This window comes from Allobosea sp. NPDC055332 (genome assembly GCF_053645455.1).
In genome coordinates this window covers 785830-840856 of record NZ_JBSHMO010000003.1, presented here as the reverse complement: position 1 = coordinate 840856, position 55027 = coordinate 785830, and the positions used below count along the sequence as shown (strand labels likewise).

The window sequence follows — 55027 nt, the reverse complement described above, 5'->3', positions numbered from 1 at the left end:
ACGCCGCGCACACGGGCGTTGCGCGCGAGCTGGTCGAGCTGCGGGCGGACATCCGCGGCCAGCATGTCGGCATAGGCGACGATGGCGATCGGGAAGCCTGATTCCTCCGAGGCCTGCGAGACGTAAGCGACCTCGTCGAGGTAACGGTCGGTTGCCCAGTTGGCCTGGACATAGACGGCTTCAGTCACCCCCACAGGTCGGCAATCGCCGAGATATTCGGCGACCGGATAGTCGCGCCGGATCGGCTCATAGGGCCCGAAGATGCGCGGCTGCATCGGCCCGAGCAGCCAGGGCAGATCGGCCTGCCGCCAGATGTGGAAATGGGAATCGACGAGACCGGTCATGCGGCTAGCGAGCCTCCGAGTGACAGGATGTGCCGGCAGATCTGCGCGGTGCTGCCGCCGTCCGAGAGGCTGGCGAGGCGTCGCGCGATCAGCCGGAGCGCTTCGGTTTCGGGCCGGTAGCCGGGATCGGCGGCGAGCGGGGTCAGCCAATCGATGCGATGGGCGCGCTGCGCCAGCCTGGCGACTGCCGTGACCAGCGCCGATGGATCGCCGCGTTCGAGACCGTCCGACAGCACCACGACGACGGCGCCGCGAGCATAGGACGCGAAACGGGGCACGGCGAGGAAGGCCTGCAGCGCGTCGCCGATGCGGGTGCCGCCGTCCCAGTCGGCGACGAGCCCGGAGGCTTCGGCCAGTGCCTGCTCGCGCCGCTTGCGACGGAGAGCCCGCGTCACGCGGGTCAGCCGCGTGCCGAAGGTGAAGACCTCGACCTGTCGGGTGGCGTGGACGATCGTATGCGCCAGCGCGAGATTGGCGTCGCTGCGCTGCTTCATCGAGCCGGAGACGTCGATCAGCAGCAGAATCGGCCGTGGCCGCGTCACGCGCTTGAGCCGCTTCAGGCTCATCACCTCGCCGTCATGGCGGATCGCATCCTTGAGGCTGCGGGCTAGGTCGACCATCGGCCCACGGCGCGCAGAGCGATGGCGATAGCCGCGGCGGCGGGGCAGGGCGGCCGGCAGCGCCCGGCCGAAACGGCGCAAGGTCTCGCTGTCGTCGAGCGTCTTGAGCTGGCGGATCGACAGGGCTTCCGCGCCGGTCGCCGCCTGGCCGGTCTCATTGACCTCCTCGCCGATCAGCACCTCGCGCGAACCGGTGTCCTCCTGAACCGAGATGTCCTCGTCCGGCGCGAAGTCATCGTCGCCGGGCTCGGCGAGCGCGCCGCCAAGGAAGTGCATGTCGAACAGCGCATCGAAGAGCGCTCGCTGTTCCGGATGGGGCGCGAGCGTCGCGGTCGCGGCCTTGTGGATATCCGCGATACCGCGCGGGCCGAGCAGTTCGATCGCCATCAGAAAGCTGGTGGTCTGCTCAGGCGCGGCCGCGATGCCGTGCTCGCGCAGCAGCGTAGGAAAGGCGACGAAGAGCCGGGTGGCCGGGGGAAGCGGCGCGATCATGCCGCCAGCCCCGGAATGAAGAGCGGCAGGCGCGGCCGCAGATGGGCGAGGTCTTCCTCGTCCTTGATCGCGGCGCCGAGCGAGCGGCGGAAGGCCTCCGGCCAGGGAGCGCCGCTCTGCGCCAGCGCCGTCGCTGCCTCGGCCCAGTCGACGGCTTCGGCGACACCCGGCGGCTTGGCGAGCGGCTCCTGCCGCAACAGCCCGACTGCGTGGACGACGGCGCGGGCCGTGCTCTCGGCGACGGCGGAGGAGCGCAGCATGATGATCTGCGCCTCCCTTTCGGGCTCTGGGTACGCGATGTAGTGGTAGACGCAGCGGCGGCGCAGCGCCTCGTGCAGCTCGCGGGTCCGGTTCGAGGTCAGGATCACCACCGGCCGCTCGGGCGCACGCAGCGTGCCGCGCTCGGGGATCGAGATCGAGAAATCCGAGAGGAATTCGAGCAGGAAGGCCTCGAACTCATGGTCCGAGCGGTCGATCTCGTCGATCAACAGCACGACCTGGTCCGGCCGCCGCAGCGCCGTCAGCATAGGCCGTTCGATCAGGAAATCGTCGCGGTAGATGTCGAGCTGCTCGCCTTCCTTGGCCTGACGGATGGCGAGCATCTGGCGCGGATAGTTCCATTCGTAGAGCGCGGCCGCCGCGTCGATGCCCTCGAAACATTGCAGGCGAATGAGCTGGCGCCCGAGGATGCCGGCGAGGGCCTTGGCGGCTTCCGTCTTGCCGACGCCGGGCGCGCCTTCGAGCAGCAGCGGCTTGCCGAGCGCGAGCGAGAGGTAGCCGGCCGTCGCGATGCCGTCATCGGCGAGATACATCGCCGCCTGCAGGGCCTCGGCGAGGTCCTCTGGGCTGGAGATGCCGGCGACGGTCGTCCTCAGCGCCATCGGGTCACCGCCAGTTCACCGGGCCACCGCGCCGGGGACCGGGCTTGACGCCGCCATTGGCCTTGAGGCCGCGCAGGATCTTCTCGGGCGTGATCGGGAGTTCGTCGACCCTGACTCCAACGGCGTTGTAGACGGCGTTTGCGATCGCCGGCAGCACCGGATTGGCACACATCTCGCCCGGGCCCTTGCCGCCGAACGGGCCGTCCGGCGCCGGCCGCTCCAAGACGGTGACGTGGTAGGGCGCGATGTCACCCGGTCCCGGCATCAGGTATTCATTGAAGTCGCGCGGGCCGTGCTCGGGGCTGGGATAATAGGGCTCCGGCGTCTCGTAGAGCGCGTGGCTGATGCCCATCCAGGCGCCGCCGACCAGCTGCTGCTCGACCATGCGCGGATTGATGACGCGGCCGAGCTCATAGGCGCTGGTCATGCGGAGCACCTCGACCTCGCCGGTCTCGTCGTCGACCGAGACGTCCGCGACCAGGCAGGCATGGGCGAAGGCGGTGTTCGGGTTCATTTCGCCGGTTTCGGCATCGACGGCCGAGAGCGGAATCAGGAAGATGCCGCGGCCGGCGATGGTCTTGCCCTGCTTGAACTGCGCCGCCTGCGCCGTCGCCTTGACCGTGATGCTGTGCGAGGGCGCGCCGCGGACATGGATATTGCCGCGCCCGTCGGTGACGAGATCGGCGGCATTGACCTCGAGCTCCTCAGCCGCTGCTTCGAGCAGCACGCCGCGCGCCTCGCGGGCGGCGACGATGATGGCGTTGCCCATGCGATGCGTGCCACGCGAGGCGAAGGAGCCCATGTCGTGCGGGCCGGTGTCGCTGTCGGCGGTGTCGACATAGACGTCCTCGACGGGAACGCCGAGCGTCTCGGCCGCGATCTGGCGCGAGACCTGCTTCATGCCCTGGCCGAGATCGATCGCCGAGAGCGCGACGGTGAACTTGCCGTCCGGGTTGGAATGGATCAGCGCCTGGCTCGGATCGCCGCCCAGGTTCATGCCGATCGGATAATTGACCGAGGCCATGCCGCGACCTTCGTGACGAGCCATCTCAGCGCCTCCTCGTGCCGAAGACCGACGAGAACCGCACCGCGCCATGTTGCGGCTGCGCCGGCGCGACCGGCGGCGGTGGGGCAGGGGGAGCGGGAGGTGGCGAATACGAACTGGCCGGCTGATAGGGCGGCGGCGTGGGCTGGTAGATCGGAGGTGGCGGTGGAGCCACGGGCCGCTGCGGCTCGTAGCGCGGCACCTGCGTCGGCGCGGCGCGGCCGTCGCGGGCGCCTTCCATCACCGGCTGTTTGCTCGGCGCGATCCGGCTCGTGCCCGCCGGCAACACCTGTGTCACCGGCCCATTGCGCGTATCGGGCCGGCCGATCTGGCCGCGGGCGTCGAGCTGGGTCGCCGGGATCTGCGCGCGCTCACCGGCGCCACCGCCGATCAGCGAGGACGCCCGCTTCCCCTGCTCCGATAGCGGCCAGTTCGCCTTCTCGGCCGCGACCTGCACGCATTCGACGAGCGCCGTGTTCTTGGCGGCGCGCCGATGCGGCTTCATGTCGCCATCGCGATAGGCGTTGAGGATGCGCAGCTCCATCGGGTCCATGCTCGCGGCTTCGGCGAGGCGATCCATCTGGACCTCGAGCGCGAAATCGACCGCGGTGACGCCGAAGCCGCGCATCGCGGTCGAGGGGCAGCGATTGGTGTAGGAGACGTAGATGTCGGAGGTGACGTTCGGGATCCAGTACGGTCCCGGTACATGCGCCGTGCACTTGATCGCGGCATAGCTCGACAGGCGCGTATAGGCGCCGGCGTCGAAATAGCTGCGGATATGACGGGCGACGATGCGCCCGTCGCGCATCAGCCCGTCCTTGATGTAGATGCGCTCGGCGCCGCGCGGCGAGCCGTAGAGCATCTCTTCCTCGCGATCGAGCACGAAGCGCACCGGCCGGCCGGTCAGCATCGCCCCGAGCACGGCGAGCGGCTCGGTCAGCGAGTCGACCTTGCCGCCGAAGCCGCCGCCGACAGTGCCGCCGATGAAATGCAGCTGGTTCGACTCGACATCGACGATCTTGGCGGTGGTGCCCAGCGCGAAGAACAGGCCCTGGGCGCAGGAATGCACGACATAGCGACCGTTCTGCTCGGGCGCCGCGATCGAGCCGTTGGTCTCGGTCGGCGCATGCTCGATCGGCGACATCTGGTAGCGATGTTCCATCACGATGTCGGCGCTGGCGAAGCCGCGCTCGACATCGCCGAAACGCAGCTTCTGATGGTCGAAGCGCTCGTGATATTCGAAGTAGTTGCCGGGATAGGTCTCGTTGACCACCGGTGCGCCGGGTTTCAGCGTCTCCTCGACGTCGAACACCGCCGGCAGCGGATCGTAGTCGATCCGGACCAGCTTGCGGGCCGCGAGCGCCTGCGCCTCGCTGTCGGCGAGGATCGCGACGACCGGCTCACCCTTGTAGGATACCTTGCTCACCGCCAGCGAGGGCTCGTCGTCCTTGCCGAAATTGATCAGGCTGAGCAGCGTGTTCTTGTTCACGGGCACGTCGGCGCCGCGCAGCACGCGCTTGACGCCCGGAGCGCGCTCGGCCGCCGAGATGTCGATCGCGCGGATGCGGGCATGGTGATGCGGGCTGCGCACGACCTTGAGATGCAGCATGCCGTCGAAAGCATGGTCGTCGAAGAAGCGGGTGCGCGCCGTGACATGGCCAGGCATGTCCTGGCGCTGCACGCCCTTGCCGATGACGTTGAGATTGTCGTCGCGTTCGTCGGCGAAGAGGTCCTTGCGCATCTCCATCGTTGGCATGGCGACCTCCCTCAAGCCCGGCGCGCGCCGGGCGCGCCCGCTGCGGCGAGAATGGCGGCGATGATCGGCTCGTAGCCGGTGCAGCGGCAGATATTGCCGCTGATCGCCTCGACGACCTCGTCGCGGCTCGGCTGCGGGTTCTTCGCCAGCAGCGCCCGCGCCGCGGTCAACATGCCGGGCGTGCAGAAGCCGCACTGGGCGGCGAAATGGTCCATGAAGGCGTCCTGCAGCGGGTGCAGGTTCGGCCCATCGGCCATGCCGGACGTCGTCTCGATCTGGCGGCCTTCGCAGGACACCGCGAGCGTCAGGCAGGCGAGCTGCGGCTCGCCGTCGACCAGCACGGTGCAGACGCCGCAGGTGCCCTGGCCGCAACCATATTTCGGGCCGAAATCGCCGAGCCCGCGCCGCAGCGTGTCGAGCAGATTGCTCGCCGGGTCGACGAAGGTGGCGCGGTCGCTGCCATTGAGGCGGAACTGGACCGGAAGCTTGGCCATCGACGCCTCCTCAGCGGGGTTCGCCGGCGAGCAGCCGGCCGAGATGGACGGGGAGGATCTCGCGCCGATACCACTCGCTGGCGATCGCGTCGGTCGCCGGCCGGCAGCCTTCAAGCGCCGCCTGCTTGGCCGCCTGGATCGCCGCCTGGTCGAGCGGCTTGCCGTCGAGCGCGCGCTCGACGCCGCGGGCGCGGATCGGGGTCGGCGCCATCGCGCCATAGGCCACCCGCGCCTGTGTGACACGGCCGCCCGAAAGCGGCAGATGCGCTGCGATCGAGAGCACCGAGATGCCCTTCGGCTTGACCCGGCTGATCTTGCGGAAGTGGAATTCGGCCGGGTTCTGTGGGCGCGCGAACTGGATCGCCGTCACCAGGCCCTGGCCACCGCGCTCGCGTGCGCTCAGGAAATCCTCCAGCGATACCGCCCGGCCCGAGCCATAGCCCGATTGCAGCACGACCTGCGCATCGAGCGCCAGCAGCGCCACGGTGAAATCGCCATAGGGCGTCCCGGCAAAAAGATTGCCGCCGATCGTCGCCATCGTCCGGACCGCCGGCCCGCCGATACCGCGCGCCGGTGCATGGAGATAAGCGAGGTCGCGATTGGCCAGCACCATCGCCATGGTCACGCCGGCGCCGAGCTCGACACGGGCGCCGCCAGTGCTCATCTGGCGCAGGGCCGGATCGGTGACGCGCACCAGGGTGCCCTCGGTCAGGCGGCCTTCATTGACCTCGCGCATCACCAATGTACCGCCGCCGATCAGCAGTGCCTGGCGGTCGCCGGAGAGGATGCCGGCGGCTTCCGACAGGCTCGCGCAGGTTCTCAGATCGAGCATGTCAGGCCTCCTCGCCGACGATCGCGGGCAGGCGCCGCACCGCCTCGATGCCGTTGGTGTAGACCTCGTCGCCGACGAGCCGGGCGAGCTCGGCTTCCCGTCCGGGCGGCGTGGTGAAGCGGCTCTCCCAGTGCCAGAAGCTGCGATTGCCGTCGGTCACCGGCAGCAGCCGGACATGGGCGACGTAGTTGAACAGCGGGATCGGCGTATCGAGCAGGCAGTAGCTGAAGGTCATCTCCAGGTCGGAGAGCGTCAGCAGCTGCTCGCGGAGTTCGCTGCCGTCGCGCAGCAGGAAGCGCCTGATGCAGCCGACTCGGTCTGGTGGGTAGGCACGCTCGATCTCGCTCCTCGCCACGATAGGGTGCCACTTGTCGTGCCCGTTGAAGTCGCGCAGGACCGACCAGAGCCGGTCCACCGGCGCATCGATGATCGTGCTGCGGACCACATGGGGCATGGCTATCCCCCGAAGGCGCGCTTGAGGGCGTCGAAGCCGCCCTGGAAGACATTGGTGCCGATGCCGGCGACGAGCTCGGCCTCCTTGTCCGGCGCGCAGTCGAAATCCGCCGACCACTCGATGAAGGTGCGCTCCTGATCGGTGATCGGCGTCAGCCTGAGCGTCGCGACGTAGTTCGTCAGCGGCATCGGCGAATCGAGGATCGAATAGGTGCAGAACATGTCGTAGTCGGAGAGGCCGAGCAGCTGCTCGCGCAGACGGTCGCCGCTGCGCAGCGAGAAGGCGCGGATGCAGCCGACCTTGTCCGCCGGCTCGCCATTCTCGATCCGGCTCTCGGCGATGCGGGGATGCCAGTTCGGCAGGCCGTTGAAGTCGCGCACCCTGGCCCAGACCTTGGCGGCCGGGGCGGCGATGACGCTGGAGACGTAGACACGGGCCATGCTCTCGTCCTCACGCCTTCTCGGCCGGGCCGGATTCGCCACCGGTTCCGCCGGTTCCGCCCTTCGGCTTGGCCGGTTGGGCTTCCTTGGCGACGCGCTGCATGTCGGAGGCTTCGCGCATCAGCCCGCCCATCTTGGCGAGGTTGCCGCCCTCGATGCCGATCTCCTTCAGCACCTGGTCGATCATCGGCGCCTGGACGCGGTAGCGTAGCGCCGACTCGATGACCTCGTCGGTGGGTGAGCGCGCCGCGCCGCCGGCGCCGCTCGCTCCCGCCCCGCCTGCGAGTCCGTCGACATGCAGGATGCGGATGCCCTCGATCTTCTCCATCGGCTTGACGCTCTCGCGCACGATGCCCTCGATCTTGTCGAGCAGGCGGCGACGGAACAGACCGTAGCGGGCACCGTCAGAGAGCACGTTCTCGGCCTCGTAGAGCAGCTTCTGCGCCTCGGCCTCGACGGCGCGGCGCACCTTCTCGGCCTCGGCTGCGATGCGGGACTCTTCGGCCGCCTTCTCGGCGAGCAGGATCTCGACGGTCTTGCGCCGCTGCGCGCTCTCGCTCTCGCGGACGGTCTTGACCTTCTCTTCGGCCTCGACCGCCTTGGCACGGGCGATCTCGGCACTGGCCTGCGCTGCCGATTCCTCCAGTGACTTGGCGTAGAGCGCGATCGCCTTGTCCATGGCTGCCGTCTCGACCTCGCGCTCGCGCCCGATCTCGAGCTTGCGCAATTCGCGCTGGCGGCCGATGCGAGCCTCGTCGAGGCCACGATCGGAGGAGATGCGGGCCCGCTCGATCTCCTCGTTCGAGACGATCTGCGCCTCCTGCAGGGCCTGGTTGCGGGCGATTTCCAGTTGCTCCAGCGCGCGGCGACGCTCGATTCGCACCGCTTCCAGCGCCTGCTCGCGGGCGATGTCGACGGTCTCGACCTGCTGGCGCGCGGTGATCTCGGCCTGGCGCAGTGCCTTGTCGGCGTCGGTGCGCTCGACCTTCTTGGCGGCGAGCACGATGGCGCGCTCTTCTTCCGCCACTTCGACCGCCTTTTTCTGAGCGATCTGAAGCATTTCTCGGGTCTTGCTGGAGTCGATCCGCTCCTTCTCCAGCCCGAGTTCGGTGGCGATGCGCTGGCGCTCGACCGCGTCGCGGCGCTTCAATTCGGCGGCGTCGAGATCGGCATTGCGCCTGATCTCGAGCTCCTTCGTCGCGAGATCCGCGGCGATGCGTTCGGCCGCGACGACCTTCTCCTGACCGATGCGGGCGGCCTCCGTCGCCTCCCGGGCAGAGATATCTGCTGCTTCGACGGCCTTGGTGCGGCCGATCTCAAGCAGGCTCTTGCGCTGGTCGAGTGCGATCCGGTCTGCCGTGATCGCATCCTCCTGGGCAATGCGCGCCTTCTCGACCGCCTCGCGTGCGCCGATCTCGGCCTCGTCCAGGGCTCTGTTGCGGGTTATCTGGAGGGCGCGCACGCGCTCTTCCTGGCCGATGCGGGCCGTTTCGACCGCCTCGCGCGCCGCGATGTCTTCCTGGTCGAGCGTGCGGGTGCGCTCGATCTCGCGGTTGCGGACCTCCTGCTCGCGGGTGATGCGCTCGGCATTCACCGCGGTCTCCTGCAGGATGCGGGCCTTCTCGGTCGCTTCACGCGCCTCGATCTCGGCTGCTTCCAGCACCCTGGTACGCTCGATCTCCTTCTGCCGGATCTCACGCTCGGAGGCGATGCGGGCGGCGTTGATCGCCTGATCGTTGGCGATGCGGGCCTTCTCGACATGCTCGCGCGCGGCGATCTCGGCCTCCTCGACAGCTTGCGTCCGGGCGATCTCCTGCTGGCGGATGTCGCGCTCCGAGGCGATGCGCGCCTCGCTGATCGCGCGCTCGTTGGCGATGCGCGACTTCTCGATCTCCTCGCGCGAGGTGATCTGCGCCTGCTCGGCCTCGGTGTCGCGGACGGCGCGCTCGCGGGCGACCTCGGCGCGCTGCATGGCGCGCTTGATCTCGATCTCGCGCTGCTGCTCCAGCCGCGCCGCTTCGCTCTCGCGCTCGATGTCGAGCGCCTGACGCTCGGCTTCGAGATTGCGGGTGCGGATGCGGATCATCGAGTCCTGCTCGATGTCGTTGCGCAGCTTCCGCTTGTCCTCGATCTCCTCGATGATCCGCGTCAAGCCGGTGGCGTCGAAGCGGTTGGACGGGTTGAAATATTGCAGGTCGGTCTGGTCGAGATCGGTGAGCGCGACCGATTCCAGCACCAAGCCGTTCTGGTCGAGCGCCTCGGCGGCGGCGTCCTTGACGCGCTGGACGTAGGTGCCGCGCTGCTCGTGCATCTCCTCCATCGTCATCTCGGAGGCGACGGTCCTGAGTGCCGAGATGAACTTGCCCGAGAGAAGGGCATGGAGCTGGTCGGGCTGCAGGGTGCGCCGGCCGAGCGTGGCGGCAGCGATGGAGACCGACTGCCGCTCCGGTTTCACCCGGACATAGAACTCGGCGTCGATGTCGACGCGCATCCGGTCGCGGGTGATCAGCGCGTCGTTGTTCGCCCGCGTCACCGCGAGCTGCAGCACGTTCATGTTGACCGGCGTGACGTCGTGGATGATCGGCAGCACGAAGGCGCCGCCATTGATCACCACTTTTTCGCCGAACAGGCCGGTGCGGACGAAGGAGACCTCCTTCGAGGAGCGGCGATAGAGCCAGTTCACCAGATAGACGACGATGGCGATGACGATCACCGCCACGATCAGCCAGAGGATCAGCGATCCGATCAGCTGTCCCGTCATGTCAGCATCCTCCCGCCCGTGCCCGGGTCATTTCGTCTTGCCGGCTTTGCGCGCCGGCTTTCCCGTCGCCGCCGAGCGGCTGATCTGCTTGAAGGCGCGCGTCTGGTCGCGGATCGCGACCTCGACCGGCAGGCGCTCCATCGAGGACGCGCCGTAGAACCCGTGGCAGTTGACCGTGTTCTGCATGATGAAGTCGGCATCGGCGGGCTCGGCGACCGGCCCGCCATGGACGAGGATGATCGCGTCCTTCTTCACGGCGAGCGCAGCCTTGGCCCAGCTCTCGACCAGCGCCGGGCAGTCCTCCAGCTTCAGCGCCGTCTCGGCGCCGATCGAGCCGCCGGTGGTCAGGCCGAGGTGGCAGACGATGATGTCTGCGCCGGCCTTGGCCATGGCCCGGGCGTCGTCCTCGCAGAAGACATAAGGCGTGGTCAGCAGGCCCTTGGCGTTAGCGAGGGCGATCATCTCGACCTCGAGGCCAAAGCCCATGCCGGTCTCTTCGAGATTGGCGCGGAAGGTGCCGTCGATCAGCCCGACCGTCGGGAAGTTCTGCACGCCTGAGAAGCCGATGCGCTGGATCTCGTCGAGGAAGACGTCCATGCGCCGGAACGGGTCGGTCCCGCAGACGCCGGCGATCACCGGCGTCGTCTTCACAACCGGCAGCACCTCGGCCGCCATCTCCATGACGATCGCATTGGCGTCGCCATAGGGCATCAGCCCGGAGAGCGAGCCGCGGCCGGCCATGCGGTAGCGGCCGGAATTGTAGATCACGATCAGGTCGATCCCGCCGGCCTCTTCGCATTTGGCCGAGAGGCCGGTGCCGGCGCCGCCGCCGATGATCGGCTCGCCCTTGGCGATCATAGCCCGGAAGCGCTTCAGCAGGGTCTTCTTGTCGAAAGCTGTCATGACCTGCCTCCGCCGGCCCGTTCGCGACGACGGCCGGCATGCAGCGTGCGGAACTGCTGCACCAAAGCGGCGGCGAAAGCGGGGTCGTTGATGTGGAGCGGCAGGCGGATCAGCTGCCGGTTCGGGCCAGTGCGCACCGTCTGCTCCAGCGCCCGGAACAGGGCTGCATCGGCGGCCGGATCGTGGAAGGCCTGGCCAGGCGCATCGAGCGCCGAGACGCCGAGCTCGGGGATCAGGAAGCGGACCGGGCCTTCCATCTGGTTCAACCGCTCGCCGATCCAGTGGCCCATCCGGGCATTCTCTTCCGCCGTGGTCCGCATCAGCGTAATCTGCGGGTTGTGCGGATAGAGCAGGCGGCCGCGATAGCGCTCCGGCACGGTCTCGGGCGCGAAGAAGTTGACCATGTCGAGCGCGCCGACCGAGCCGACATAGGGGATGCGGGTGCGGATGATCGCGCCGAAGCGATCCTCGGTCGCCGGCAGGAGGCCGCCCATCAGCAGGTCGCAGATCTCGGTGGTCGTGACGTCGATCACCGCGCCGACGAGGCCGGACTCGACCAGCTTCTCCATGGCTCGTCCGCCGGTGCCGGTGGCGTGGAAGACGAGCGGCTCCCACTCGTCGGCAAGGAGCCTTGAGACCTGCTGCACGCAGGGCGTGGTGACACCGAACATGGTGAGCCCGACCAGCGGCTTTTCGGGCTCGCGGCGGCGGGAGGGTTCAGGCTTCAGCTCGGCGAGGCGGGCCTTGGCCATGGCGGCGATGGCATGCGCGCCATTGCCGAGCACCAGCCGCGAGACGCGGTTGAGGCCCTGCACATCGGTGACGGCGTGCAGCATCGCGATATCGGTCGCCCCGACATAGGCGCGGACATCGCCGGAGGCCATGGTCGAGATCATCAGCTTGGGCAGGCCGACCGGCAGCGCCTGCATCGCCGGTGTCACCATCGCGGTCGCGCCCGAGCCGCCGGCCGAGATGATGCCGAGCAGGCCCTGCTGGCGCGGCAGCCAGGCCTTGAAGGCCTCGGTCATCGCCGCGACCGCCGTGCCGCGATCGCCCGAGGCGATGCCGGCCGAACCTTTCGGCGAGGCAAGGGCGATCTCCTGCGGAGTGACGTCGCCACCGGCGCTGCGGCCCGAGGTCGAGAGGTCGACGAGCCGGGTGCGCAGGCCTTCGGCTCGGATCAGGTCGCGGATGAAGCGCAGCTCTTGGCCCTTGGTGTCGAGCGTGCCGGCGATGACGACATAGGGTTCGCTGCTTGCCGCTGCAGCCAGCGGCCGGATCGCGCCAACCGGCTGGCCATCGCGCGTCGCCAAAGTCGGGCGCGAGATGGTGCGGGCTTGCGCCTCGATCCGAGCCGCTGGAACTGGTTGCGACCAACGATTGGGGATGACGGGGTTGGAGACGTAGATGCGTGTCGGCCCGGCCAGTGCTGGTGCGGCAGGCCGGGAGGTACCGGCTGCCGGGGGCGTCTCCGACGCCGCATCGGTTTCGTCATGGCCGTGCCGGCCGACGCCGAGCAGGCGCTGCTGCAGGTCGCGGTCGCCGGCCAGCGTCGCCGAGGCGATGATCCGGTTGATCCGGCCATTGACCATGATCGCGACCGGATCGGACATCTGGGTGGCGACGCCGATGTTCTGCTCGATCACCAGGATCGCGACATCGCCCTGCTCGGCGAGGCGAACCAGCATGTCCTCGACATGGGCGACGATGACCGGCGCCAGCCCCTCGGTCGGCTCGTCCATGATCAGCAGGCGCGGATTGAGCAGCAGCGCCCGGCTGATCGCCAGCATCTGCTGCTCGCCGCCGGAAAGCTGGCCGCCGCCATTGTTGCGACGCTCGGCCAGGCGCGGAAACACCTCGTAGATGCGCTCGGGCGTCCAGGCGCCGCGCTTGCCGCGCTGCATCAGCCGCAAATGCTCATCGACCGTCAGCGAGCGCCAGAGCCGGCGTCCCTGCGGCACATAGCCGATACCGAGCCGCGCCACTTCGGCCGGCGAGCGGCCGGCGATCTCCTCGCCGAAGAAGCGGATCGAGCCTGAGGCGATCGGGACCAGCCCCATGATCGCCTTGCACATGGTGGTCTTGCCCATGCCGTTGCGACCGACGACGGAGAGGACGCCGTGCTGCAGGGTGAGATCGACGCCCTGGACGGCGTGCGAGCGGCCATAGAAGACGTTGAGGCCGGCGATCTGCAGGATCGGTACGCCGGCGGCGGGCGGGGCTTTCAGGCGCTCAGCCATGGCCACCCCCGAGATAGAGCTCCTGCACCTCGGGGTCGGATTCGATCTCGTCCGGCCGCCCCTCTTTGAAGATGCGGCCGTTGTGCATCATGGTCACGCTCTCGACGACGCGCAGCGCCACGTCCATGTCGTGCTCGATGATGATGTAGCCGATATGGGCCGGCAGCGAGGTCAGGATCTGGACGAGGTCGGCCCGCTCGGTCGGCGAGAGCCCCGCCGCCGGCTCGTCGAACAGGATGAAGCGCGGCGCGCCCGAGAGCGCCAGCGCGATCTCGAGCTGGCGCTGCTGGCCATAGGCGAGCTCCCCGACCAGCCGGTCCTTCACCGCCGTGAGATGGACAGCGTCGACCAAACTCTCCGCCGCATGCTGGAGCGTGTCGTCGCGGCGCGGCCGTCGCAGCGAGAAGCGGTTCCGCGAGACGCCGCGGCAGGCGAGGTAGACATTGTCGATCACCGTCAGGCCGGCGAAGAGCGAGGAGATCTGATAGGTGCGCCTGAGGCCGCGGCGGATGCGCTCATGCGGCGGGAAGGCGGTCACATCCTCGCCGAAGAAGCGGATGACGCCGGAGCTCGGCGCAAAATCGCCGGTGACGCAGTTGAACAGCGTGGTCTTGCCGGCCCCGTTCGAGCCGAGCACGGCCCGGCGCTCGCCGGGACGGACCGAGAGCGTGACGTCGGACAAGGCAGCCAGCGCCCCGAACAGGCGCGACACGCCGCGCAATTCGAGCGCATTGGCCGAGCCGGCGCTGCTCAATCGTTCCAGGCTCGGCACGGCGCTCATGGCGCGCCTCCACCGGTCCGCATCTGCGCGTCCTGCGCCTCGCGATTCCTGCGATAGCGCTCGCGCAGGCGCTGCCAGATGCCGATCAGCCCGTCCGGCGAGAACAGCACGATGACGAGGAAGCCGAAGCCGATCAGCAACTGATAGCGCTTGCCTTCGAACCCGACCCAGTCGAGCAGGTCGAGTGCGAAGGTGCGCAGCAGGACATAGACCAGCGCGCCGATGAAGGGTCCGATCGGGCGGCTGAGACCACCGACCACCGCGATGATCAGCATGTCGACCACCGGGCCGACGCCGCCCGTCCCAGGTGAGACCTGGCGCTGGTACCAGACCAGCAACACCCCGGCGAAGGCGGCGATCACCGCAGCGAAGGCGTAAGCGGCGATGCGATGGGCGGCGACATCGAAGCCGAGCGCCGCCATGCGCCTGGGATTGTCGCGCGTGCCCTGCAGAGCGAGGCCGAAGGGCGCCCGCGAGACATAGACGACGACGGCGTAGGCGAGGGCGGCACAGCCGAGCGTCAGGTAATAGAACGGTACGGTGCCGCCCCAGTCGATACCGAGGAAGACCGGCGGCATGACGCCGTTGAAGCCGCTGAAACCGTTGAAGATCGTGTAGTTCTGCAGCGTCAGGTAATAGAAGGCCGAGCCGATCGCGAGGGTGATCATGATCGTGTAGATGCCCTCGGTCCTGACCGAGAGGGCGCCGCCCAGCGTGCCGAACAGGGTGGCGAGCAGGATCGCGACCGGCACTGCCGTCCACCACGGCCATTTCAGGCTGATCTGGGTGATGGCGCTCTCGCCGAAGATGGCGACGAGATAGGCGGCGAAGGCCGCGACGGTCATCTGGATCAGGCTGACGATGCCGCCATAGCCGGCGAGGAACATCAGGCTGAGCGCGATCATGCCGAGGATCATCGCGTAGGCGAGGATCTGAACGAGCCAGAACGGGCTGGCGATCAGCGGCATCACCAGGAGCAGAGCGGCGACGATCCAGAACGCCGTGCCCTGCCGGCCGATCACCTCGGCGAGCCCCTCGCGGGGGCGCGGTGTGGCGATCGCGAGGCGGGGTTCGGCGAGCGCCATCGTCAGCGCCTCACTGCCGCCAGGCCCTGCGGCCGGATCGCCAGCACGACGACCATGATGACGAAGGTCAGCATCACCGCATAAGTCGGCATGTAGACCGAGCCGAACTGCTCGGCGAGGCCGACGATGAGCGCCCCCATCGCCGCGCCGGGGATCGAGCCCATGCCGCCGACGATGACGACGACGAGCGAGGACAGCAGGATCTTGGTGTCCTCGCCTGGCTGCAGCGACTGGAAGGTGCCGCCGACGACGCCAGCTAGGCCCGCAAGTCCGGCGCCGAAGGCAAAGACCATGATGAAGACGAGCTGCACGCGCACGCCGGTGGCCGAGAGCATGTCGCGATCGTCGACGCCGGCGCGGACCAGCATGCCGATCCGGGTGCGGTTGAGCACGAGCCACATCGCGACGCCCAGGATGATCGCGCCGATCAGGATGGCGATGCGGACCAGCGGGTACATCATCATCACCGCCTCGCCATTGCTGCGCAGTGCGACGATGAAGGGCAGTTGGATCGGCCCGGAGAGCCAGTCCGGCGTTGTCACCTGGAAGGTGTCGCCGCCATAGCTCCAGAGCAGCAGGTCGGCGACGATGATCGAGAGCCCGATCGTGACCAGCGTCTGGCGCAGGTCCTGGCCCTCCATCCAGCGGAAGAGCAGCACCTGCATCAGGATGCCGGCCAAAGCGACGATCACGAAGGCGCCGATCAGCGCGGCGAACCAGGAGCCGGTCAGGTTGCCGATGCTGTAGCCGACATAGCCGCCGAACAGATAGAGCGAGCCATGCGCCAGATTGACGTTGCGCATCAGGCCGAAGATCAGCGTGAAGCCGCTGGCGACGAGGAAATAGAGCCCGCCGAGCGTGATGCCGTTGAAGAGCGCGCTCAGGAAGACGCGCTTGCGGCCGAAGGTCAGCTCCATCCACGGTGTCCAGACCGCGAAGATCAGGAAGGCGAGGAGGGCGACCGCGATCAGGATCACCAGCGACCAGATCGGGCGGCGGCCGATGAAGTCAGACATGGCTCGCCTGCGCTTGCGGGAGGCTAACGGTGCGCAGCACCCGGCGATAGTCGCGGGGGGCCATGCCGACATGGGCGGTGAAGAAGCGCGTGAATACGCTCTGGCCGGAAAAGCCTAGGCGGTGGCTGATGCTGGTCACCGGGTCGCTCGACAGCACGATCCTCTCGAGCGCTGCGTCGATTCGGGCGGTATTGGCGAAGATGGTCGGCGTGACGCCGACCTGTTGCCGGAAGAGCTTGAAGAAATGGGCGCGCGACAGCCCAGCCTCGCGCGCCACACGGGCGAGAGCGCCTTCACAAGAAGTGTGCTGTTCCAGCAGGCGGCAGGCGCGCAGCACGCGCCGGTCGAGTGCGCCTTCAGACGTGTCATGCAGCAGCGAGGAGACAAGCTCCGGTCCGATCGGTTCGCTGGAGGCCTGCGCCAGCGCCATCAGCACCGGGGCGAGGTTGAGATCGCGATGCTGCGACAGCAGCATCTCGACCGCCTGATCGCGCCAGGCGGCGAGCTCGCGGGTCACGACCAGCTCGGATGACGGGAAGACCAGCGAACCGGCCGACGGCATGGCCTGCGCCGCCAGCCATTCCGGCTTGAGATAGATGACAAGGAACAGCCCGAAGGAACCCGGCTGCTCCGGCTGGAAATTGTGCGGTTCCCAGGGATTGACCGCAACGCCCATGAAGGGATCGACCCGGACCGTGTGGTCATTGACGGTCACGAGGCCGCGCGACCCGTCGAGGAAGAAGATCAGGTGAGCTTCGCGATGGGCATGCACCACCATTGGGCGATCGAGGTCGTAGATCGACACCCGTCCGAACGGACCGTGGCAGACCGCGACTGCGCGACTCATGGCTCCTCGCGTAGCAAAGCCCGGTGGGCCTAAGGCTGCCTCATCAGGTGAGCCTTCGCCCAACGCCGCACGCAAGAAGCGCGCGACGTCGTTGACCGGAGCGGGACGGCAGGCTGGAAAGGGAGCGATACCTGTCGCGCCCTTTCCAGGGAGTCAGTCGGTTGGGGCGACTAGGGCTTGCATTCCGGATTGGTCCGGGATGGCAGCCCCACCGCCTTGAAGGCGTCCGCTGACAGTCCCATCGTCTTCGAGACATTCGGGACGGTGCGGACGAACTTGTTGGTGAGCTCGCCGTTCGGCGCCTCGACCACCTCGGTGATGAAGGTCGTCGCGATCGCCTGCCGGTCGTCATCGAGCTTGATCGGCCCATTGGGGGCATCGAGCTCGACCTTGGCGAGTTCGGCGCGGAGCTTGGCCCCGCCGTCGGAGAGGTCGGCATTGACCTTCTCCAGACCCATCGCCATGCCGGTGAACGCGTTGTAGTAATTGGTCGCGAACAGCGACGGGCTGGCGAAGCGCTTGTCCGCCGGGAAGGCGTCCTGATAGGCCTTGACCCAGGCCTTCCATTTCGGATCGTCCCAGGCATCCGCAACGCCGCCCGAGGAGGGGGTGCCGACGAGCAGGCGCTTGGCAGCGCCGCGCGAGGACAGCACGGTCTGGTCGACCATGATCGAGCCGCCGACGAACTTCGCCTTGCCGCCGGTCTGGCCGTACTGGTTGAGGAAGTTCACGGAATCGCCGCCGCCGAGCGCGAGGAAGACTGCGTCGACGTCATCGGGAATATTGGCGATGACCGAGCCGAAATCCTTGGTGCCGAGCGGCACCCATTGGCGCTGCACGATCTGGCCCCCGGCCTTGCAGTAGCCGAGGGCGAAGCCGAAGACCTGCGTGTAGGGGAAGGAGTAGTCCTCGCCGATCACGGCGAGCTTCTTGTAGCCCTTGTCCTTGAAGACGTAGTCGCCGAGGCCGGCCATCCACATCGCGCCGTTGCTGTTGAAACGGAAATAGTTCGGCGACGGGTTTACATAGGTCGTCTCGAGCGCGCCCGAAGATGCGTCGACGACGGTGACGTTGGGGACCGTCTTCGAATAGTCGCGCATCGCGATGCCTTCGGAGCCCGAGAGCGGGCCGAGGATGAGCTGGACCTTGTCCTGCTCGACGAGCTTGCGCGCGGCACGGAGCGCCGAATCCGGGCTGGCGTCGGTCGCCGCGATGATGAACTCGACCTCGCGGCCGGCGATCTTGCCGCCCCGCTGCTTCAGAGCGATCTGGGCGCCGCGGACGCCGTCCTCGCCGCCTGAGGTCAGCGCGCCCGAAAGCGTCGCCAATACGCCGATCTTGAGTTTTTCCTGAGCCTGGCCGGTTCCACCGGCCGCAATCAAAGCGCACGCCGCAACGGCGGCCATTAATGCCTTCCGCATCGCATTCACCTCCCTGCGTGGACGGCCGCGCCGAAGGTTTCAACGGCGAAGCCGATGGCGGATTTTTCATTCCGCTCTAAATCTAGGCTAGCACAGGCCGGTCTACTGCCAAGGTCGTAGATATTGCCGAGGGTCTGCTTTTTGTCGCCGGGAGTCTTGTTCCGTTGGCACGGCCGATCACTCCGTATTCCGCCGGGCGGCCGCACCAGAGAACATGCAGGCCTGGCGCATGCTTGGCTCGCATGATCGATCAAAGCGGTTCGCCGGGCGGCGCCCTTGCCTCGGCAATTCCGGATCGGCCAACATCGGGCCGACGATGGCTGCGGCAGAGCAAGCCATCCAGAGAAGGAGAGGCGAGGGCAGATGAGTGGACTCTTGATCACGGGCGGCCGCGTCGTCGATCCGGAAAGCGGCCATGATGGCATCGCCGATGTCGCCATCGCCGACGGAAAGATCGTCGCGATCGGCTCCGGCCTCGGCGATGCCGAGCGCGTGATCGACGCGCGGGGACTGATCGTCGCGCCCGGCTTCATCGACCTTCACGCCCATGGCCAATCGATTCCGGCCGACCGGATGCAGGCTTTCGACGGCGTTACCACGACGCTGGACCTCGAGGCCGGGGTGCTGCCGGTCGCGTCCTGGTATCGCCGTCAGGCGGAACAGGGCCGCATCCTGAACTACGGCGCTGCCACGAACTGGGCTTTCGCCCGGATCGGCGCGATGATCGGGATCAATGAGGAATCGTCCCTCGAAGCGTTCGGGCGCGCCATGCGCGATCCGCGCTGGATGGACAACATTTCCTCACCCGCCGAGCAGCAGAACATCCTCGATCGCATCGCGGCCGGGCTAGACGAGGGCGGCATCGGCATCGGCATCCTGAACGCTTACGCTCCCGGCGCGGGCGTGCAGGAGCTGACGGCGCTGTGCCAGCTCGCCGCCGAGCGCGGCGTGCCGACCTTCACCCATATCGCCTATATGGCGAATACCGATCCGAAGAGCGCTGCGGAGGCCTATATCCGCCTCATCGGCTATGCCGGCGCGACTGGCGCACACATGCACATCTGCCACTTCAACAGCTCCAGCAAGACCGATGTCGAGCGTTGCGCGCGGCTGATCAAGAAGGCGCAGGAGCAGGGCCTGCCGATCACGGTCGAGGCCTATCCCTATGGCACGGGCTCGACCGTGATCGCGGCCGCATTCTTCAGCGACCCGGAATTCGAGCGCCGCAACGACACGCGCTACCAGCAGATCCAGCTCGTCACGAGCGGTCGCCGAATCCAGGACCGCGAGGACCTGCTGTCGACGCAATCGGAGGATCCGTCGCAGCTCGTCCTCTGGCATGTACTCGATACCGAGAACAATACCCGCCACCGCGATATGCTCGATCTCTCGGTCCTGTATCCCGGCGGCGCGATCGCCTCGGACGCCATGCCCTGGTCGATGCCGGACGGGTCGACCTATACCGGCGATGCCTGGCCGCTGCCGGATGAAGCGACCTCGCATCCGCGGTCATCGGGCACCTTCACGCGCTTCCTGCGCCATTGGGTGCGCGAACGGCAGGCGGTCAGTCTGCAGGAGGGGATCGCAAAGTGCACATTGATCCCTGCCGAGATCCTGGCCGAGAGCACGCCCGCCATGCGCGACAAGGGCCGGCTGAAGGCCGGAGCTGACGCCGATGTCGTGGTCTTCGATCTCGACCAGCTCACGGACCGGGCGGAGTTCTCGGCGATGAACCAGCCGGCCGAAGGCGTCCGGCATCTCATCGTCAGCGGCGAGCCGGTCATCGCCGACGGGCTCATGAATGTCGCAGCCAGGCCGGGCCGGCCGGTACGCCGCCCGTTCGGCACGGCGGCTTAGGGCCATGCCGGTTCCGATCCTGCTGGTCACGGGCTTTCTCGGAGCCGGCAAGACGACGCTGGTCAATCGTATCCTGCAGCAGGCAGACGGCCGCCGCATTGCGGCCGTCGTCAACGATTTCGGCGCCATCAACATCGACGCGGAGCTGATCGCCGGCGCCGAGGACGGGGTCGTCAGCCTCGCCAATGGCTGCATCTGCTGCTCGCTGGAAGGCGATCTGCTACGGACGCTCGCCAATCTGCTGCGGCGAACCCCGCGGCCCGAGGCCATCGTGATCGAGACCAGCGGCGTCGCCGATCCCGAGGATATCATCCGCAACCTGATGGATCCGGTGATCTGGCGCGAAGCCCCCCTGGAGACCGTGCTATGCGTCGTCGACGCCGCATCGCCGGAGACGGGCCTCGGCGACCCCTTGCTCTTGAGCCAGCTGCGAGCCGCCGATCTCGTCGCCATCAGCAAGGGCGATCTTGTCGACAAGCCAGCCCTCGATGCGCGCCGCGGCGCCCTGTCGCAGATCAATCGCAGGGCCACCCTCGTCGAGGAGACCGGAGGGGATATCCCGCTCGATCTCGTCTTTCCCGAGGTCGGGACGGCCCGCGAGCGGACGACGCGCCCGAAGAGACCGAGCGTCGACCGTTTCGAGAGCTTCAACTGGACGTCCGGGGAGCCGATTTCGCTCGCTGGCTTCCAGCAGGCGATCGGCCGACTTGCGCCGCGGCTCGTCCGCGCGAAAGGCATTCTCGAAACGGTCGAGAAGCCGGATGTCTGCTATCTCTTCCAGCTCGCGGGTGGAAAGGCCACGCTGGCGCCGCTCGGCCGGGACGATCCGGCGCAGGGCGGCACGCGCATCGTCTTCATCGCGGAGGTCGACAAGATCGCCCAATCGGAGATCGATGAGGCGATGAGCCGGGCGGGACGAAAGTGCGGACAAGCATCCCCCGGGAGCCCGGCCGAGCTCCAAGGCTGAGGTCCGCCGCCGGCCACGGAGCCAATCAGCTATCGGCGGGAAAGGTCTGCTGCCACTGCGCTTACGGCGCGCCGGGTCGCGTCGACGATCTGATCGGCCTCCTGTCTCGTCAGGCAAAGCGGCGGCGCGAAGCCGAGGATATCGCCCTGTGGCATGGCGCGAGCAATGACGCCTTGCTCCAGCAGGGCGGCGGCGATGCGTGGGCCGACCTTTTCGGAGGGATCGAAGAAAACGCGGTCATCCCTGTCGCGGACGAATTCGACCGCTGCCAGCAGGCCTTCGCCGCGGACCTCGCCGACGTGGCGATGATCGCCGACAGCGTCCTGCAGCGACGCATTGAAATAGGCGCCGACCTCGCCAGCATTACGCACGAGATCGAGCTCGTCGACCAGTTCGAGATTGGCGACGCCGGCGGCTGCGCAGAGCGGATGCGAGGAATAGGTCCAGCCATGGCCGATCGGGCCGAACTCGTCCGAGCCCTGCTCCAGCACGCGCCAGAATTTCTCTGAGACGATGACGCCGGAGAGCGGCGCATAGGCTGAGGTCAGGCCCTTGGCGATGGTAATGAGGTCGGGCTCGATACCGTAATGGTCGGAGCCGAACATGCTGCCGAGACGGCCGAAGCCGGTGACGACCTCGTCGGCGATCAGCAGGATGTCGTACTTCCTGAGCACCGCTTGGATCTTCGCCCAATAGCCCGCGGGCGGCGGCACGATGCCACCGGTGCCGAGCACCGGCTCGCCGATGAAGGCGGCGATCGTCTCCGGTCCCTCGGCCTGGATCAGCTCTTCGAGCTTGTCGGCGCAGTGCTGCGCGAATTGCTCCTCGCTCATGCTGCGATCCGCGCGGCGGTAGTAATAGGGCGCCTCGGTGTGGAGGACCGGCGCCTTCGGCAGGTCGAACAGGTTGTGGAAGGCGGCGAGACCGGTGAGGCTGCCGGTCATCACGCCCGAGCCGTGATAGCCACGCCAGCGCGAGATGATCTTCTTCTTCTCCGGCCGCTTCAGGACATTGTTGTAGTACCAGACCAGCTTGAGATTGGTCTCGTTGGCGTCCGAGCCCGACAGGCCGAAGAAGACCCGGCTCATGCCCTTGGGCGCTCGCTCAACCACCATCTTGGCGAGCTTGATCGACGGCTCCGAACCATGGCCGACATAGGCGTGGTAATAGGGCAGCTTCGCCGCCTGCTCGGCGATCGCGTCGGTGATGGACTTCCGGCCATAGCCGACATTGACGCAATAGAGCCCGGCAAAGGCGTCGAGGCTGCGCTTGCCGTCGCGATCGACGATGTAGACGCCCTCGCCACCGGCGATGATGCGGTTCGGCGTCTCGCCGCGGGCATGCTGGCCCATATGCGTCGAGGGATGGAAGAAGTGGTCGCGGTCCCAGGCATCCAGTTCATTGTCGGTGCGGGCGGGTTGGTCGAGCATAGCAATCATCCTGATGAAAAGGGGAGGAGCCTCAGTTCAGGTCGAGGCAGAGATATTTGAGGTCGGTGAAGGCCTCGAGGCCGTGGCGCGAGCCCTCGCGGCCGAGACCGGATTGCTTCATCCCGCCGAACGGGATCGGGGCGCCGGTGATCTTGACGCGGTTGACTGCGACCATGCCGTAGTCGAGCGCCTTGGCGAGGCGCGCGGCTCGGGGGCCATCGCGGGTCACGACATAAGCGACGAGGCCGTATTCGGTGTCGTTGGCGCGGGCGATGACCTCGTCCTCGCTGTCGAACGGGGCGACGGCCGCAACCGGCGCAAAGGTCTCCTCGCGCATGATCAGCGCCTCGTCAGGAACATCGGCGAGCACGGTCGGCGCCAGGAAGAGCGGGCCAGGCATGGCGCGCTCCGGCGTCAGCCGTTTCGCGCCGCGTGCCAAAGCGTCGACGATCTGGGCTTCGGCCTTGCGTTTGGCGGAGGCATGCATCAGCGGGCCGACCTCGACGCCATCCTCCAGCCCGGCCCCGACCCGCAGCGCCGCGGTCTTCTCGGCGAAGGCAGTGCAGAAGCGCTCATAGAGGCCGCGCTGCACATAGATCCGGTTCGCGGCGAGGCAGTCCTGGCCGGAAGTCGCGAATTTGGCATCGATGGCGATCGCCACGGCACGGTCGAGATCGGCGTCGTCGAAGACGATCAGCGGGGCATGGCCGCCGAGCTCCATGACCACGCGCTTGACGGTCGAAGCCGCATTGCGGGCGACGATCCGGCCGATCTCGGTCGAGCCGGTGAAGCTGACGGCGCGCACCCTCGTATCGGCACAATAGGTCTCGGCGATCGGCGCGGCATCGCCGGCGACGATGTTGAAGACGCCTGCCGGCAGTCCGGCGCGATCGGCGAGCTCGGCCAGCGCCAGCGCCGAGAGCGGCGTATGCGAGGACGGGTGGGCGACCACGGTGCAGCCGGCGGCGAGGGCGGCCGCGGCCTTGCGCGTCAGCATGGCGGAGGGGAAATTCCAGGGCGTCAGCAAGGCGGCGACGCCGACCGGCTCACGCGAGAGCGACATCTGCGCACCCGGCAGATGGCTGGTCACGCCCTCGGCGTTCACCCGCAGCGCTTCCTCGGCGTAATAGGCTATGAAGTCGGCGGCATAGGCGATCTCGCCGCGCGATTCCGCCAGCGGCTTGCCCTGCTCCAGCGTCATCAGCAAAGTGAGGTCCTCGGCCGCCGCCAGCATCTCCGCGTGCCAACGTCGCAACAGCGCGGCGCGCTCCTGCGGCAGCAGCGCTTTCCATTTCGGGAAGGCGGCGTGAGCCGCGTCGATCGCCTGCGTCGCTTCGGTGGCGCCAAGCGCTGCGACCTGTGCGACGAGGGCGCCGGTGGCAGGATCGGTCACCGGGAAGGTCTCGCCATCGGGCGCGGCGGTCCAGCGCCCGCCGATATAGGCAAGCTGCCGCAGCAGGCGGCGGTCGGCGAGACCAGACAAGCCGGGATGCTCGGCCGGCTTGGCAATCGCCGCTTCCCGTTTTGCCGTAGCCATCATTGCGTTCATGACCATCCTCCCTCGATTGACGACGAGGCTAGGCGGAAGGCTGGCGAGACTGTCTTCGAAGTGCCGGCTGTGCACCGAGACAGTCTCGGAACTTCGGGGCGGCGCCGATAGACTCTCGGCGCGCCTTCAGCCCAGCACCGAGGCCAGGAATTCGCGGGTGCGCGGCTGCTCCGGCGCGCTGAAGATGCGCTCCGGCTCGCCCTGCTCGCAGATGCGGCCCTTGTCGAAGAAGCAGACCCGGTCGGAGACTTCGCGGGCGAAGCGCATCTCATGGGTGACGAGCAGCATGGTGAGATCGTGCTCGCTGGCGAGGCCGCGGATGACCGAGAGCACCTCGCCGACAAGCTGCGGATCGAGCGCCGAGGTCGGCTCGTCGAAGAGCAGCACGCGCGGGCGCATGGCGAGGGCGCGGGCGATGGCGACGCGCTGCTGCTGGCCGCCGGAGAGCTGGGCGGGGTAGTGGTCCTTCTTGTCGGCGAGCCCGACCATGGCGAGGAGATCGACGGCGCGGCATTCGGCCTCGCCGCGCGGCAGGCCGAGCACCCGCAACGGCGCCTCGACGACATTGCGCAGCACCGTCATGTGCGGGAACAGGTTGAAGCTCTGGAAGACCATGCCGACATGGCTGCGGATCTGGCGCAGATGGCTATCCGAGGCCTTGAACGGCCCGCCGGCATTCGGTTCGTGATAGGGCATGCTGGCGAGCGTCAGCCGTCCCTCCTGGAACGGCTCCAGCGTCATCAGGATGCGCAGCACCGTCGATTTGCCTGACCCCGACGGGCCGATCAGCGTGACCTTTTCGCCGCGGGCGACGCTGAAGTTGAAATCGTCGAGCACGGTCAGCGCGCCGAAGCGCTTGGTCACGCCGGCGAACTCGATGATGGGGGCCTGGGAGGTCTCGGTCATCGCAGCGGAATCCCTGCTTTCGGCAGCGCCTTCTGCAGCCGGTGCAGGCCGGCCGAGCAGATCAGCGTGAGGAGGAGGAAGATCAGGCCGACCAGCGTCAGCGGCACGAGATATTCGAAGGTGCGCTCGCCGATCATGTTGGCGAGCCCCATCATCTCGAGCACGGTGACGACGGAGAGCACCGGCGTCTCCTTGATCATGGCGACGAGGTAATTGCCCATCGCCGGCAGGATGCGCGGCACGATCTGCGGCACGACGATGTCGCGATAGGTCTGCAGCCGGGAGAGGTTCAGCGCCGTCGCCGCCTCCCATTGCCCGCGCGGCACGGCCTCGATGCCACCGCGATAGACCTCGGAGGTATAGGCCGAATATTGCAGCCCGAGCGCGAGCGCTCCGGTCAGGAAGGCCGGCAGTGTGATGCCGTAATCTGGCAGCACGTAGTAGAGGAAGAAGAGCTGCACCAGGAGCGGCGTGTCGCGCAGGAACTCGACGACGATCGCCGTCGTCCAGGACACGGCCGTGAAGCGGCTGCGCCGCAGCAGTGCGAAGACGAGGCCGAGCACCAGCGCGATCGCGAAGCCCGCTGCAGCCGCTTGCAGCGTCACGGTGAGGCCGATCAGGATGATCGGCAGGATCGAGGACGCGTAGGTGAGCGGCGTCGTCGTATCCCATTCGAAGCCGTACATCATGCGCGGCTCCTCACGAATGCGCCGCGCGCGGGAAGGCAGCGCCGCGCCGGACCAGCCGCTCGATCAGCCGCATGATCAGCATCAGCACCAGCGACATCGCGAAGTAGCCGACCAGCGTCAGGCTGTAGACGCCGGCGCTGTCGAGGGTGAGGTTACGGATCGACTGCGCCCGGAAGGTCAGGTCGGCGATCGAGATCAGCGAGACCAGCGAGGACAGTTTCAGCGTCTCGATGGCGAGATTGCCGAAGGCCGGCATCATCTCGACCAGCGCCTGCGGCAGGGTGATGTGGAGAAGCGTCTGGGCGCGGCCGAAATTCAGTGCCCGCGCCGCCTCGTGCTGCTGGACGGAGACCGATTGCAGCGCGCCGCGGACGATCTCGGAGCCATAGGCGCCGACATGCAGTGACAGCACCAGGATGCCGGTGGCGACTGGCTCGAAGCTGATCCCGACGAGCGGCAGGGCGTAGTAGAACCAGAACAGCTGGACGAGCAGCGACGTCCCACGGAATAGCTCGGTGTAGCAGAGCGCCACCAGCGACAGCACGCGCCCGCCTTCGACCCGGGCGATACCGGCCGCAAAAGCCGCGACAGCGCCGATCGCGATCGCCGATAGCGTGATGCCGGCGGTGATCAGGGCGCCGCGCGACAAGGCGGGCAGATAGGACAGCCACTCCATCCGGCAGGCTCCGCGACGAGGTTGAACAGGCGTGGAGCTCCGCCCACCGCGGGGGCGGGCGAAGCGATCTCTGTCAGAAACCTATTTGCCGGCGCAGAGATCCTCGACCTTGCGATCCGCCGCCGCCTTGATGCTGGCGTCCGACAGGCCGTAGGTGCCGAGGATCTTCTTGTAGTCGTCGCTCTTGCGGAACTCGACCAGCGCGGCGTTGAAGGCGTCGCGCAGTTCCTTGTCCTCCGGCCGGAAGGCGAAGCCGCCGAAATTGCGGACCGGCTTGCCGTTGACCACCGGGTCGGTGAAGGGCGCGACCTGTTCGACATTGGCCTGGCCCTTGGCGAGCGAGGCGACGGTGAGCTCGGTCGCGGCATAGGCGTCGGCGCGGCTCTGGACGGTCGCGAGCGCGTCGGCATTGGCAGTGATGAAGATCACCTGGCTGTCCTTGACGCCGACGGCGCGCAGGAAGTCGATATTATTGGCGCCGGAGACGACGGCGACCTTGAGCGACGGGTCCTTGGCGATGTCGGCATAGGTCGCCAGCTTCTTCGGATTGCCCTTCTTCACCAGCAGGCCCTCGCCATAGGAGGAGTTCGGTTCGGTGAAGGAGACCTGCTTGCAGCGCTCCGGCGAGATGTTCTGCTCGGCGGCGACGAAATCGAAGCGCTTGGCCTTGAGGCCGGGGATCAGCGTGCCGAACGGCGTGACCGACCAGTTGGCCTCGGCGACGCCGAGCTTCTTCAATACGGCATTGGCGACATCGGGGCCGATGCCGGCCGAGGTGCCGTCATCCTTCATGTAGGAATAGGGCACCTCATTGGCGGTCGCGACGCGGATATAGCCCTGGTCCTTGACGTCCTTGAGGCTGGTGGCGCCAGCGGCGGCGAGGCCGGCGGCGAGAGCAATGGCGGAGATCCCCGCGATCTTCAGAAACGGCATCTGCAATTCTCCTCTGGTTGATGTTTCTCCGCATGCCGATTGCTTCGGCTTCTCTGGCGTCTTCGCGCCGGCGGTTGGCTTGGACCGGTCGCCCGGCCGGATGGGTCAGGGCGCCTCCGTCAGCACGGCGAGCACCGAGAGGCAGTCGCCCGCCTTGATCAGCCCGGGGACGTGGCGGGCGGCGAGCACACCATCCATCGCGGCTTGGTATTCGGCCGGAGCGAGTCCGGTCTTCCCGACGGGATAGACCCGGGCGATGACCTCGCCGGCACGCACGGGCTCGCCGAGGTCGTGCTCGAAGACGATGAGGCCATCGTCCTGAGCGAAGGTGAAGCAATCGGCCGAGGGCATGTCGAGCCAGCTTGTCGACGCCGTCTCGGGGGCTCCGGCGAGGATGCCGGCATGCCTCAGCAGATTGCTGGCGCCGCGCCGGGCGATACCGATGCTGCGCGCGCTAGCGGTCCCGGCGCCGCCGAGCTCGGTCGTGACGAAGACCTTGCCCATCGCCTCGACGGTGGTGTCGAGCATGCCGACGGCGTCGATCTCCAGCATCTTCATCGAGTAGGGCGCGGAGAAGGCGGCGACCGCCGCAAAGCAGCGCCCCTCCTGCGCCTTGTCCGGCAGCTCGTGCGCGGCGGCATAGGGCAGGAAGTCGAGCGTCTTTCCGCCGGAATGGAAGTCGAGGACGATGTCGGCGAGCGGCACGAGATGGCGCGTGACGTAGTCGGCGATCTTTTCAGTGACGCTACCGTCCGGCCGGCCGGGAAAGCTGCGGTTGAGATTGCCCTTGTCGATCGGCGAAGTGCGCGTGCCCGCCCGGAACGCCGGATAGTTCAGTGCCGGAACGATGATCACCCGGCCCGAGACACGGGCCGGATCGAGCGTGCGCGCCAATTCGAACAGGGCCGCCGGCCCTTCATATTCGTCGCCATGGTTCGCGCCGGTCAGCAGCGCGGTCGGCCCGTCGCCGTTCGCGATCACGCAGATCGGGATCATCACCGAGCCCCAGGCGCTGTCGTCGCGGCTATAGGGCAGGCGCAAATGACCGTGCTGGACGCCCTGCGCCGAGAGGTCGAGCGTTGGCGTCACCGGCGAAGGGCGGGGCGAAGCGGTCAGCATCGCCTCAGGCCTTGACGAAGAGCTGGCGCGGCACATTCGACAGGCATTCGACGCCGGTCTCGGTTATCGCAATGCTTTCAGTGATCTCGAGGCCCATATCCTCAAGCCAGAGGCCGGTCATGAAATGGAAGGTCATGCCGGGCTTGAGCTCGGTCCGGTCACCGGGGCGCAGGCTCATGGTGCGCTCGCCCCAATCGGGTGGATAGGACAGGCCGATGGGATAGCCGGTGCGGTTGTCCTTGATGATGCCGTAGCGCTTCAGCACGGCGAAGAAGGCGTTGGCGATGTCTTCGCAGGTGTTGCCGGGCTTTGCCGCGGCGAGCCCGGCCTCCATGCCTTCGAGCGTCGCCTTCTCGGCATCGAGGAACGCCTGCGTCGGCTTGCCCAGGAAGACGGTGCGAGAGAGCGGGCAATGATAGCGCCGGTAGGCGCCGGCGATCTCGAAGAAGGTGCCTTCGCCCGAGCGCATCGGCCTGTCGTCCCAGGTCAGATGCGGGGCGGAGGCATCGGCGCCCGAGGGCAGCAGCGGCACGATCGCCGGATAGTCGCCGCCGAATTCGGCCGTGCCGCGGATGCCGGCATCGTAGATTTCGGCGACGAGATCGCATTTGCGCATGCCGGGTTCGACCACCTCGACGATGCGCTGGTGCATCAATTCGACGATGCGGCCGGCCTTGCGCATATAGTCGAGCTCGGTCTTGCTCTTGACCGCGCGCTGCCAGTTCGCCAGCCCGCCGGCATCCTTGAAGCGTGCGTTCGGCAGATGCTTTTGCAGTGAGGTGAAGGCGGCCGCCGAGAAGTAGTAGTTGTCCATCTCGACCGCGATCGAGAGCGTGCCCCAGCCACGCTCGGCGATGATCTGCGCCAGCAGATCCATCGGATGGCGCTCGGTCGACTGAACATAATGGTCGGGATAGCCGATGATGTTGTCATGGCCGAGCCAGGCGGTGCGTTTCGCTCCGTTTGCGTCCTGCTTGCGGCCATACCAGATCGGCTCGCCGGTCGGCGGCACCAGTACGCATTGATGGACATAGAACGACCAGCCGTCATAGCCGGTGAGCCAATGCATGTTCGAGGGGTCGGTAACGACCATCAGCTCGACGCCGGCCCGCTCCATGGCGGCGCGGGTCTTGGCGAGGCGTTCGGCATATTCCTCACGGGTGAAGTTCAGGGTCACGGTCACGCGGCGTCTCCCGCTTCGGCTTTGGTGTCGATGGTCTGCCCGGCGCCGGCATTGCGGGCGCGGGCGGCGGCGAGATTGGCGATCGCGGTGTCCTGCACCCCGGTGCCGGTCAGGTCCGCCAGGGTGATCTCGTCGGCGCGCGTGCGCCCGGGGCGCTTGCCCGCGATGACCTCACCGAGTTCGGCGAAGGCCTGATCTGCGGTGGCGATACCGGCGCGGATCGCATGGGCGAGCTCGCCGAGCCGCCGCGTCTGGCTGAGGCGATCGGCGACATAGGTGGCGCGGGCGAGGGCGGTCGGGTCGATCTCGTTCTTGTGCTCGCTGTCGGAGCCCATCGCGGTCACGTGCTGGCCGGGCTCAAGCCAGTCCGCCATCAGAATCGGCCGCTCGGCCGGCGTCGTTGTGACGATGACATCGGCGCCTTGCACCGCGGCGCGAGGATCGGCGGTGGCGGCGACGGCAAAGCCGAGCTTGCGGGAGAGCTCGCTCGCGGCCTCGCTGGCCTTCCGCGCATCGCGGGCCCAGATCCGCGCCTCCCGGATCGGCCGCACCAGCGCCAAGGCTTCGAGCTGGAGCCTCGCCTGCATGCCGGCGCCGAAGATCGCGGCGACCGCGGCATCCGGCCGGGACAGATGACGCGCCGCGACGGCTCCGGCGGCGGCCGTCCTGACATCGGTGAGATAGCCATTGTCGAGGAGCAGCGCCTCGACCAGCCCGGTGCGGGCGCTGAACAGGATCATCAGCCCGTTGAGGCTGGGCAGGCCCAGCTTGGGGTTATCGAAGAAGCCGGGGCTGACCTTGATCGCGAAGCCGTCGAGACCCGGCACATAGGCCGTCTTCACATCGACCTCGCCGCGGTATTCGGGAATGTCGAGCCGCAGGATCGGCGGCATGGCGACCGGCTTGGTCGCGAGAGCCGCGAACGCTTGTTCGACACAGGCGACGGCGCTCAGATCGAGTCCGACGATGCGGCGCAATTCCGTTTCGGTGAGGACGAGCATCCGGCTCATGCGGCAGCTCCGGAGACGATACGCCGGTGCACGGCCTCGTCGATATTGCGGCCGGAGACGATCAGCGCCGTCGGGCCGTGAGGCTTGACCTTGCCGGCGAGCAGGGCAGCGATGCCGACCGCGCCGGCGCCTTCGACGATCTCGTTCTCGACAAGCGCGGCATGGCGGATGCCGGCTGCGATCTCGGCCTCGCTGAGCAGCACGACCTCGTCGATGAGGTCGCGGCACAGTGCGAAGGTGACGCGGTTGGCGAGGCCGATGCCGCCGCCGAGCGAATCCGCCAGCGTTTCGTCTTCGATCACCTCGACCGGCTGGCCAGCTGCGATCGCCGCCGCCATGGCGGCGCCGCGTTCCATCGAGATGCTGATGATCCTGGCGGAGGGGCGCAATGCCTTGACCGCCACGGCAATGCCGGCCGCCAGTCCGCCGCCCGAGAGCGGGATCAGCACGCAGGTGAGCTCGGGCAGATCCTCGATCAGTTCGAGACCGATCGTGCCCTGGCCAGCGACGACGTCGGGATGGTCGAAAGGCGGGATCGGGGTGAGCCCGTGCTCGGCGACCAGCCGCTCGACCTCGACCTGCGCATCGTCCTGCGAGCGGCCGACGATGCGGACCTCAGCGCCGAGCGCGCGGATAGCCTCGACCTTGTTTGAAGGTACCAGCGCCGACATGCAGATGGTGGCGGCAAGGCCGAGCTCCCGGGCGGTGTAGGCGACGGCGCGGCCATGATTGCCGGTCGAGGCGGTCACCAGCCCGCGCCGGCGCTGGTCCTCGGTCAGTGCCAGCACCGCATTCATTGCGCCGCGCAGCTTGAAGGCGCCGATCGGCTGGCGGGTTTCGAGCTTGAGATGGACAGGCTGGCCGCAGAGGCGGCTCAGGGAAGGGGAGGTGACGAGCGGCGTATGCATTACCCGACCGGCGATGCGCGCTGCGGCAGCTTGGATGCCGGGCAAATTGACGGCCGGCGGCGCGGCCGGTCGGTCTGCTTCGGCAGTGGCAAGATGCGGTTTGATCACCGGCATTCCCCTCTCGCTTGTCATGCTGCGAGGGAGAAAATTTCATGTCAATTATTATATTGTCATGGTTCAATTATGTCGGGCATGGGCCAAAAGCGGCAATGACACGGCAAAGTGGGCCCGTTCGCCGCCGCTCTCAGCCGATCGCGCCGATGTCAAAAACCGGCGGAAGTTGCTCGAAAGTCTGGCCTATCGTCGTCAGCGCCAGGGCCAGCAGCTCATGGCTCATCCGCCCACCCAAGCAGATGCGGATGCCGCCCCCATGACTGGGGCCGGCGACGAAGGGATCGGACGGCGTCACTGCGATGCGCCGGTCGGCGAGCGAGCGCACCAGGCTGTCTTCGGTCCAATGCGCGGGCACCTTGAGCCAGGCGCAGAGCGAGAGCGGATGGCTCGAGGCGACATGGCTCCCGAGCGTCTGCGCGACGATGCGCTGGCGCGCCTCCGCCTCCTCGCGCTGGACGGTGAGCAGCTGCTGCGCCGTGCCGTCCTCGACCCAGCGCGTCGCGATCTCGGCCGGCAGATAGGTGCCGCTCCAGCTCGTCACACGCAGGATCGAGGCGGCGCGGATCGAATATTGCGGCGGCACGACGAGATAGCCGACGCGCAGGCCGGTCAGCACCGTCTTGGTGAAGCTGGTGAGGAAGAAGCCGAGATCGGGCAGCATCGCGGTGATCGACGGCAGCGGTTCGGGGATGAGCGGCTTGTAGACCTCGTCCTCGACGACGAAGACGCCATGCCGCTGCGCGATCTCGGCAATGGCGCGGCGGCGCTCGGGGCCGGCGACGTGGCTGGTCGGATTGTTGAGCGTCGGGATGAGGACGAGCGCCCGCACGCCGCCGGCGCGGCAGGCAGCCTCGAACGCCTCGGGGCGAATGCCTTCCTCATCGGTCGGCAGGCCCTTGAGGCTGAAACCGAGGACGTTGGCGAGGCCGATGACGCCGTGATCGGTCAGGTTCTCGGTCAGCACGAGGTCGCCGGGGCGCACGACGCAAGCAAGCGCCAGGAAGAGCGCATGGGCGGCGCCGTTGGTGATCAGGATGCGCTCGGCGGAGGTCTCGACGCCGAGTGGCCCGAGCCAGAGGCGCGCCGCCTCGCGATGGCGGTCGAGGCCCGCGATCGGCCGGCATGGCCGCATGAAGGCGCTGGTGTCACCCTCGGCCAACGCCGCCAGCGCCTGGCGCGAGGCTGCCTCATGCGCCTCGAGATAGACGCCGCGCACGATCGAGAGATCGACGACTTCGGTCGGGCTGCGGTCGAGCATCAGGCGCCCAGCCTGCTCGGTGACGCGGCTCTTCACGAAGGTTCCGCGCCCGACCTCGCCGCTGAGATAGCCGAGGCGCTCGGCTTCCTTGTAGCTGAGGCTGACGGTCTGGACCGAGATGCCGAGCTCACGGGCGAGGTCGCGATGGGTCGGCATCCGGTCCATAGGCTTCAGGATGCCGGCGTCGATATCGGCGATGATGCGCTCGGTCAGCGCGGCGTGCTTGGTCGCGCCCTTCTGCTTGGTCAGGACCGGGTGCCATTCGACGGCCTTCTCGACAATCGGAGAAAGCCTGTTGCCGGAAGGCCGTTCGGCTTGACGAAGCATAGGATTGTCTCGTTCTTAGGAGGCAGCATTCATGACATTATGCACGCGCGGCCCCCGAAGATGAAGCTCGATCCCATCGACCTCAAGATCGTCGCTGCCCTGCAGCGCGACGGCCGCATGACGAAGCTCAAGCTCGCCGAGACGGTGGCGCTGTCGCCGGCTGCCTGCTGGGAGCGGCTGCGCCGGATGGAAGAGGCCGGTGTGATCAGGGGCTACACCGCAATCGTCGATCTGGAGCCCGACGCGCCGCGGACCACGGTGATCGTCGAGATCAGCCTGAAGAGCCACCAGCAGGCGGATTTCCGGCGCTTCGAGGAGGCGGTGGCCAGGGAGCCTGCCATCGTCGCCTGCGATGCCACCGGCGGTGGCATCGACTACATCATGCGGGTGGTCACACCGGATATCGACAGCTATCAGCGCCTGATCGACCGGCTGCTCGATCCCGCGATCGGGATCGAGCGCTACTACACCTATGTCGTGACAAAGAGCATCCCGATCGCGTCGGCGTAGCAGATCGCGGTCAGGCTAGTTGAACGAACGTGGCAGCCAGAGTGCCAGATCAGGCCAGACCAGCAGCATGGCGATCAGCACGAAGGGGGCGATCAGGAAGGGCACGACGCCGCGATACATCGCGCCGAGGCTGATCTCGGGCGCCTGCGTCCGGATCACGAACAGATTCATCCCCACGGGCGGATGGATCAGCCCGATCTCGACGACGATGACGAGCAGCACGCCGAACCAGATCGGATCGTAGCCAGTCGACAGCACCAGCGGCAGCAGCACCGGCACCGTGACCAGCACCATGCCGATGCCTTCGAGGAAGCAGCCGAGGAAGACGTAGAAGGCGATCAGCAGCAGCATCACCGCAAGCGGCGACAGGCCGAGCGCTGTGATCCCCTTCACCACGGATTGCGCCATGCCGGTCTGAACGACGAAATAGGAGAAGATCGTTGATCCCAGCACGATCAACACGAGATTGGCGGTGATCCGCGTCGTCTCGGTGAAGGCGGTCGTGACGTCGCCGCGGGCGAAGCCCCGGCGCAGCAGCCCGAGCAGCAACGCGCCAAAGGCGCCGACGGCGGCAGCCTCGGTCGGGCTGAACCAGCCGAGATAGATGCCGCCGAAGGTGACGAGGAAGAGCGCCGCCACATCCCAGATGGTGAGCACGAGCCGGAACGCCTGAGCTTTGCTCTCGCTCGGCAGCTTCGGCGCCGCTTCCGGCCGCAGGCGCACCCAGACCCACACCGTGATGAGATAAAGCCCGGTCAGGACGAGGCCAGGGATGAGCGCGGCGGCGAAGAGCTTGATGATCGAGAGCTGGGCGATGATGCCGTAGATCATCAGGATCAGCGAGGGCGGGATCAGGATGCCGAGCGTGCCGCCGGCCGCGACCACGCCGGCCGCCAGCGCCGGCGAATAGCCGGCCTTGAGCATTTGCGGGATCGAGATCCGGCTCATCGTCGCCGCCGTCGCCAGCGACGAGCCGCAGACGGCGCCGAAGGCGGCGGAGGCGCCGACCGCCGCCATGGCGAGCGAGCCGCGCATGCCGGCGAAGACCGCGTTGCTCGCCCGGAACAGATCGCCCGATAGGCCGGCCATCGTCGCCAGCGCGCCCATCAGCGTGAACAGCGGCAGCACCGAGAGCGCATAGGCGGAGGAGAGCTCGAGCGGCACCGCGCCGAAGACGAGGCGCGCCTTGGCGAAGCCGTCGATCGCGGCATAGCCGACGAAGCCGGTGAGGCCGAGCGCAACGCCGACCGGAATCCGCGCCAGGATCATGCCGACGAGCGTCGCCATGCCGATCAGGCCGATGGAGGTCGCGCTCATGAGGCGGCTCCGTTGTTGCCATGCAGCGCCGGAGGCGGAGAGACGGCAGCGTCGGCAGCGCGTGGGAAGGCGCGGACCTGCCCGATCACGCGACCGAGGACCACAAAAACGGAAACCACCAGTGCCAGCTCGATTGCGAGCAGCAGCAGGAAGATCGGCACTGGCAGATCGGGTTTCTGGTCGCCGAAGCGATAGGCATCAGTGAGCGGCTGGATCAGGGTCGCGGCCAGCAAGACGAGGAAGGCAAGCGTCGCGACCTCGCCGGCGAGCTGCATCAGCGCCAACGTCCGCGGACGAACCATGGTGTCGAACAGGTCGACCTTGATCTGCTCGTCGCGGCGGAAGCATTCCGGCAGCGCCAGGAAGGCGACGAGCACCAGCGTGACCTCGACGAGGTCGAGCGTGCCATGCAGCGGCTTGTTGAAGGCGAGCCGGGCGCCGATATCGACCATCGTCCAGAGCATCATGACGGCGAGCGCCAGCGCTCCGGCAATGGTCAGGGCGCGCACCGGGTCGAGCCGGCGGAGCTTGCCGGGGGTCATTGGGCGGAACCGACAGCGGCGCGCAGCTCGTCATAGAACTGCCTGGCCTTGATGCCCTTGGCCTCGACCCTGGCGATGAAGCTCGCCGTGATCGGCTTGGCCAGTTCCTCGAAAGCGGCCCGCTCGGCACCGTTGAGCTCGGGGATCTCGGCATTGGCGGCGCGCAGATAGGCGCGGCCTTCCGCCTCGGCCTGGTCGTAGATCGCGCCGACCTTGCGGGCCGCCGCCGGGCCGGTGGTGTCGTCGATCAGCTTGCGCAGGTCGTCGGGCAGCGACTTGTACTTCTCGGCGTTCATCACCAGCGCGAAGGTGCCGGCGGCGGCGTCGAGTTGTGTCACCGATTTGACGCTCTCGGCCATCTGGAAGGACTTCGCCGCTTCGTAATTGAAGAACATGCCGGCGATCGTGCCTTTGGACAGCGAGTCCGCGAGCTCGGCCGGTGGTACGGCAGCCGGCGTCGCGCCCCAGGCCTCCAGCATCGCCGAGGCGATCGGCCCGTTATGGCGCATCCGCAGCCCGCGCAGGCCCGCCGGGCTCTTCACCGCTGGGCGATTGAAGAACAGGCTCAGTGTCGGCGTCGCAATGAAATAGAGCAGCCTGGTGCCTTCATGCTCGGCGGCGAGCTTGCCGGAGAGCTCGGTCAGGATACCCGACGCCTCGGCCGTGCTCAGCGCCTTGGCGCTCGCCCCTTCGCCGCGATTGAAGGCATAAGGCAAATGCGAGATCTCGGTCAGCGGGAAGCGGCCGGGCAGGGCGCCGTGCAGGAAGAAGGCGATGTCGGCGACGCCGGTGCGGGCGAGGTCGTATTGCCGCGGCATCGGCCCCATCTGCGCTGCCGGAAAGATGGCGAGCTTGAGCCGGCCATTCGAGCGCTGCGCCAGTTCCGCGCCCCAGGCTTCGAGCTGCTTGTGCATCTGGTGGTTCGGCGGCAGGTAGTGCGAGACCTTGAGCTCGACCGTCTGCGCGATGGCTCCGGCACTCGCCAGCGAGACCGCCAGTGCCGCGCCGAGCAAGGCGCCAATCACTCCCTGTTTCATCGTATCCTCCCCGTTCTGTGGTCTTGTTTTTGTGTGTCGTTCCTAGGCGGCCGTGGCCGGTATCCCGATCGCGGCGTCCAGCTTCATCCGGCCGGTGACGATGGCGAGTAGCGCCTCGCAATCGGCCGGGAGCGCATCGCCGCGCCAGGCGACATGCTGGTCGGGCCGGATCAGGGCGAAGCGTGCGCCATAGCGGGTAGGCAGGCGGCGGTCACCCGGCAGCAGCAGCTTCAGGGGAATGCCGAGGCGGGCAGCTGCGGCGAGCAGTGGCGCAGCCTCAGCACCGTCGCCAGCGGTGGCGAGCAGAGTGAAGCCTTGGCCGAAATGGTCGTAGAGCGAGGAGCCGTCGGCCAGCCAGAGATGCGGCGCCAGGCACCCCGGATGGGCCGAGGGCACATAGAGCATGAAATGCTCGACCGGCGGAGCGCTGCCATCGGGCACGATGATCGGGGAATCCTCGTAGCGCGTACCGAGCACGATGCCGAGCGTACGGAATTCGCGCAGCTTCGTCGCCTCGATCAATTCGCCGACCTCGCGCCGCGTGGCGTCGCCGAGCGGGCCCGGCTCTTCCAGGCCTTGTCGGACCAGCTGGTTACCGACAGCGCCGTAATTGATCACCGCCTCGGCGATGGTGCGCTCATGCACCTTGCGCCGCTCTGCGGCATAGCTCGCGAGCAGTTCCGGCCCGCCCCAGCTCTGCAGCACCGCGGCCAACTTCCAGCCGAGATCGACGGCGTCGCCGATGCCCATGTTCATGCCGAAGCCGCCGAAGGGCGGATGGAGATGGCAGGCGTCGCCGGCGAGGAAGACGCGGCCCTTCTCATAGCGGTCGGCGACCAGGCGATGCGCGACCCAGGGATCGCGGCCGACGATCTCGATCTTAAGGTCGGCGAGGCCGGTGCCGCGGCGGATCAGCTCGACCGGATCGACGCTGGCCGGGTCGACATCGTTGGCGAGCTTGGTCGCCATGAAGAACCAGAGCCCTTCGCTGTCCATCGGGCCGAGCAGCGAGGGCACCTCCTCATTGACCATCCAGTACATGATCGCCGGGCCATGGGCGTGACGGGAGGCGAGCTCCGGCGCGCGGAAGATGATGTTGTAGTTCTTCGAGAAGGCACCTTCGCCCTCCATCCGGGCGCCGATGGCCTCGCGCACCGAGCTGCGCGCGCCATCGGCGCCGATCAGATAGGCGCTTGCGACCTCACGCACCGCGCCGCTGGTCACGTCCTTCAATCGCGCCACGACTCCGCGGCCGTCATCGGCAAAGGAGGTGAGCTCAGTGTTGAAGCTGATCGTGACGCCCGGCAGCGATGCCGCGTGCTGGCGCAGCACCTCCTCGAGCACATATTGCGGCACCCATTGCGCCTCTTCCGAATAGAGGTCGTTGCGGGCGCGGCTGCCGTTCAGCGCGTTGCCGAAGCGGGCGAGCTCGGGGCCGTTCATCCGCGTCGCGAAGACGACATTGGAGGGATAGTCCGGCGGGATCGGCGAGGCCGCGCGCAGGGCGTCGGCGATGCCCCAGCGGCGCAAGTGCTCGCGTGTCCGGACATTGGTGGTCTTGGCACGCGGCGAATAGCCGACGCGATCGTTGCGCTCGACCACGAGGCAGGAAATGCCGCGCTGGCCGAGCTCGATCGCGGCGGCAAGACCGACCGGCCCGGCGCCGGCGATCAATACGTCGATGTCCTTGCCGGTCTTGGTCACGGTTCCAAGCTCTCCATGATCCGTCGTCAGGCCGCAGCCCGCTCGGCCGCTTCCTGCGCGATCGGGTTGACGAGGGTGCCGATGCCTTCGACCTCGACTTCGCAGACATCGCCGGGCTTCATGAAGAGCTGGGGCTTGCGCGCCACGCCGACGCCGGCCGGCGTGCCGGTGACGATGACGTCGCCGGGCTCCAGCGTGATCGCCTCGCTGATGATCGAGATCAGGCTCGCGACGTCGAAGACCATGTCGTCGGTGCTGGTGCTCTGCACGATCTGCCCATTCAGCCTCGTCGTCAGCTTGAGGCCACGCGCGCCGGGCGGGAGCTCGTCGGCCGTGACCAGCGCCGGGCCGAAGGCGCCGGTGCCGTCGAAATTCTTGCCAACGGTCCATTGCGGCGCCTTGAACTGGTAGTCGCGCACCGAGCCCTCGTTGAAGACGGCGTAGCCGGCGACATGGTCGAGCGCGTTCGCCATGGACACATGCTTGCCGCGCCGGCCGATCACAGCGGCGATCTCGCCCTCATAGTCGAGCTGGTCGGAGAGATCAGGCCGGATCAATGGCGCTCTGTGGCCGATCAGGCTGGTGGCGAAGCGGCCGAACAAGGTCGGGTAATCCGGCTGCTTGAAGCCGCTCTCGGCCGAATGGTCGGCATAGTTCAGCCCGACGCAGATGATCTTACCGGGACGCGGCACTACCGGCAGGAAAGTCGTGGTCTCGTGATCGAGAGCCGCCGAGGACGGCGAATCATCCAGCGCCCTCGCGATTGCCGCGCGGGCGGCCTCTCCACCGGCGAGGAAGGCGAGCATGTCCGTGGGCAGGCCCGGGCCGGCCTTGGCAAGGTCGATCAGCTCCTGGCCACGATAGGCGGCGAGGCCCGGCTTGCCGCCGCTCAGGATGGTAGCGAGACGCATGGGTTTCCTCCTTCTCGGGCGCCTCCAGCCGGGGCGGCGAGGCGATAAATGTCGGGTTCGTCAGGCTGTACCGAACAGGACGGCGAGCCGCCGCTCGGCGAAGAGCCAGGTGCCGTCCGGCTCCCTGACGTAGCGATCGGCATATTCGGCGGCGAGCAGAGGCGTGGCCGATCCCTGGCCCGGCCCGTCATGGCGGTCGAGCGTCAGCGCGACCCAGCCGCGCGCGGCATCTTGAGCGACGGGCTCGATCAGGATGTTGCTCTGGAGATGGCGCGAGCGGCGTTCGGTCATCGCGGCGCGCTGGCGGCCCCATTCGGCGATGGCGGCGCGGCCGGTTTTGTCGGGGCCGACACCGTAGAGCGCGGCATCGTCAGCGAAGAGCTCGCCGACCTTGTCCGCCTCGCCATGGTCGATCAGCCAGGCATGGCGCTGGATCAACTGCTCGATCGCGAGCCGGTCCTGCGGAGCGAGCGCGGCGCTGCTCACGCCGGCAATCCGAGATCGGGCGTGCCGGCCGGCTGATAGTCGCCGCGGCGCATCGCGATATGCAGCTCGTCAAAGGTCTTGCCGGCCTTGTGGGCCTGATAGACCCGCTCCGGATCGAAGAAGGTGCCGATCGGATTGGCGGCGAAATCCGGCGAGGAGCGCATCCATTCACTCGACTGCCGCCAGTCACCGTACGTGTCGCATTGCAGCTCGACGAAATTGCCTTCGGGATCCTTGTAGTAGATCGAGATCGTCATGCCGTGGTCGAGGCTGAAAGCAGGTTCGATGCCCTCGTCGCGCAGGCGGGCATAGGACGACATCAGGTCGGCGAAGCTCTCATACTCGAAGGCGCTGTGGTGCATGCCGTTATGGCTGCGCTTGTCGGGATCGTCTCCGAGCCCGGGCGCCGAGAGGAAGGCGACGCGGTGATTGGCCTCGTCATTGGTCGTCCAGGCATTACTGGCATCCTGGAAGTTCGGCCGGGCGCCGACGACCGTGCCGTACCACGCCACCATCTCGTCGAGCCGGCTCGTCTTGAAGGTGACGTGATGGAATGCGGGCTTGATGATCTCCATGCCGTCCTCCCGAAAGGGCCGTCTCCCGGTTCTCCGAGGCGGCCGCTGTTGTGTTCGTGAGGAATGGCTAGCTCCGGCATAGATACCTGAACAGATGGCAAAATTGCAGGAGCGATAGCAAACCGGTATCGCTAGGCCGAGCTGCGAGGCCGGGCTGATGAAGCTGGATCATTTCGAAGAGGTGGTGGCGATCGCCGAGCGCGGCAGCATGCGGGCCGCCGCCCGGCATCTGCAGATCGCGCAGCCGGCCCTGACGCGCAGCCTCGCCTTGCTGGAGCGCGAGCTCGGCGCGCCCCTGTTCGAACGCCGTGCCCGCGGGGTGGTCGCGACGCCGCTTGGCGAGGCCTTCGTCGCCCGGGCCAGGTCGATCCTGACCGAGATCAGGCGCACCCGCGAGGAGGTCGAGCAGCTCAGAGGCGCGGGCACCGGCACGGTCACGGTCGGGCTGTCGATCGCGGCGCATCTCGCTTTGCTGCCGCCGAGCCTGCGGCCGTTCCGCACGCGCTATCCCGACATTAAACTGCACATCATCGAGGGCTTCTATCCGACGCTTGAGGAGCGCCTGCGCGACGGCACGGTCGATTTCTACATCGGCCCCGATGGCGGCGCCCAGCCGGTGCCGCAGCTCAGCCGAGAGGTGCTGTTCCACAACCGCCGCATCGTGCTCTGCCGCGCCGGCCATCCGCTGGCGGCGGCGACCTCATTGCGCGAGCTCGTCGGCCAGGACTGGGTCACCACCTCGATCACTGCCGATGCCAGCGACGAGATCAACGCCTTCTTCGCCCGCCATGGCCTGCCGCCGCCGCGGCTGGCGGTGCGCAGCCAATCGGCCTTGACCTTGCTGACCTGCCTCGCCAACAGCGACCTTCTGGCGATGGTCCCGGCGCAGTGGGAGCGCTTCGAGATGACCGGAAAGGCGCTGAGCACGATCAGGGTCGAGGAAGAGCTGACGGCGCCGCCGCTGGTTCTCGTCCAGCGCTCCGACCTGCCCCTGACGCCCGCCGCCTTGCACCTGCTCGACCTGATGCGCCGGGCGACGTCGCGCTTGGCCGCCGAGCCGTAGGTGAAGGGCAGGGCGGTACGGGCTTCGCTTTCGGCAGGCGGCGATCCGCCAGCATCCGGCGCTCAGCCTTCGTTGTTCATCTGCTCGATCATGCGGCGGCAGAGTCGTGCTGCAATTTTTAATTGACACTATATCAATTAATGTGAGGATAGAGGACAATCGGGAGGAGACAGGATGGCGAGCATTGGGCAGGAGCCGCGTCAGGCGGTGCCGCAAACCACGTTGGAGGCGCTTGCTTCATCCGTCGAGCGCACCCCCGACAAGACGGTCTTGGTCGGCAGCGGTACGCGGATGACCTTCCGGGAGCTGCAGAGGCAGTCGGACAATCTCGCATCGGGCCTGCTGGCTGCGGGACTTCGCCCGGGCGATACGGCTCTGTTCCAGATGGGAACCATTCCCGATACCGTCGTCGCGCTCTTCGGCTGCCTCAAGGCCGGGATCGTTCCGGTCTGCACGCTGCCGCAGCATCGCGGCCATGAGATCCGTGCGATCGGCGCCATCACGAAGCCGCGCCTTCACATCGTTCAGGCGGATTATCCGTCGAGCTTCGATCTGGTGCAGTTCGCCCGGGAGATGCGGGGTGAGATCGCGACGCTCAGCCATACCATGGTGGTGCACGGCGCCGCGGCCGACGGAGAACTCGATTTCGCGCAGCTGGTCGAGACGCCCCGCGATGCCGCTATCGACGCAATTCGGCCCGGTCCGAACGATGTGCTGATGCTGCAGCTCTCTGGTGGATCGACCGGCCTGCCGAAGGTCATCCCGCGGCTGCACGGCGAATACATGGCCTATGTCGTGTCCTGGGAGTGCTTGCTGGGACTCGGTCCGGACGACGTCCATCTCTGGTCCCTGCCGCTCATCCACAACGCGGCGATGATCTACCACCTGTTTCCCGCGATCAGCGGCGGACGAAAACTCGTGCTCATGCAGCGTTTCGACGCGCGGGAGTTCTTCACCCTGATCGAAACGGAGCGCGTCACCTATTCGGGCAGCATCGGCCCCGTCGCCAGTGGCATCCTGGCCTATGACCGCATCGCCGATCACGACATCTCGTCGTTGCGCTTCCTGACCACGCTGAGCGGCGCGGACCGGATCGAGGCCCATGTCGGCGTACCGGTGATGAACGCCTATGGAATCACCGAGGGGTTGCTGACCTGCGCGCGCCCCGGCGCGCCGCATGCGGCCCGACACGGTACGGTCGGCGTCCCGGCTTCTCCGCTCGACGAGATTCGCCTGGTGGATCCTTCCGGCAACGAGGTTCCGCTCGGGGAGATCGGCGAACTCTGCTTCCGGGGTCCCTCCCGCTTCGGCGCCTATATGGGAGACCCCGTGCAGACGAGCGGCAAGTTCACCTCGGACGGCTTCTTCCGGACGGGCGACCTGATGCGCGCGCATCTGATCGACGGCGAGCGTCACTATTCCTTCGAGGGGCGGCTGAAGGACAATATCGACCGCGGCGGCGAGAAATTCGGGACGGAGGACATCGAAGCGCTGATCAATCAGCACCCGGCGATCGCCGATTCGAAGGTGGTCGCCATGCCCGATCCCCAGTACGGGGAGAAGGCCTGCGCCTATCTCATCGCCGCCCCCGGCGCGGCGCTGCCGGACGTGAGGGAACTGGGCGACTTCCTGGGTGCCCGCGGGCTGGCGAATTTCAAGCGGCCCGAGCGGATCGAGGCGATCGACGCCTTCCCGACGACGCGGGTCGGCAAGCTCGACCGTCAGGCCCTGCGCGACATGATCGCGGCCAAGCTCCGCGAGGAGCAGGGCTGAATCATCTCATCGATCGACAAACGAAGCCGGCCGGCCGCGATCAGCGTCCAGCCGGTTTCCCGTGTCTGCCCAGCGCTTTAGAGCGGCTTGTTAGTGCCGACGACGCGGACCTCGTCGCGACCCCAGTCGGCGATCTCGCCGTTGAGGCCGCCGGTGAAGATGCCGTACCAGACGGCCGGTTTCATCTTCATGGCCTTGCGGCTGAAGCGGAGCTCCGTCGACGCCTCGATCGTCCAATAGCCCTTGACCGGACCCGAGACCGTGACCCCGTCCTGGCCCTCGGCGGTTTCGACCATCGGCCGAAACTCCGGGACGTCGACCACATAGACGGTGATCATGCCGGCTCTCCCTTGTAGGCGTCCACGAGCTTGGCCTTGCGGCGCCAGACGGTGTCGATGTCGGCGAGCAGCCTGTTCCCGGCGCGCGCTTCGGCCTCGGTCTCCATGGCGGCCTGGATCGTCAGCCTGGCGTCGACCTCGTCAATCACCTCGGTTTCACGCAGGCGCAGCGTGACCTCGACGGGGTAGCCGTTGGGGTCCGTGAAGTAGATGGACTCCAGGATCTCGTGCTTGGTGTAGGGCGAGACCTTGATACCCCTGGCCTCGAGGGTCTCCTTCCACTGGATGAGTTGCGCTTCCGTCTCCACTGCCCAGGCCGTGTGGGTGGCGAAATAGAAGTGATGCTCTTCCGGCACGTATTTCTCGGGGCGCTCCGAGCCGATGTAATAGAAGAAGGCGATCGTCGCGCCTTTGCCGGCATCGAAGAAGAAGTGCAGGAAATCATGGTGGCCCGGCGGGCCCCAGCCCCGGGCGCTGATCGCATGCACCAGCGGCAGGCCCAGGATATCCCGATAGAACTCCACGGTCTCGTTCAGCTTCCAGGTTGGCCGGGCGGTGTGGTCGACGCCGTTCAGCGACAATCGCACGCCGTCGAGACTCGCGTGCCTGAGGCCCACCATGCTGCCGTCGCCGACGCCCATCGCCTCGTTGAAGTTTGCTGCGGAGGAGGCGTCCTCGCGCTTGCCCAGCCGGGCTGTCGGTTCGGTCATCTCGCTACTCCCTTGCCATGGTTGCATCCGCAGCATAATCCTTAATTGAGACTATATCAATATTGTTTCCGGCTGGTATCGCAATTCCCGCCATGTCAATATCGGGCATGGACGCAGAGAAGGTGAAAGCGCCTCGCGGGCGAGGCCGCCCGCGGCTCGATGGGCAGAACGATATGGGCCTCGTCAACCGCGAGGCTGTCGTCGACCTCGCCTATGATCAGGCACGGCAACAATCCCTGGACGATATTTCGTTTGTCGGCCTGGCCAAGGAACTGGGCGTGGTTCCGGGCGCCTTGCACTATCATCTCGGCACCAAGGACGACCTGATATCTGCAATCCTGAACCGCTTTTACAAGGATCTGCAGGTGAGACTTGCCGGTCTCGAGCCGAGCTCGAGCTGGCGCGACCAGATCGGCAACTTCGCCAATGCGCTGCGGGATGCCTACGGCACCCATCGCGGCGCGGCCGAGCACATCCTCATGCACGCGAAGTTTCGCGTGTTCCAGAAGGTCCGCGAAGGAGAAACCGACTACGGCGCGCTCTACCTCGACCGGGTCTTTTCCATGTTCAAGGAAGCGGGTTTCGACCCGAAGCAGACAGCGCAATTCTACCATGCCCTGGCGCTGCACTGCCTGACCGCGGCCGGCTCGGAAGCGTCGCGGCTCGCGCCGGTGGAGCATGAGGCCTTTCTGCTCAAGAAGGCCGACAGCTACCCGAACGGCGCGATGCCCGGGCTGAAATACGCGCTGCGCCAGTTCGCGCACGTCAATGCGAGGGAAACCTTCCAGATCGGGCTGCAGGCGCTACTCGATCGGTTCGCTGCAGAGCGCTCGAAGGCGTAGGAAAACCGGGGCTGAGAACCGCCTCTTCGTCTTGGCTGCGACAAGCGGCGCCTAGACACCGAGATAGCGATCGAGGACCTCATGGGTCAGTGTCGCGCTCGCCCCCTGATGCACCGTCCTGCCTTTTTCGAGGATGAAGCAGCGGTCGACGGTCGGCAGCAGCTCGCACAGGGTCTTGTCGACGACGAGGATGGACTGCCCGTTGGCCTTCAGCGTGCGGATGACCGACCAGATGTCCTGCCGGATGATCGGCGCCAGCCCCTCCGTCGCCTCGTCGACGACGAGCAGCCGCGGATTGGTCATCAGCGCCCGTCCGACCGCCAGCATCTGCTGCTCGCCGCCCGACAGCGAGCGGGCATACTGATTGCGGCGTTCGCCGAGGCGCGGAAAGAGCGCGACGACGCGATGCTCGTTCCAGGGGCCGGGCCGGGCAGCGGCGACGAGGTTTTCGTGGACGGTGAGGTTCGAGAAGCAGCGCCGCCCTTCGGGTACGAGCCCGATGCCGAGCCGCGCGATGTGGTGGGACCCCATGCCGGCGACTTCGCGACCGTCGAAGCGCACGCTGCCGCCGTGCGGCCGCGAGAGACCCATGATCGAGCGGATGGTAGTCGTCTTGCCCATGCCGTTACGCCCCATCAGGGCGACGACTTCGCCCTCCTCGACATCGAGTTCGACGCCGAACAGCGCCTGCGACGCGCCATAGAACGTCTCGAGCCCGGAGACCGCGAGCAGGCTCATGGCATATCTCCCAGATAGGCGCTGCGCACATCCGTATTGCGGCGGATCTCCTCGACGGTTCCCGTGGCGATGACGCTGCCATAGACGAGAACCGATATCCGGTCGGCCAGCGCGAACACGGCATCCATGTCGTGTTCGATCAGGAGAACCGGGGCTTCCCGCCTGAGCCGGTCGAGGAAGGTCGTGAGCGTCCTGGCGCTCTCGGGTCCCATGCCGGCCATGGGCTCGTCGAAGAGAAAAGCCTTGGCGCCGAGCGCCAGAGCCATCGCGATCTCGAGCTGGCGTCGCTCGCCATGCGAGAGCTCGGCGGCCAGGACGTCCGCGCGCGTCGCAAGCCCGGCCCGTTCGAGCGCCGCCATGGCGGGCTCGATCAGCGACGCGTCGCGACGGACGGGCCGGACAAAGCGGAAGCTCGAGCCCTGCCGCGACTGGACGGCGAGCATCACATTGCGGAGCGCCGAGAAGTCCGGAGCGAGCGAGGAGATCTGGAAGGTGCGCCCGAGCCCGAGGCGGGCGCGGCCGGCCATGCCGATCCCCGTGATGTCCTGCCCGCCGAAGAGGATCTCGCCGGCGTCCGGCTTCAGGAAGCCGGAGATGAGATGCATCAGGGTGCTCTTGCCGGCGCCGTTGGGGCCGATCAGCGCATGCACCTCGCCGGGCCTGAGGTCGATGCTGACGTCGTTCGTCGCCCTCAGCGCACCGAAGCTCTTCTTGAGATTGCGGATCTGGAGTAGCGCCTCAGCCATGGCGAAGCCTCCCGGCCAGCATGCCGATGAGCCCGCCGCGCGCGAACAGGACGACGCCAAGCAGGATCAGGCCGAGAAAGAACTGCCAGCGCTCGGTCAGGCCGCCGAGTGCGAATTCGAGGAACACATAGAGCATCGCGCCAGCGACCGGTCCGAACAGCCGGCCGACGCCGCCGAGGATCACCAGCACGATCAGCACGCCCGACATGTGCCATGACAGCATCGAAGGGCTGACGAACTTGTTGAGGTCGGCATAGAGCGCGCCGGCCAGTCCGGTGAGCGCAGCCGACAGGGCGAAGGCGACGAGCCGCACACGGAACGGCGCGACGCCGACCGCCGCGAGCCTGATCTCGTTCTGCCTGGCGGCTTCGAGCGCCGTGCCGAACCGGGAGCCGCGCAGGACGGCGAAGGCGGCGAGCCCCGCCATCAGCGTGACGTAGCAGATCAGGAAGAAGCTCAGCGCATCGGCCGTATCGAGGCCAGGCAGCGTGTTGCGCACCGACAGGGCAAGGCCGTCCTCGCCGCCATAGGCCGGCCAGGAGATCGCGAAATAGTAGACCATCTGGGCAAAGGCCAAGGTGATCATGATGAAGTAGACGCCGCTGGTACGCAGGCTGATCGCACCGATCGGCAGGGCGACGAGCGCGGCGAGACCCATCGCCGCGATCCAGATCACCGGCAACAGATCCGTTGCGGATAGCGCGAAGGGCGCGGTGAAGATCGGCTCGGCATTGAAGGCATGTGTCGCCATCACGCCGGCGACATAGCCACCGATGCCGAAGAAGGCGGCATGGCCGAACGACACCAGCCCGCCGACGCCGAGCGCCAGGTTGAGACCGGTCGCGGCGAGGCCGAGCACGGCCATACGCGTCGCGAGATCGATATAGAAGGGCTCGTCCAGCGCGAAGGCGGCGAAAGGCAGCGCCAGCAGGAGGAGCGCCAGAGCGGCGTTGAGAATGCTCTCGCGGCTCATGATCAGGCGCTCCCGGTGAAAAGGCCGCGCGGCTTGAAGGCAAGGACGAGCGCCATCACCACATAGATCAGCATGGCGGCCACCGCCCCGCCGACCAGCGCGCCTTGGGCCGGCCCGAGAACGGCGCCGAACAGCTGGGGCAGGAGGATCCGGCCGAGCGTATCGACGACGCCGACGATGAGCGCACCGACCAGGGCACCTTCGATCGAGCCGATGCCGCCGATGACGATGACGACGAAGGCGAGGATCAGGACCGGTTCGCCCATGCCGACCCGGACCGATTGCAATGCGCCGATCATCGCGCCTGCAAGACCCGCGAGCGCTGCCCCGAGCGCGAAGACGATCGTATAGAGCCCGTTGATGTCGACACCGAGCGCGCCGATCATCTCGCGGTCGTTCTCGCCGGCGCGGATGCGCATGCCGAGCCGCGTCCTCGAGATCAGGAGCCAGAGCCCGAGCGCCACAGCGATGCCGACGGCGATGATCGCGAGGCGATAGACCGGGTACTGGGCGCCGCCCGGCAGGGCGACCGCGCCGGACAGGAGGGGCGGGGCGTTGAGATAGAGCGGGACCGAGCCGAACAGCCAGCGCGTCGCCTCGGAGAAGATCAGGATCAGCGCGAAGGTCGCCAGCACCTGGTCGAGATGGTCGCGGCCATAGAGCCGCCGGATCACCAGGACCTCGACCAGGGTGCCGGCCGCGGCCGCCGCGGCGAGACTGGCGACGAGGCCGAGCCAGAAGGAGCCGGTCGCGGCCGCGATCGTGGCGCAGGCGAAGGCCCCGATCATGTAGAGCGAGCCATGGGCGAGATTGATCAGTCCCATGACCCCGAACACCAGGGTCAGCCCGGCCGCCATGAGGAAGAGCATGACGCCGAATTGGAGGCCGTTCAGAATCTGTTCGACGAGAAGTGCGCTGGACACGACGGGCCTTTCTGCAAAAGACCAGAGGGTTGCTGTCTCGAGAGCTGAGCGTTTTCGCCCGTCACGCTGGTCGCGCGGGGCGGGTGGCCGGTCCTCGTCTCGCGACGTGGCCGGCCCGGCGAATGCTCACGCCTCGGGGGGCTACGTCAGATCTTGCAGTCCTTGACGTAGGCGTCCTGGTGAGCGGTGAGGGTCTTGCCGACGACCCTGTTGGTGAGCGCGCCGTCGACCTTGACCACGTCGCGGACATAGATGTCCTGGATCGGGTGGTGGTTGAGGCCGAAGCGGAAGCTTCCCCTGACCGACTTGAAATCGGCCGCCTCCAGGGCGGCGCGGAAGGCGGCGGCGTCCTTCACGCTCGCTTTCGCGACCGCCGAAAGAAGCAGGTTGGCGGTGTCGTAGCCCTGGCTCGCATAGATCGACGGCCGGCGCTTGTACTCGGCCTTGAACCCCTCGACGAAGGCCTTGTTGGCGGGGTTGTCGAGATCCTCGGACCATTGCGAGGTGTTCTTCACGCCGAGCGCGATGTCGCCCATGGCGCCGAGCACGTCCTGGTCGAGCGAGAAGCCCGGACCGGTGACCGGAATCTTCACTCCGGCCTGTGCGTATTGCTTCATGAAGGCGATGCTCATGTCGCCCGGCAGGAAGAAATAGACGGCATCGGCGCCCGACGCCCGGATCTGCGCGATTTCCGCCGCATAGTCGCTCTGCCCGAGCTTGGTGTAGAGCTCGCCGGCCAGCTCGCCCTTGTAGAAGCGCTTGAAGCCCCTGAGAGCGTCCGTGCCGGCCGGATAGTTCGGCGCGAGGATGAACATCTTCCTGTAGCCGGCCTCGTTGGCGTGGTTGCCCATGGCCTCGTGCATCGCATCGTTCTGCCAGGAGACGTTGAAGTAGAACGGGCTGCACTTCGCCCCGGCCAGGGGCGACGGGCCGGCATTCGGCGACAGATAGAACTTCTTCTGGGCGACGACGCCGGGCACCACCGCCATGGCGAGGTTGGAATAGAGGATGCCGGTCAGCACATCGACCTTGTCGGCCTTGATCACCTTCTCGGCGAGCTGGACGGCGCGGGCCGGCTCGCCATTGTCATCCTCGATGACGAGCTGGACGTCCTTGTTGCCGGACTGCTTCAGCGCCAGCAGGAATCCGTCCCGCACCTCGATGCCGAGCCCAGCGAGGCCGCCGGACAAGGTCGTGATCATTCCCACCTTGACGGGTTCGGCGAGAGCGGCGGTCGAGACGCTCGCGGTCAGCGCCAGGAGGCCGGCAGCCAGCAGTTTGGTCATTTTCGTTTCTCTCCATGGGTTTTTCTTGGTTTCTCGCCGCATTCGCGCGGCTTGCAGGCTTCAGGCGGCGACGGCCAGTCCCGGCGCGAGCACAGCTCCGGCGCCGGGGGCGACCGGTTCGAGGGCGACGGATTTCAGCATCGCCCGGACGGTGCAGGCGGCGGCCGAGGTGACGGGAATGCCGAGGGCTGCCTCGACCGGCGCCAGCGCCGCCAGCGAGGGCATCTGCACGCAGGCCGACAGGACGACGACGTCAACGCCGCGCGTATCCAGGCGCTTGACGTCCTCGATCAGGGCTCTCGGGTCGCGGGCGGCGACGGCGAGGTTGTCCTCGATCTCCAGCGCCAGGCTGTCATGGACCGTAAAGCCTTCGTTCTCGATATAGGCGGTGACCTTCGCAGCCAGCGGCTTCATGTAGGGCATCAGCAGGCTGACGCGTCTGGCGCCCATCTCCTTCAGGCCGTCGACCAGGGCGCCGGCCGAAGAGACGACCGGGATGGCCTTGCCTTCCTCTGCGATCGCGCCTTCGAGATTGGTCTTCGAGATGCTGTGATAGCCCAGGCCCTGGCTCATGATCGCGACGAGGCAGGCATAGCCCATGACATCGACGTCGGCGTCGGCGAGCTCGCGAGCGCAGCGCAGGCTGTCGCGGTCCATGGCCGCGAGCTCCTCCGCGGTGACCTTCTTCATTCGCATCCGGCTGGCATGAAAGGTGAAGCGCTCCGGCCGGATCGTCTCCCTGGCGCGCAGCATCGCCGGGATCTCGGTCTCCATCGTGATGTTCGAGCTTGGGACGATCTGTCCGATACGGTAGGTCTTCACGGCTTGTCCTCCGGCTTGTGGGGATGCGCGGCTGCATAGGCTTCGAGCCTCGACCGCAGCGCCTGCGGCAGCGGCACGCCGGCCTTGCTGGCGCGGTCGATGGTGATCGGGGAAATGCGGGCGACGAAGGCGATCGGCCCCTGGCGCTTGCCCTCGGCAACGACGATCCGTGCGATGACGTGCAGGTCGAAAGTGCGCGAGCGGATCTGGCCGAGCCTCGCCTCCATCTCGAACGGGCTGTCGAGCGGCAGGCGGCTGCGGAAATCGATCTCCACGCCGCGCACTGGAAAATCGACGCCGGCCGCCGCCTTCATCGTATGGATCGGCCCACCGAGTATCAGGCTGACGAAGGCCTCGTGCGCCGATACGACGTAGTCCAGAAAGCGCGGCGTATAGGCGACGCCTGCCGGATCGCAGTCGCCCCAGCGGACGACGCGGCGGATCACCAGCGGCTCGTCGGAGATGATCTCCTCGGTCGCCGGGAAGAAGGCATAGGGTATCGTCATCGCACGGACCCTCCGGCCTCGGCGGCGCAAGCCGTCATGAAGTTTGGGTAGTCGGCGGCGACCCTGGCCGCGTCGACGCGGCTGGTGCGGGTCAGATAGCCATAGGCGAAGTCGTAGGGGCCGCTCGCGGCGGCCATGTGCCGGCCCATCTCCTCGTACCAGCTGTAGCTCTCGCGGGCGGCGCCGATCAGGATATCGGCGGCGGGCTTGCGGCCGGCCACATAAGCGGAAAGGGCGGCGGGGATGTCGCGCGTCCCTTCGAGCGCGCTGACGAGCGCGATCGAATCCTCCATCGCGATCCGGGTGCCCGAGCCGATCGAGAAATGCGCCCGCCTGACCGCGTCTCCGATCAGCACGCGATGGCCATGGGTCCAGCGCTCGTTCCAGATCGGCTGGAAATTCCGCCATTCCGACTTGTTCGAGACCAGTGGCTGGCCGTGGAGGTCGTTCACATAGAGCTGCTCGACGAAAGCCTTGCGCTCGTCGTCGCTCATCGCACCGAAGCCGCAGCCGTCCCAGGCGGCGCGGTCGCACTCCATCACGAAGGTGCACATGCGGTCGGTGTAGGGATAGTAATGCGCGCAGAAGGCGCCGCCGCCGGCATTCCGGAAACTGAGCGTCGGCCGGTCATGCCGGCGCTCGGCGCCGTACCAGGCGAAGGCATTCGACAATTCGCTGCCTTGCGTGCCGAAAGCGGCCGAGCTCGCTGCACGCAAGGTCGAGTTGGCGCCGTCCGCGCCGATGACCAGATCCGCGTCGTCGAGGGCGGCGGGGTCGCGGATGTCATCGTGATGCGTGACGGTGACGCCGACCTCGGCGCAAAGCTCGTTCAGCAGCGTCAGCAGCCGCAGCCGCTCGACCGCGCCGCCATAAGCCTGCCCTTCGATCGAAACAGCCCGGCCATTGAGGATGATCTCCTGGTTGCCGAGCGGCTTGGTGATCCCCGTCAGGCGCTCGAAGCTGGCGGAATCGGCAGCGGCCAGTTTGGCGAGGCCGGCGCCCGCGAGTACGACGCCGAAACCGAAGGTCGCGCCAGGGGCGTTCCGTTCGTGGACATGGACCTCGACGCCGCGCAGGCGCTTACGCGCGAGGTAGGCGAAGTAGAGACCCGATGGTCCGCCGCCGATGATGTTGATCTTCATATTCATACTGCCTCAATTTAAGGCCGAAAATTCCCCATCGGTAGGCAGGGTTCAGGTCAAGAGCCTGTCCTCGAGCCATCCGCGGATCGCTTCTCCGGCAAGCGCTTGTCCGCTCGGCTCCCCGGCCGAAACGGGTTGGCCATGGTGGTTGCCACGGATGACCGCGATCCCTTTGTCGCCGGCGCCGAGCGCTGCCCAGATCGCATCGAGATCCCCGGGGAAGACGCATGCGTCCGCCGTGTAGCGGATGATGAAGGTCGGCTGCGTGATCGCCGGCGCACAGCGCAGGACACTGGCGCGCGAGGACACCCCCGACCAGGTCGAGAGCCAGCTTTCCGGAGTGCAGACGCGACCGAAGCCGACGCCGTTCATATTGGTCTTGAACGGGTCGCTACCCCACAGGGAGCCGACGAGCCTGTCCGTCGGATCGAGGCTCAAATCCCAGTTGCGTAGATCGGCATCGGTGCGCGGCACCTCGAAGAGGTGCTGCCAGCCCGCGGCGAGCTTCTCGGCAGCGCCGCTGCCGTCGGAGAGATGCTTGCGAGCCGATATGCGCAGGCGAAGCATCTCCCGCGCCTTGGCGTCGATGGTCTCGACGCGCCTGCGCTGCGCCTCGCGATAGCGCGCGACGAAATCGGGAGCGTATGTCGCTCCCTCTGGCCTGAAGCCGTTTGCCGCACTGAAAGGGAAGAGAGCCGGATCGATCGACAGCGGATCGCGCTCGTCGACGACCGACGGGTCGAGCGAGTTCATCAGCAGAATTCCCTGCCCAGGATGCGGGGCGACCATGACGAGGATATCGGGCCGGGTCATCGGTGCCTCGGCCAGCCGCACGGGCCGCCCCGCCGGCGTCCGCTGCTCGCGCTGCTCGGGCGGCAGGTTGGCCTGCTCGGTGTAATAGGCATAGAGCCCGGCGCCGCCCGAATTGCCGACCAGGACGAGCTGCTCGTAGCGGTCCTTGAGGAAAGAGGTGCCGGCATCGACGTCGAGCAGAGCCAGCTCGTGCTCGAGCCTGACGTCGTTGCCGGCCGAGCGTGACGCCTGGACCCAGACGGCAGCACCTGCCTTGAGCAATTCCGGGACGAGATAATGGGTCGCGAGGATCTCGCGCGGATGCATGATGCAGCAGACTGCCTTCTCGCCCCCCATGCGATAGAGGAAGCCGTTGACATTGGCACCGTCCACCGTCGTCAGCGAATGCACGGATGTGGTCAGGCCATGGGGAAGGTCCGCCTCGTTCCATTGAGCGCCACGCAGACCTGCCAGCGGGATGTTCTGCGGTGCGTTCACGGTAGCCTCCCCATCGCTATGGGCAGGTGTAGCCTTTAATTGAGATAGTGTCAATATTAAACCACCGCGCGGCACGCGCGCTGCCCGCAGGCCTTCGTCTGGCACTCAGCGCAGCAGCGGGCACCAATCCGGGCCAGCTCGAGATGCCCCGGGACAGGCTCGGGCGTGGACCTGCGCAGCAGGGGAGAACGAAGCTATTGCGCCCCTTGGAGGCCCATCTGCCAGAAATCAGCCTCCAGACGCGATGCCTGGCCGAACAGGGCGGCAAGCTCGCCAAAGCGAGCTTCCGTCATGGCGCGGGCGGCGAGGGCGTCGAGATGGCGGCGGGCGTCGCGGGCGACCTGCTGATAGGGCTCGCCGGCATATTCGCCGATCCAGTCGCGATAGGGATGGCTGTCGAGCCCCTGGCCGAGGCCGGCGGCCAGGCGCGCGCCGATCTCGGCATAGCCGATGACGCAAGGGGCGAGGGCGACATGCAGGTCGAGCAGGTCGCCCGAAACCCCGCAATCGAGCACGAAGCGGGTATAGGCCACCGTGGCCTGGTGCTCTGGCGCGGCTTCCAGCTCAGCGGGCGAAAGGCCCCAGCGGCCGCAGAGCCGCACATGCAGGTCCATTTCGAGATCGAGGATGGCGGAGAGCCCAGCCTTGGCGGCGCGCATGTCGGCAAGGGTGCGGCTCTTATAGGTCGCCAGCGCATAGGCGCGGGCGAACTGAATCAGGAAGAGATAGTCCTGAACGAGATAGGTCCGGAAGGCCGCCTCGGGCAGCGAGCCGTCGCCCATCTGCCGGACGAAATCGTGCTCGACATAGGAGGTCCAATCGGCCGCCGCCGCGGCTTTCAACCTGTCGAAGATGTCCACGGTCTGAGCTTCCTTCCGATTGGATTCGCGCGGCAGTCATAGCGCAAGCCGTCCCTGAGTGGTGCGCCACGGATGACGCAGCTTTGATCCGCCTCCGTGGCGACAGGGCGCCTGCGCCGGGTTAGCCTCGGCTCTTTCGTGCAATCAGGAGGGTTCGACGATGACCAGTTCCGCGATCGGCCGGCGGGCGCTGCTCTGCGGCGCGGCTGTTTCCGTTCTCGCGCTGCCGGCCCTGGCGCATCACGGCTGGGGCTGGGCTGTCGACGAGCAGAGCGAGCTCAAGGGTACGATCCGCTCGATCTCGATGGCGCCGCCGCATCCGACGCTGCAGGTCGCGGCGACCGACGGCGTGCTCTGGCAGATCGACCTCGGCAATCCCAGCCAGACGGCGCGGGCCAACTTCACCGCCGAGACGTCGAAGGTCGGCGATGCCATCACCGTGCTCGGCAACCGCCACCAGGATGCGGGCAAGAAGCAGATGAAGGCGGTGCGCATCACCATCGGCGGCAAGAACTACGATATGTATCCGGAGCGGATCAAAACGAACTAAGCGCTGTGGCGACACTCGTCGACTGGCTCGGCAGCTGGCCGGGGG

At 67.2% G+C, this 55027-nt stretch carries 55 protein-coding genes (2 of these 55 running past the window's edge); 8 read left to right on the top strand and 47 right to left on the bottom strand.

The genetic code is table 11. The features are described from left to right. From ACWIGM_RS20260 to ACWIGM_RS20180, 17 genes are all read right to left on the bottom strand, one after another. Window positions 1-344: the start of an amidohydrolase family protein gene (locus ACWIGM_RS20260; RefSeq protein ID WP_454027744.1), read on the bottom strand. Its footprint begins 538 nt before the window's first position; the window shows 344 of its 882 coding nt (coding positions 1-344); the start codon lies at window positions 342-344; the stop codon falls past the left edge of the window. Then, on the bottom strand, window positions 341-1456 hold the full coding sequence (locus ACWIGM_RS20255) for a vWA domain-containing protein (RefSeq protein ID WP_454027743.1): 1116 nt from the start codon (window positions 1454-1456) through the stop codon (window positions 341-343). Before ACWIGM_RS20255 ends, ACWIGM_RS20260 begins: the two co-directional genes overlap by 4 nt. Further along, window positions 1453-2337 carry an AAA family ATPase gene (locus tag ACWIGM_RS20250; RefSeq protein WP_100959610.1) on the bottom strand — a complete coding sequence of 295 codons (885 nt, stop codon included), beginning with the start codon at window positions 2335-2337 and terminating at the stop codon, window positions 1453-1455. The genes ACWIGM_RS20255 and ACWIGM_RS20250 overlap by 4 nt, the downstream gene beginning before the upstream one ends. 4 nt (window positions 2338-2341) lie before the next feature. Further along, window positions 2342-3385, bottom strand: a complete 1044-nt coding sequence (locus ACWIGM_RS20245; RefSeq protein WP_454027742.1) for a xanthine dehydrogenase family protein molybdopterin-binding subunit — start codon at window positions 3383-3385, stop codon at window positions 2342-2344. Between the two features lies 1 nt (window position 3386). After that, window positions 3387-5138, bottom strand: coding sequence for a xanthine dehydrogenase family protein molybdopterin-binding subunit (locus ACWIGM_RS20240; RefSeq protein ID WP_454027741.1), 1752 nt, complete (start codon window positions 5136-5138; stop codon window positions 3387-3389). Window positions 5139-5149: 11 nt separating this feature from the next. Beyond that, window positions 5150-5632, bottom strand: coding sequence for a (2Fe-2S)-binding protein (locus ACWIGM_RS20235; RefSeq protein WP_454027740.1), 483 nt, complete (start codon window positions 5630-5632; stop codon window positions 5150-5152). A 10-nt stretch (window positions 5633-5642) separates the two neighbouring features. Then, window positions 5643-6464 carry an FAD binding domain-containing protein gene (locus tag ACWIGM_RS20230; protein ID WP_454027739.1) on the bottom strand — a complete coding sequence of 274 codons (822 nt, stop codon included), beginning with the start codon at window positions 6462-6464 and terminating at the stop codon, window positions 5643-5645. 1 nt (window position 6465) lies between these two features. Continuing rightward, complete coding sequence (locus ACWIGM_RS20225; RefSeq protein WP_346359387.1) at window positions 6466-6918, bottom strand: SRPBCC family protein; 453 nt, start codon at window positions 6916-6918, stop codon at window positions 6466-6468. A 2-nt stretch (window positions 6919-6920) separates the two neighbouring features. Then, window positions 6921-7358 carry an SRPBCC family protein gene (locus ACWIGM_RS20220; protein ID WP_091838493.1) on the bottom strand — a complete coding sequence of 146 codons (438 nt, stop codon included), beginning with the start codon at window positions 7356-7358 and terminating at the stop codon, window positions 6921-6923. A gap of 10 nt (window positions 7359-7368) precedes the next feature. Beyond that, the gene (locus ACWIGM_RS20215) at window positions 7369-10119 is read right to left on the bottom strand and encodes a flotillin family protein (RefSeq protein WP_454027738.1); all 2751 of its coding nucleotides are present in this window, start codon (window positions 10117-10119) and stop codon (window positions 7369-7371) included. Window positions 10120-10146: 27 nt separating this feature from the next. Then, the gene (locus ACWIGM_RS20210; RefSeq protein WP_454027737.1) at window positions 10147-11022 is read right to left on the bottom strand and encodes a phosphoenolpyruvate hydrolase family protein; all 876 of its coding nucleotides are present in this window, start codon (window positions 11020-11022) and stop codon (window positions 10147-10149) included. After that, a complete protein-coding gene (locus tag ACWIGM_RS20205) occupies window positions 11019-13262 on the bottom strand; it encodes an ABC transporter permease (protein ID WP_454027736.1) in 2244 nt (747 codons plus the stop codon). Before ACWIGM_RS20205 ends, ACWIGM_RS20210 begins: the two co-directional genes overlap by 4 nt. Continuing rightward, on the bottom strand, window positions 13255-14043 hold the full coding sequence (locus ACWIGM_RS20200) for an ABC transporter ATP-binding protein (protein ID WP_454027735.1): 789 nt from the start codon (window positions 14041-14043) through the stop codon (window positions 13255-13257). Before ACWIGM_RS20200 ends, ACWIGM_RS20205 begins: the two co-directional genes overlap by 8 nt. Beyond that, the gene (locus ACWIGM_RS20195; RefSeq protein ID WP_454027734.1) at window positions 14040-15128 is read right to left on the bottom strand and encodes a branched-chain amino acid ABC transporter permease; all 1089 of its coding nucleotides are present in this window, start codon (window positions 15126-15128) and stop codon (window positions 14040-14042) included. Before ACWIGM_RS20195 ends, ACWIGM_RS20200 begins: the two co-directional genes overlap by 4 nt. A 2-nt stretch (window positions 15129-15130) precedes the next feature. Continuing rightward, the gene (locus tag ACWIGM_RS20190; protein WP_454027733.1) at window positions 15131-16144 is read right to left on the bottom strand and encodes a branched-chain amino acid ABC transporter permease; all 1014 of its coding nucleotides are present in this window, start codon (window positions 16142-16144) and stop codon (window positions 15131-15133) included. Beyond that, window positions 16137-16991, bottom strand: coding sequence for a helix-turn-helix transcriptional regulator (locus tag ACWIGM_RS20185; RefSeq protein ID WP_454027732.1), 855 nt, complete (start codon window positions 16989-16991; stop codon window positions 16137-16139). The genes ACWIGM_RS20190 and ACWIGM_RS20185 overlap by 8 nt, the downstream gene beginning before the upstream one ends. A 170-nt stretch (window positions 16992-17161) precedes the next feature. Then, entirely contained in the window at window positions 17162-18412 is a 1251-nt protein-coding gene (locus ACWIGM_RS20180) for an ABC transporter substrate-binding protein (RefSeq protein ID WP_454027731.1), read from the bottom strand. A 363-nt stretch (window positions 18413-18775) separates the two neighbouring features. On the opposite strand from ACWIGM_RS20180, the gene ACWIGM_RS20175 reads away from it, so the two are divergent. Beyond that, on the top strand, window positions 18776-20269 hold the full coding sequence (locus tag ACWIGM_RS20175) for an amidohydrolase family protein (RefSeq protein ID WP_454027730.1): 1494 nt from the start codon (window positions 18776-18778) through the stop codon (window positions 20267-20269). Between the two features lie 4 nt (window positions 20270-20273). Next, entirely contained in the window at window positions 20274-21236 is a 963-nt protein-coding gene (locus ACWIGM_RS20170; RefSeq protein ID WP_454027729.1) for a CobW family GTP-binding protein, read from the top strand. A 29-nt stretch (window positions 21237-21265) separates the two neighbouring features. Here the strand turns inward: ACWIGM_RS20170 and ACWIGM_RS20165 are convergent, their stop codons facing one another. The 11 genes from ACWIGM_RS20165 to ehuR all read right to left on the bottom strand — a co-directional run bounded on the left by ACWIGM_RS20165 (window position 21266) and on the right by ehuR (window position 33338). After that, the gene (locus ACWIGM_RS20165) at window positions 21266-22666 is read right to left on the bottom strand and encodes an aspartate aminotransferase family protein (RefSeq protein WP_454027728.1); all 1401 of its coding nucleotides are present in this window, start codon (window positions 22664-22666) and stop codon (window positions 21266-21268) included. A gap of 31 nt (window positions 22667-22697) precedes the next feature. After that, complete coding sequence (locus ACWIGM_RS20160) at window positions 22698-24206, bottom strand: NAD-dependent succinate-semialdehyde dehydrogenase (protein WP_454028030.1); 1509 nt, start codon at window positions 24204-24206, stop codon at window positions 22698-22700. 135 nt (window positions 24207-24341) lie between these two features. Next, complete coding sequence (gene ehuA / locus ACWIGM_RS20155) at window positions 24342-25121, bottom strand: ectoine/hydroxyectoine ABC transporter ATP-binding protein EhuA (protein ID WP_454027727.1); 780 nt, start codon at window positions 25119-25121, stop codon at window positions 24342-24344. After that, a complete protein-coding gene (gene ehuD / locus ACWIGM_RS20150; RefSeq protein WP_454027726.1) occupies window positions 25118-25810 on the bottom strand; it encodes an ectoine/hydroxyectoine ABC transporter permease subunit EhuD in 693 nt (230 codons plus the stop codon). Before ehuD ends, ehuA begins: the two co-directional genes overlap by 4 nt. Before the next feature lie 10 nt (window positions 25811-25820). Then, window positions 25821-26486, bottom strand: a complete 666-nt coding sequence (gene ehuC, locus ACWIGM_RS20145; RefSeq protein ID WP_454027725.1) for an ectoine/hydroxyectoine ABC transporter permease subunit EhuC — start codon at window positions 26484-26486, stop codon at window positions 25821-25823. Window positions 26487-26567: 81 nt separating this feature from the next. Continuing rightward, a complete protein-coding gene (gene ehuB, locus ACWIGM_RS20140; RefSeq protein WP_454027724.1) occupies window positions 26568-27419 on the bottom strand; it encodes an ectoine/hydroxyectoine ABC transporter substrate-binding protein EhuB in 852 nt (283 codons plus the stop codon). Between the two features lie 105 nt (window positions 27420-27524). Further along, a complete protein-coding gene (doeB, locus tag ACWIGM_RS20135; RefSeq protein WP_454027723.1) occupies window positions 27525-28538 on the bottom strand; it encodes a N(2)-acetyl-L-2,4-diaminobutanoate deacetylase DoeB in 1014 nt (337 codons plus the stop codon). Between the two features lie 4 nt (window positions 28539-28542). Further along, window positions 28543-29721: an ectoine hydrolase DoeA gene (gene doeA, locus ACWIGM_RS20130; protein WP_454027722.1), complete on the bottom strand. Its 1179-nt coding sequence runs from the start codon at window positions 29719-29721 to the stop codon at window positions 28543-28545. Continuing rightward, on the bottom strand, window positions 29718-30731 hold the full coding sequence (gene eutC, locus ACWIGM_RS20125) for an ectoine utilization protein EutC (RefSeq protein ID WP_454027721.1): 1014 nt from the start codon (window positions 30729-30731) through the stop codon (window positions 29718-29720). Before eutC ends, doeA begins: the two co-directional genes overlap by 4 nt. Beyond that, window positions 30728-31753 carry a hydroxyectoine utilization dehydratase EutB gene (eutB, locus tag ACWIGM_RS20120; protein WP_454027720.1) on the bottom strand — a complete coding sequence of 342 codons (1026 nt, stop codon included), beginning with the start codon at window positions 31751-31753 and terminating at the stop codon, window positions 30728-30730. Before eutB ends, eutC begins: the two co-directional genes overlap by 4 nt. 130 nt (window positions 31754-31883) lie before the next feature. Further along, complete coding sequence (ehuR, locus tag ACWIGM_RS20115; RefSeq protein ID WP_454027719.1) at window positions 31884-33338, bottom strand: MocR-like ectoine utilization transcription factor EhuR; 1455 nt, start codon at window positions 33336-33338, stop codon at window positions 31884-31886. 60 nt (window positions 33339-33398) lie between these two features. Here ehuR and ACWIGM_RS20110 point away from each other — a divergent pair, with 60 nt between their 5' ends. After that, on the top strand, window positions 33399-33848 hold the full coding sequence (locus tag ACWIGM_RS20110) for an Lrp/AsnC family transcriptional regulator (RefSeq protein ID WP_454027718.1): 450 nt from the start codon (window positions 33399-33401) through the stop codon (window positions 33846-33848). 15 nt (window positions 33849-33863) lie between these two features. On the opposite strand, the gene ACWIGM_RS20105 is transcribed toward ACWIGM_RS20110, so the two are convergent. Genes ACWIGM_RS20105 through ACWIGM_RS20075 form a run of 7 tightly spaced genes read right to left on the bottom strand, consistent with a single transcriptional unit; the run spans window position 33864 to window position 40420 of the window. Then, window positions 33864-35165, bottom strand: coding sequence for a TRAP transporter large permease (locus ACWIGM_RS20105; protein ID WP_454027717.1), 1302 nt, complete (start codon window positions 35163-35165; stop codon window positions 33864-33866). Continuing rightward, window positions 35162-35707 carry a TRAP transporter small permease gene (locus tag ACWIGM_RS20100; RefSeq protein WP_454027716.1) on the bottom strand — a complete coding sequence of 182 codons (546 nt, stop codon included), beginning with the start codon at window positions 35705-35707 and terminating at the stop codon, window positions 35162-35164. Before ACWIGM_RS20100 ends, ACWIGM_RS20105 begins: the two co-directional genes overlap by 4 nt. Beyond that, window positions 35704-36744: a TRAP transporter substrate-binding protein gene (locus ACWIGM_RS20095; RefSeq protein ID WP_454027715.1), complete on the bottom strand. Its 1041-nt coding sequence runs from the start codon at window positions 36742-36744 to the stop codon at window positions 35704-35706. The genes ACWIGM_RS20100 and ACWIGM_RS20095 overlap by 4 nt, the downstream gene beginning before the upstream one ends. 42 nt (window positions 36745-36786) lie before the next feature. Beyond that, on the bottom strand, window positions 36787-38448 hold the full coding sequence (locus tag ACWIGM_RS20090; RefSeq protein ID WP_454027714.1) for an FAD-dependent monooxygenase: 1662 nt from the start codon (window positions 38446-38448) through the stop codon (window positions 36787-36789). Window positions 38449-38474: 26 nt separating this feature from the next. Further along, a complete protein-coding gene (locus ACWIGM_RS20085; protein ID WP_454027713.1) occupies window positions 38475-39359 on the bottom strand; it encodes a fumarylacetoacetate hydrolase family protein in 885 nt (294 codons plus the stop codon). A gap of 60 nt (window positions 39360-39419) precedes the next feature. Next, a complete protein-coding gene (locus tag ACWIGM_RS20080; protein WP_454027712.1) occupies window positions 39420-39845 on the bottom strand; it encodes a nuclear transport factor 2 family protein in 426 nt (141 codons plus the stop codon). Next, window positions 39842-40420 carry a VOC family protein gene (locus ACWIGM_RS20075; RefSeq protein ID WP_454027711.1) on the bottom strand — a complete coding sequence of 193 codons (579 nt, stop codon included), beginning with the start codon at window positions 40418-40420 and terminating at the stop codon, window positions 39842-39844. The genes ACWIGM_RS20080 and ACWIGM_RS20075 overlap by 4 nt, the downstream gene beginning before the upstream one ends. A gap of 157 nt (window positions 40421-40577) precedes the next feature. On the opposite strand from ACWIGM_RS20075, the gene ACWIGM_RS20070 reads away from it, so the two are divergent. Further along, entirely contained in the window at window positions 40578-41483 is a 906-nt protein-coding gene (locus tag ACWIGM_RS20070; protein WP_454027710.1) for a LysR family transcriptional regulator, read from the top strand. A 174-nt stretch (window positions 41484-41657) separates the two neighbouring features. Continuing rightward, entirely contained in the window at window positions 41658-43256 is a 1599-nt protein-coding gene (locus ACWIGM_RS20065) for an AMP-binding protein (protein WP_454027709.1), read from the top strand. A gap of 77 nt (window positions 43257-43333) precedes the next feature. On the opposite strand, the gene ACWIGM_RS20060 is transcribed toward ACWIGM_RS20065, so the two are convergent. Both ACWIGM_RS20060 and ACWIGM_RS20055 read right to left on the bottom strand, forming a co-directional pair. Beyond that, on the bottom strand, window positions 43334-43594 hold the full coding sequence (locus tag ACWIGM_RS20060) for a hypothetical protein (protein WP_454027708.1): 261 nt from the start codon (window positions 43592-43594) through the stop codon (window positions 43334-43336). Continuing rightward, on the bottom strand, window positions 43591-44304 hold the full coding sequence (locus ACWIGM_RS20055; protein WP_454027707.1) for a VOC family protein: 714 nt from the start codon (window positions 44302-44304) through the stop codon (window positions 43591-43593). The genes ACWIGM_RS20060 and ACWIGM_RS20055 overlap by 4 nt, the downstream gene beginning before the upstream one ends. A 107-nt stretch (window positions 44305-44411) precedes the next feature. On the opposite strand from ACWIGM_RS20055, the gene ACWIGM_RS20050 reads away from it, so the two are divergent. Then, entirely contained in the window at window positions 44412-45146 is a 735-nt protein-coding gene (locus ACWIGM_RS20050) for a TetR/AcrR family transcriptional regulator (RefSeq protein WP_454027706.1), read from the top strand. Window positions 45147-45197: 51 nt separating this feature from the next. Here ACWIGM_RS20050 and ACWIGM_RS20045 read toward each other — a convergent pair whose 3' ends face one another. The 10 genes from ACWIGM_RS20045 to ACWIGM_RS20000 form a co-directional block, all read right to left on the bottom strand. Next, window positions 45198-45884, bottom strand: a complete 687-nt coding sequence (locus tag ACWIGM_RS20045) for an ABC transporter ATP-binding protein (protein ID WP_454027705.1) — start codon at window positions 45882-45884, stop codon at window positions 45198-45200. After that, window positions 45881-46630, bottom strand: a complete 750-nt coding sequence (locus tag ACWIGM_RS20040; RefSeq protein ID WP_454027704.1) for an ABC transporter ATP-binding protein — start codon at window positions 46628-46630, stop codon at window positions 45881-45883. The genes ACWIGM_RS20045 and ACWIGM_RS20040 overlap by 4 nt, the downstream gene beginning before the upstream one ends. Next, complete coding sequence (locus ACWIGM_RS20035; protein ID WP_454027703.1) at window positions 46623-47603, bottom strand: branched-chain amino acid ABC transporter permease; 981 nt, start codon at window positions 47601-47603, stop codon at window positions 46623-46625. Before ACWIGM_RS20035 ends, ACWIGM_RS20040 begins: the two co-directional genes overlap by 8 nt. 2 nt (window positions 47604-47605) lie before the next feature. Beyond that, window positions 47606-48526, bottom strand: coding sequence for a branched-chain amino acid ABC transporter permease (locus ACWIGM_RS20030; RefSeq protein ID WP_454027702.1), 921 nt, complete (start codon window positions 48524-48526; stop codon window positions 47606-47608). A 146-nt stretch (window positions 48527-48672) separates the two neighbouring features. After that, the gene (locus tag ACWIGM_RS20025; protein WP_454027701.1) at window positions 48673-49812 is read right to left on the bottom strand and encodes an ABC transporter substrate-binding protein; all 1140 of its coding nucleotides are present in this window, start codon (window positions 49810-49812) and stop codon (window positions 48673-48675) included. A 60-nt stretch (window positions 49813-49872) separates the two neighbouring features. Beyond that, window positions 49873-50586, bottom strand: a complete 714-nt coding sequence (locus ACWIGM_RS20020) for a maleate cis-trans isomerase family protein (protein ID WP_454028029.1) — start codon at window positions 50584-50586, stop codon at window positions 49873-49875. Between the two features lie 44 nt (window positions 50587-50630). Further along, on the bottom strand, window positions 50631-51140 hold the full coding sequence (locus ACWIGM_RS20015; RefSeq protein ID WP_454027700.1) for an acyl-CoA thioesterase: 510 nt from the start codon (window positions 51138-51140) through the stop codon (window positions 50631-50633). Further along, the gene (locus ACWIGM_RS20010; RefSeq protein ID WP_454027699.1) at window positions 51137-52282 is read right to left on the bottom strand and encodes an FAD-dependent monooxygenase; all 1146 of its coding nucleotides are present in this window, start codon (window positions 52280-52282) and stop codon (window positions 51137-51139) included. The genes ACWIGM_RS20015 and ACWIGM_RS20010 overlap by 4 nt, the downstream gene beginning before the upstream one ends. 51 nt (window positions 52283-52333) lie before the next feature. Next, a complete protein-coding gene (locus ACWIGM_RS20005; RefSeq protein WP_454027698.1) occupies window positions 52334-53572 on the bottom strand; it encodes a hypothetical protein in 1239 nt (412 codons plus the stop codon). 194 nt (window positions 53573-53766) lie between these two features. After that, window positions 53767-54432: a TenA family protein gene (locus tag ACWIGM_RS20000; protein WP_454027697.1), complete on the bottom strand. Its 666-nt coding sequence runs from the start codon at window positions 54430-54432 to the stop codon at window positions 53767-53769. A gap of 160 nt (window positions 54433-54592) precedes the next feature. Here ACWIGM_RS20000 and ACWIGM_RS19995 point away from each other — a divergent pair, with 160 nt between their 5' ends. Both ACWIGM_RS19995 and ACWIGM_RS19990 read left to right on the top strand, forming a co-directional pair. Continuing rightward, window positions 54593-54982, top strand: a complete 390-nt coding sequence (locus ACWIGM_RS19995; RefSeq protein ID WP_454027696.1) for a DUF6152 family protein — start codon at window positions 54593-54595, stop codon at window positions 54980-54982. Window positions 54983-54987: 5 nt separating this feature from the next. After that, window positions 54988-55027: the 5' end (the start) of a DUF2214 domain-containing protein gene (locus ACWIGM_RS19990; RefSeq protein ID WP_454027695.1), read on the top strand. 428 nt of this gene lie beyond the right edge of the window; only the first 40 of its 468 coding nucleotides appear in the window; it begins with the start codon at window positions 54988-54990; its stop codon lies off the right edge, out of view.

Excerpts from the sequence above, each read along its gene's own strand:
- ACWIGM_RS20255 (WP_454027743.1), bottom strand. The coding sequence starts at position 1,456 with ATGATCGCGCCGCTTCCCCCGGCCACCCGGCTCTTCGTCGCCTTTCCT.
- ACWIGM_RS20250 (WP_100959610.1), bottom strand. The coding sequence starts at position 2,337 with ATGGCGCTGAGGACGACCGTCGCCGGCATCTCCAGCCCAGAGGACCTC.
- ACWIGM_RS20245 (WP_454027742.1), bottom strand. The coding sequence starts at position 3,385 with ATGGCTCGTCACGAAGGTCGCGGCATGGCCTCGGTCAATTATCCGATC.
- ACWIGM_RS20240 (WP_454027741.1), bottom strand. The coding sequence starts at position 5,138 with ATGCCAACGATGGAGATGCGCAAGGACCTCTTCGCCGACGAACGCGAC.
- ACWIGM_RS20235 (WP_454027740.1), bottom strand. The coding sequence starts at position 5,632 with ATGGCCAAGCTTCCGGTCCAGTTCCGCCTCAATGGCAGCGACCGCGCC.
- ACWIGM_RS20230 (WP_454027739.1), bottom strand. The coding sequence starts at position 6,464 with ATGCTCGATCTGAGAACCTGCGCGAGCCTGTCGGAAGCCGCCGGCATC.
- ACWIGM_RS20225 (WP_346359387.1), bottom strand. The coding sequence starts at position 6,918 with ATGCCCCATGTGGTCCGCAGCACGATCATCGATGCGCCGGTGGACCGG.
- ACWIGM_RS20220 (WP_091838493.1), bottom strand. The coding sequence starts at position 7,358 with ATGGCCCGTGTCTACGTCTCCAGCGTCATCGCCGCCCCGGCCGCCAAG.
- ACWIGM_RS20215 (WP_454027738.1), bottom strand. The coding sequence starts at position 10,119 with ATGACGGGACAGCTGATCGGATCGCTGATCCTCTGGCTGATCGTGGCG.
- ACWIGM_RS20210 (WP_454027737.1), bottom strand. The coding sequence starts at position 11,022 with ATGACAGCTTTCGACAAGAAGACCCTGCTGAAGCGCTTCCGGGCTATG.
- ACWIGM_RS20205 (WP_454027736.1), bottom strand. The coding sequence starts at position 13,262 with ATGGCTGAGCGCCTGAAAGCCCCGCCCGCCGCCGGCGTACCGATCCTG.
- ACWIGM_RS20200 (WP_454027735.1), bottom strand. The coding sequence starts at position 14,043 with ATGAGCGCCGTGCCGAGCCTGGAACGATTGAGCAGCGCCGGCTCGGCC.
- ACWIGM_RS20195 (WP_454027734.1), bottom strand. The coding sequence starts at position 15,128 with ATGGCGCTCGCCGAACCCCGCCTCGCGATCGCCACACCGCGCCCCCGC.
- ACWIGM_RS20190 (WP_454027733.1), bottom strand. The coding sequence starts at position 16,144 with ATGTCTGACTTCATCGGCCGCCGCCCGATCTGGTCGCTGGTGATCCTG.
- ACWIGM_RS20185 (WP_454027732.1), bottom strand. The coding sequence starts at position 16,991 with ATGAGTCGCGCAGTCGCGGTCTGCCACGGTCCGTTCGGACGGGTGTCG.
- ACWIGM_RS20180 (WP_454027731.1), bottom strand. The coding sequence starts at position 18,412 with ATGCGGAAGGCATTAATGGCCGCCGTTGCGGCGTGCGCTTTGATTGCG.
- ACWIGM_RS20175 (WP_454027730.1), top strand. The coding sequence starts at position 18,776 with ATGAGTGGACTCTTGATCACGGGCGGCCGCGTCGTCGATCCGGAAAGC.
- ACWIGM_RS20170 (WP_454027729.1), top strand. The coding sequence starts at position 20,274 with ATGCCGGTTCCGATCCTGCTGGTCACGGGCTTTCTCGGAGCCGGCAAG.
- ACWIGM_RS20165 (WP_454027728.1), bottom strand. The coding sequence starts at position 22,666 with ATGCTCGACCAACCCGCCCGCACCGACAATGAACTGGATGCCTGGGAC.
- ACWIGM_RS20160 (WP_454028030.1), bottom strand. The coding sequence starts at position 24,206 with ATGATGGCTACGGCAAAACGGGAAGCGGCGATTGCCAAGCCGGCCGAG.
- ehuA (WP_454027727.1), bottom strand. The coding sequence starts at position 25,121 with ATGACCGAGACCTCCCAGGCCCCCATCATCGAGTTCGCCGGCGTGACC.
- ehuD (WP_454027726.1), bottom strand. The coding sequence starts at position 25,810 with ATGATGTACGGCTTCGAATGGGATACGACGACGCCGCTCACCTACGCG.
- ehuC (WP_454027725.1), bottom strand. The coding sequence starts at position 26,486 with ATGGAGTGGCTGTCCTATCTGCCCGCCTTGTCGCGCGGCGCCCTGATC.
- ehuB (WP_454027724.1), bottom strand. The coding sequence starts at position 27,419 with ATGCCGTTTCTGAAGATCGCGGGGATCTCCGCCATTGCTCTCGCCGCC.
- doeB (WP_454027723.1), bottom strand. The coding sequence starts at position 28,538 with ATGCTGACCGCTTCGCCCCGCCCTTCGCCGGTGACGCCAACGCTCGAC.
- eutC (WP_454027721.1), bottom strand. The coding sequence starts at position 30,731 with ATGAGCCGGATGCTCGTCCTCACCGAAACGGAATTGCGCCGCATCGTC.
- eutB (WP_454027720.1), bottom strand. The coding sequence starts at position 31,753 with ATGCCGGTGATCAAACCGCATCTTGCCACTGCCGAAGCAGACCGACCG.
- ehuR (WP_454027719.1), bottom strand. The coding sequence starts at position 33,338 with ATGCTTCGTCAAGCCGAACGGCCTTCCGGCAACAGGCTTTCTCCGATT.
- ACWIGM_RS20110 (WP_454027718.1), top strand. The coding sequence starts at position 33,399 with ATGAAGCTCGATCCCATCGACCTCAAGATCGTCGCTGCCCTGCAGCGC.
- ACWIGM_RS20105 (WP_454027717.1), bottom strand. The coding sequence starts at position 35,165 with ATGAGCGCGACCTCCATCGGCCTGATCGGCATGGCGACGCTCGTCGGC.
- ACWIGM_RS20100 (WP_454027716.1), bottom strand. The coding sequence starts at position 35,707 with ATGACCCCCGGCAAGCTCCGCCGGCTCGACCCGGTGCGCGCCCTGACC.
- ACWIGM_RS20095 (WP_454027715.1), bottom strand. The coding sequence starts at position 36,744 with ATGAAACAGGGAGTGATTGGCGCCTTGCTCGGCGCGGCACTGGCGGTC.
- ACWIGM_RS20085 (WP_454027713.1), bottom strand. The coding sequence starts at position 39,359 with ATGCGTCTCGCTACCATCCTGAGCGGCGGCAAGCCGGGCCTCGCCGCC.
- ACWIGM_RS20075 (WP_454027711.1), bottom strand. The coding sequence starts at position 40,420 with ATGGAGATCATCAAGCCCGCATTCCATCACGTCACCTTCAAGACGAGC.
- ACWIGM_RS20070 (WP_454027710.1), top strand. The coding sequence starts at position 40,578 with ATGAAGCTGGATCATTTCGAAGAGGTGGTGGCGATCGCCGAGCGCGGC.
- ACWIGM_RS20065 (WP_454027709.1), top strand. The coding sequence starts at position 41,658 with ATGGCGAGCATTGGGCAGGAGCCGCGTCAGGCGGTGCCGCAAACCACG.
- ACWIGM_RS20060 (WP_454027708.1), bottom strand. The coding sequence starts at position 43,594 with ATGATCACCGTCTATGTGGTCGACGTCCCGGAGTTTCGGCCGATGGTC.
- ACWIGM_RS20055 (WP_454027707.1), bottom strand. The coding sequence starts at position 44,304 with ATGACCGAACCGACAGCCCGGCTGGGCAAGCGCGAGGACGCCTCCTCC.
- ACWIGM_RS20050 (WP_454027706.1), top strand. The coding sequence starts at position 44,412 with ATGGACGCAGAGAAGGTGAAAGCGCCTCGCGGGCGAGGCCGCCCGCGG.
- ACWIGM_RS20045 (WP_454027705.1), bottom strand. The coding sequence starts at position 45,884 with ATGAGCCTGCTCGCGGTCTCCGGGCTCGAGACGTTCTATGGCGCGTCG.
- ACWIGM_RS20040 (WP_454027704.1), bottom strand. The coding sequence starts at position 46,630 with ATGGCTGAGGCGCTACTCCAGATCCGCAATCTCAAGAAGAGCTTCGGT.
- ACWIGM_RS20035 (WP_454027703.1), bottom strand. The coding sequence starts at position 47,603 with ATGAGCCGCGAGAGCATTCTCAACGCCGCTCTGGCGCTCCTCCTGCTG.
- ACWIGM_RS20025 (WP_454027701.1), bottom strand. The coding sequence starts at position 49,812 with ATGACCAAACTGCTGGCTGCCGGCCTCCTGGCGCTGACCGCGAGCGTC.
- ACWIGM_RS20020 (WP_454028029.1), bottom strand. The coding sequence starts at position 50,586 with ATGGAGACCGAGATCCCGGCGATGCTGCGCGCCAGGGAGACGATCCGG.
- ACWIGM_RS20015 (WP_454027700.1), bottom strand. The coding sequence starts at position 51,140 with ATGACGATACCCTATGCCTTCTTCCCGGCGACCGAGGAGATCATCTCC.
- ACWIGM_RS20010 (WP_454027699.1), bottom strand. The coding sequence starts at position 52,282 with ATGAAGATCAACATCATCGGCGGCGGACCATCGGGTCTCTACTTCGCC.
- ACWIGM_RS19995 (WP_454027696.1), top strand. The coding sequence starts at position 54,593 with ATGACCAGTTCCGCGATCGGCCGGCGGGCGCTGCTCTGCGGCGCGGCT.